The organism is Haloarcula sp. JP-L23 (assembly GCF_011602445.1).
GTDB lineage: Archaea > Halobacteriota > Halobacteria > Halobacteriales > Haloarculaceae > Haloarcula > Haloarcula pellucida.
Genome location: NZ_CP050014.1, coordinates 1,288,803 through 1,344,734, shown reverse-complemented (window position 1 = coordinate 1,344,734; position 55,932 = coordinate 1,288,803). Strand labels below are relative to the sequence as shown.

Below are 55,932 nucleotides of genomic sequence, written 5' to 3'. Positions count from 1 at the left end.
CCAGGAGGGCATCGGCCCGCTGGGTATCCGCGTCTGCGTCTTCGAGGTGAACGGCGACCGCACTGCGTACGCCCTCATCGACGGCAACAACATGGAACCCGGCCTCCGGGACCGCATCGTAGACGCCGTCGACGGGGTCGATACCCTCGAAGTGATGACCAGCGACACGCACATCGTCAACACCGTCGAGGCCGAGAATCAGGTCGGACAGGCCATCCCCGAGAAGGAAGTCGTCGCGCTGGTCGCGGACCTCGTGGGCCGCGCCGTCGCCGACCTCGAACCCGTCGAGGCCGGAATGGCCAGCGACACGGCCGAGGTGACGGTGTTCGGCAACGACCGCACCGAGACGCTGGCGTCGACGGCCAACGCGATGGTGTCGCTCGGCGGGGCGCTGGCGGCGGCGTTCATCATCGTCGTCATGGCTATCAGCGTCCTCATCTTCCTCGTCGCCGGGGTGTGAACGGCGACGGCGGTGTGCCTGCCCACGTACACGATGGGACCGACAGCGGCGTCGCTCGGCGGCACGACGGGCTGGAGAACCCTCGTCCGATGCCGCCGGCTCGCTACGCTCGTCGGATAGTGTCGGTAGGAACGCCGAGGAGGAGATTTGAACTCCTGAGTCCGTGAGGACAGTTGCTCTCGAAGCAACCGCCTTGGCCAGGCTAGGCTACCTCGGCTCACCTCTTTGTACCGCAGTTTGCTCTTTAGGCGTTTCGATTCTGGGGGACTGTGTTCTCGACACACATATACCGGATGCATGACATGCACGCGTATGGACGTCACTGCAGCACGCGACGTGACGAGTCAGGTCCTCGACGAAGTCGGCCGTGCAGTCGTCGCCGAACAGGAGTTCTTCGAGACGGTGTTGCTCGGCGTCGTCGGCAAGGGCCACGTCCTGCTCGAGGACGTACCCGGCACCGGCAAGACGCTCACCGCCCGGAGCGTGGCGACGGCGCTCGGCCTCTCGTTCTCCCGGGTCCAGTTCACACCCGACCTCCTGCCGGCGGACATCACCGGCACGCACGTGTTCAACGAGCAGACCCGCGAGTTCGAGTTCAACCGCGGCCCCATCTTCGCGAACGTGGTGCTGGCCGACGAGATAAACCGCGCGCCGCCGAAGACCCAGTCGGCCCTGCTGGAAGCGATGGAGGAGGGGCAGGTCACCGTCGACGGCGACACGTACGCCCTCCCAGAGCCGTTCTTCGTCATCGCGACGCAGAACCCCGTCGACATGGAGGGGACCTTCGAACTCCCCGAAGCACAGGTCGACCGGTTCCTCGCGAAGAGTTCCATCGGCTATCCCGACGACGAGGGCGAAGTCGAACTCCTTCGCCGGCGGGCCGGCCGGACCGAACAGAGCCCCAGCGTCGAAGCAGTGCTGGACAGCGACCGGGTGGAAGCGCTGCGCACCGTCCCCGAGACGGTCACCGTCGACGACGACCTGCTGGCGTACATGGCCGGCATCGCTCGCTCGACTCGCGAGGACTACCGCGTCGAGGTGGGCGTCTCCCCGCGCGGGACCCAGCGCCTCTTCGAGGCGGCCCGCGCGATGGCGACCATCGAGGGCCGCGAGTTCGTCGCCCCGGACGACGTCAAACGGGTCGCCCAGCCGGTGCTGGCCCACCGGCTCGTCCTCACGCCGGACGCGCGCGTCGAGCAAGTCGAGAAACGCGACGTGCTGGCGGACGTACTGGGCGAGGTCCTCGTCCCGACGGTCTAGGGAGCGGCGCGGCCGGTCACTCCGCACCGGGCGTCTCGTCCGGGTCGCCGTACCCCCCGCCACCGGGCGTCTCCACCCGGACGGTCGTTCCCGCGTCGACGTCGCGCGTCACCTTCGCGGGCACCGTTTCGCCGTCGATTTCGTTGCGTCCGCACGCCCCATCCGCACCGCCGGCCAGCCCCCACGGGGCCGTTCGGCGGCGCTCGGTCAACAGCGAGACGGTTGCGGCCGCCTCGACAGTGAGTTCGCGGACGAGGCCGTCGCCCCCGTGATGTCTGCCCGTGCCGCCGCTGCCCGCACGCAGACTGTACTCCTCGACGCGTAGCGGATAGGCTGCTTCGAGCGCCTCGACCGGCGTGTTCAGCGTGTTCGTCATCCCGACCTGCACGCCAGAGGGGCCGTCGGCGTCGACGCTCGCGCCCATCCCGCCGCCGACCGTCTCGTAGTAACTGAACCCCGGCCCGCCGACGACGACGTTGTTCATCGTCCCCTGTCCCGCCGCGGGCACGCGGTCGGGCACCGCCTCGGCCAGCGCCCGGAACACCACGTCGGTGACGCGCTGACTCGTCTCGACGTTGCCGCCGACCACCGCGGCCGGTGGCTGGGGGTTCAACAGCGACCCCGGCGGGGCGTGGACGCGCACGGGGTCGTAACACCCGCCGTTGGGCGGCACGTCGGGGTCGGTGACCGACCGGACGACGAAGTACACCGCACTCTTTGCGACCGACAGCGGCGCGTTGACGTTGCCCTCGACCTGTGGGTCGGTGCCGGCAAAGTCCACGTCCAGCGTCGCCCCGTCGACGGTCACCGTCACCTCGATATGCACGTCGGCGTCGGTGATGCCGTCGCCTTCCAGTACGTCGCTGGCGGTGTAGGTGCCGTCCGGGAACTCGCGGAGTTCGGCCTCGACGCGCTGTCGGGAGTAGTCCCGAACGGCGTCGAACGCCGACAACAGGCGGTCGCCGTGGTCGGCCAGCAACTCCGTGACGCGCTCGGCCCCGCGTTCGTTCGCGCCGAGTTGCGCCCGGAGGTCGGCCCGTCGTTCGGCCGGGTTGCGGACGTTCGCTTCGAGGAGGGTCCAGACGCCTTCTCGCCGCTCGCCGCCGGCGACGAGTCTGGTCGGCGGGATGCGCAGGCCCTCCTGCTGGATGTCACGCGCGCCCGCGGGCATACTCCCGGGTGCCATCCCGCCCACGTCGGCGTGGTGGGCCCGGGAGACGGCGTAACCGACGACGTCGTCGTCGGGGACGATCGGTGAGACGAGCGTCACGTCCGGGAGGTGCGTTCCGCCGGCAAAGGGGTCGTTCAGGACGAACACGTCGCCGGGTTCCGGGGCCCGGTCGAGGACGGCGTCGACGGCCTCGGGCATCGCGCCGAGGTGGACCGGGATGTGTTCGGCCTGTGCCACGAGTTCGCCGTCGGCGTCGAACAGCGCCGTCGAGCAGTCCCGGCGCTCGGTGATGTTCGGCGAGAACGCGCCCCTGACGAGGACCTGTCCCATCTCCTCGGCGACGCTCTCTAGCTGGTTGCGCAGGATTTCGAGTTCCACCGCGTCGAGGTCGTGGTCCGCTGTCTCGTCGGCAGTCATTCGTCACCCTCCAGTCGAAGCGTCCCGCGGTCGTCGGCACGGAGCGTCCAGTTCGGCGGCACGACGACGGTACTCTCGCCACCCTCGACGATGGCGGGGCCGTCACGCGTCGTTCCGGGACCGAGCGCCCCCCAGTCGAGGACCGGCGTCTCGTGCCACCGCTCACCGAACGATACGTCGCGGGTGCCGGTCCGTGCGGGTCCGTCGCTCGCCGAGTGGGCTATCGGCGGCATCTCGTGGCCGACGGTGGCCGTCGCTCGCAGGGTGACCAGTTCGACGGCAGCGTCGGGCAGACGGTAGCCGTGGGCCCGTTCGTGGGTCGCGTGGAAGCGCTCGCGGAGGGTCGCCCGGTCGAAGTCCTCGATTTCGACGCCGAGTTCGTGGCTCTGGCCGGCGTAGCGACAGTCGGCCTCGACGGTGACCGTCGCTGCCTCGGGGTCGCTCGTCTCGGCCAGCACCTCGGCTTCGAGGTCGTCGAGAACCGACGCGACGGCCGCTGGGTCGACCTCGTCGAGATGCGCCCGATAAGTCCGGACGGCGTCGTGTTGTTCGTCGGCCGCTAGCAGGCCCAGCGCCGAGAGGACGCCGCTGGCTCGGGGGACGACCACCGTGGAGACGCCAAGCCGGTCGGCGAGTGCCGCCGCGTGCATCGGGCCGGCGCCGCCGAACGCCGCCATCGCGAACTCGCGGGGGTCGTGACCGCGTTCGGCCGTGACGCTCCGGATGGTTCGAGTCATCGTCGCGTTGGCGACGCGGTAGACGCCGCGGGCGGCCGCGAGTGGCCCGTCGAGGCCCGCCTCGGTCGCGAGGTCGGCGAGCGCGTCCCGCGCCGCCTCGACGTCGAGTTCGAGCGCCGCTCCGAGCGTCGTGTCGGCACCGAGATACCCCAACAGGAGCGCCGCGTCGGTGACCGTCGGGTCGGTACCGCCCTTCCCGTAGCAGGCCGGGCCGGGGTCGGCACCCGCCGACTGGGGGCCCACGCGGAGCGCGCCGCCAGCGTCGACCCACGCGAGTGATCCGCCGCCGGCACCGACCGTCTCGACGTCCACCATCGGGACCCGAACCGGTCGACCGCCGACGTCGGCCTGCGTGGTCCGCTCCACCTCGCCCTCGCGAACGAGCGAGACGTCGCTGGAGGTCCCGCCCATGTCGAAGGTCACGAGGCCGTCGGCGTCGTCCGGTTCGAAGGCGCTCGCGCCGACGACGCCGGCCGCCGGACCCGAGAGTGCCGTCGTCACCGCATGTCGGCGGACGGTGTCGGCGTCGGCGATGCCGCCGTTCGACTGCATCACCCGCGGTTCGGGGAGGCCTCGGTCGGTCGCGCCGTCGACCAGTCGACCGAGGTAGTCGTCGATGACCGGCGTGACGAACGCGTCGGCCACCGTGGTCGCGGTGCGTTCGTACTCTCGGAACGCGGCCAGTACCTCGTGACTGGCCGACACCGGCACGTCGAGTTCCTCGCGGAGTCCCTCGGCGGCCCGCCGTTCGTTCCCGGGGTGGGCGTAGGCGTGGAGGAACGACACCGCAACCGCGTCGGCGTCGATATCGGCGGCGAGGTCCCGGACCGCACGCTCGTCGACGGCCGTCTCGATACCGTCGGTGGTCGCTCGCTCGGCGAGTTCGTACCGGCGTTCGGCGGGAACTAACGGGTCGGGGCGGGCGACGGACTGGTCGTACAACTCCGGGCGGTCCTGTCGCCCGATAGCCAGTACGTCGCCAAAGCCCTCGGTGGTCACGAGCGCCGTCTCCGCGCCGTCTGCTTCCAGCAGCGCGTTCGTCGCCACGGTCATCGCGTGGCGGAACTGATCGACCCCGTCCGGGTCGACGCCGCTCGCCTCGCAGGCCGCGGTGACACCCGAGAGCACGCCCTCGTGCTGTGGGCTCGTCGTCGGTACTTTCGCCGTCGTCATCCCGTCTTTGGCGACGAGGACGACGTCGGTGAAGGTCCCCCCGACGTCGACGCCCAACCTGACCGAATCGTCCATACGTCGTCTCCGGACGCCGGGTGCAAAAACGTCGCCTAGTTCCAGGTCCAGTTCGAGTCCAGCGCGTAGCGGTAGAGCCCCGTCGCAGCGATGGCGATGGCGTTGGCGACCAGATACTCGATGCCGCCCCACGTCACCAGCGCGTACAGCGCACCCAGTTGGAGCGGGATGGCCGTCCCGCGGACGAGGTTCGTCTTGCCCATCCCCACGAGATACTCCCGCATCGACGTGTGACGCGAGCGATGGAACGTCCACGCGTTGTTGAGGACGTACTGGAACAGGATGGTCACCTCGATGGCCACGAACGCGCTCAACAGGTAGTTGATGCGCCCGACGTCGACGAACATCCAGAGCAAGGCCGTCTGGATAGCCGCCGCTGTCAGGCCGACGAGGAAGAACCGAACGAGTCGCTGTCGTCGCGGCGAGGTGGCGACGGCGAACGACATGGAGCCCTATTTATAACCGAGTGCCTTTAAGCGTGCCGCTATTTCGTCAGACGTCTGTCCGTCATCGCCGCTCTCGTCGGCGTCTGCGGCGGTTTCGAGTCGGTCGACGTGGTCGGCGACGGCCGCCGAAAGTCGGTCGAGGACTGGTGGCGGCGCGGTGTCCTCGGTGGTCTCGGCACACAGGTCCCGCTGTTCGTCCGGGTCCTCACGGCGGTCGTACAGTTCCCGGTGGCCCGACTCGGTGTGTTCGACGTACGTCCAGCGGGCGTCGCGGGCGCTCACGAGCAACTCGCCGTCGTCGAGACGCCGTGGAATCGGTTGGCTCGTCACGCTCTCGCCCCGCACCGCGACCGACACCACCGGGCTCCGGGACTCGATGGTCTCGCCGTCCAGCGCCGGGGCGACCGACTCGCCCTCCCACGCGGGCGCGGGGTCGACGCCGAGCAGGTCACACACCGTCGGCGCGATGGTGTCGAGGCCGACTGGCTGGTGGACCGTATCGCTCCCCCCGTCGGGGTGGGTCACGACGTAGGGTACCTCGACGAGTTCGCCGTACAGTTTCGGGTAGTGCGCGAGGTGGCCGTGGTCTAGGAACTCCTCGCCGTGGTCGCCGGCGACGACGACGGCCGTCTCCTCGGCCAGTCCCTCGGCGTCCAGCGTGTCGAGCAGACGACCGACGCTCGCGTCGACCTGCCTCACCGTCCCGTCGTACAGCGTCCGGAGGGTGCCCAGCGTTCGCTGGTCGACGTCCCACCCGAGGCCGGTCCGCAGGTGGGCGCCGAGCATTCGGAACAGGCCGAAGTGGGTGTCAGATACCTCTCGGAGGTGTCGCGGCGCCGGGACGTAGGGCGTGTGTGTGTCCATGTAGTGTACCCAGAGAAAGAACCCGTCGTCGGCGGCGCCTTCGAGGAAGTCCGTAGCATGCTGTTCTAAGTCGCCCATACGCGAGACGTCTGCGAACGGGCGGGCGTCGGACTCACCGCGGAGGGCGGCGGCGGCCCGCCGGAAGGGAGACGTGCCGAGTTGGACCCACGCCTGCACCGTCGGGTGTGCCGCGAGGTACTTGCTGTACCCGCCGCTTTCGACGAACGGTTCGAACTCGTCGAAGCCGCGGTCGTACCCCCAGTGGTCCGTGAGGAAGCCGTTGGCGGCGTTGAACCCGCCGGTCTCGACGCCGGCCTCGGATAACTGTTCGGCGAGCGTCGGCGTCGATGCCACGCCGATGTCCGCCCCCTCGTCGAAGACCGGGCGAGACCCGTGAACGCTGGGGAACGAGAAGGGCGTCCAGTTGCCGTGTGCCATCGCGTTCTCGAAGACGACGCCGTCGTCGGCGAGTCCGTCCAGTACCGGAGAGACGCTGTCGTCGCCGCCCACTGCGTCGGCCCGAAGCGAGTCGACAGTGACGAGAACGACGTTTTCAACCTCGGCCGGCACCTACACCACTCCCATGGCTGTCCGCGCCGCGTCCGTTGACAAGGCCGGGTCAGGGCCGGTGTCGCGACCGCACCGTCGCGAATCGTGCATACGTTAGCAACTCGGTACGCGATACTGAAGGTTCTGGTTGCTGTGTCGTCACCGACGACGGAAAGACGGTTCTCGCGGTCCCTCACCGGGTTTCGTGGGCCGGCCGCGTCTCATCGCTCCGTGTTTCAATCCGGATTTAACCTTCCAGCGGGGCTTTAGTACGGCCGTACCAACGAATCGAGTGCATGACAGCGAACTGCCCTCCAGACGCCGTCCGACCGCCGGACGGTGTCGGCCCGTCGAAGCGCGATACAACCAGCAGACGGGAGGTGCACCGATGACGACCCGGTCGCTCGCACTCGTCTGCCTCCTGCTTTCGGCTACAGTGGTCGGTGTCGGCCCCGCGCTGGCCGACCAGAGCGCCACCGTCGACGACGATAGCCTCCCGCTAGCCTCGGCCGAGCAACAGGTCGTCACCGGTGAGACGAGTATCGCGCCGGGTACCGAACTGACCGTCCGTCTCCGGTCGAACGACGCCGCGGCACCGTTCCTCCACCAGCAGACCGCCCGCGTCGCCGACGACGGCAGTTTCGCCGCCGTCTTCGACCTGAGCAACGTGGCGCCCAACACGTCCTACGAACTGACTATTCACTACGACGGGCAGACGCTCGCGGAACGCACCGGGACGCTAGTCGCCTGTGACGGCGACTGCGCCGACACGGTGCCCGAGACCCCGACGCCGACGCCGGCCCCGAACGACGGGGTCGTTCAGGTGACCCAAGGTGAGATCGCCGAGATTCCGGTCGCGATAGACGGCACGGAGACGGCGGTGTTCTCGCTCGGTGGCGACGATGTCAACTACCTCGTCAACGCGTCGCTGACCGACGGCGACGGCGACGGTACCGTGACGGTCCGATTCGACACCGCAAACGCCGGGACCGACGGCGAGACGCTGTCGGTGGCCGACGCCGACGACTCGCTGATGGTCACCCGCGAGGAGACGGAACTCCCGTCGACGCTCGACCCCGCACCCTACGAGTACCGCATCTTCTACGGCGACGGCACGGACGGCCGTGCGGACGACGTGGGCACGGTCCTCGTCGAGGCGAACGATACCGCCGAGGAGCAGTTCGCCGTCGACGACGGCCCCGAGTTCGGCTTCGAGCGGAGCGTCTACACGACGCGACAGGGCGAGACGGCCCGGCTGACCGTCGTCCTCGCCGACGCCGAGTCGGGGACGGTGTCCATCGGCGGCCGCGAGAGCGGGTACGAGATAAACGCGACCGTCCGCGACGGCGACGGCGACGGCACCGTGACGCTCCTGTTCGACACGGCGGCCGCCGGTCGGGACGGGACGACGCTTACGGCGGCCGCCGAGACCGACTCGGTGACGGTCGAACCCGGGTCGGAGGTAGCGCTGGACACGCGACTCGACGCGACCGAGTACGACCTCACGTTGTACCGGGGAGACGGCGCCACCGACGACGCGGCGGACATCGGCACCCTCTCGGTGCAGGCGAGCAACGAGACGACGAACGACCGCGGTTCGACGGCCACCGTCGCCGACGGCCCCACGAACGGGGACGGCACGGAGTCCGACTCCGGGATACCGCTCGAACCGGGGAGTCTCGCACTCGGTGCCGGCGGCCTCGTCGCCATCGTCGGCCTCGGCATCATCCTCCGGCCCCTGCTGTAGCCGGGCCGACCCAGCACTGTCGACAGTTTTTGCTCCGTTACCCGCCGAGAACGCACTCCCTCGACTTCGACGGCCAGTGCGGTCAGTACGCGGCCGCGTCCTCCCGACGCAACACGAGCGCGGCGACGGCCAGGACGACGAGACAGCCACAGAAGAAGAGCAATCCCGGTTCGGCAACTTCGAAGACGAACCACGCAAGCGACCCCGCCGGGTCGGTCTGCGGAGCGTTCGGGCTGGCCGGACCGAGGACGCCGCTCCCGCCGGCAGGGTTGGCGAGTCGTTCGGCCCCCCACTGGACGAACAGACTCGCGAGGCCCAGCAAACCGAGGCCGGCGACCACGTCGGTCAGCGACTGCTGGAGGCGGGGCCGCAAGTCGCGGTTCCCCACCAGTACGATGGGGTCGCTGGCGGGGCCGTAGACGGTCATCTCGTTGCCCTTCTCGGAGTAGACGGTGTCGATAGATTCGACGAGCCCTGCCGCTTCGAGATTCGAGAGGTGGTAGTGGACGTTCTGGACGGACGTATCACAACGGCGCGCTATCTCGGAGGCCGTGCCCGGCTGGTCGAACAGGGTCCGAAACAGCGCACGGGCCGTGTCCGAGGAGAGGGCGTCCAACACCTCGTCGGTGTCTGCCTCGTCGACGTCCAACACGCGCGGTCGCTCGTCGGGCGACCCCGTCCGCTCCTGTAGCCGGTCGATGAGTCCCGACATGTCTCTACTACGGTGTGACGGAGCCACCACTATAGCCGTTCGGCTGGCTTAAAATCGCGTTTAACCGCCGGCCGTCTCGTTCTCGGCGGCCCCGACAGCGCCCCGCGGGTCGGCGAGGCCGTGTCCCGAGGCGTAGTCGACCCCCGGCGGGCCGACGTCCCGAGCAGTCAGTTCGAGGAGGAGTTCGACGTGGCGCGGCGACAGCGACCCGTCCGCATCGAGCATGAGCGCCGCCACCCCACCGACGTAGGGGGCCGCCGCGGAGGACCCGACGAACCCGTTTTCGGTCAGGCCGGCAAAGCGACGGTCCGGTGCCACCACGTCGACGCCGGGCCGGCCGTCCAGCGTCGGCCCCCGGGAACTGAACGGTTCGACGCGCTCGACCCGCGTATCGTAGGCGCCGACGGTGACCACGCCACGTGCGGTGCCCGGGGCGACGACGCTCCCGGAGGGCCGCGCCTGCGAGAACTCGTGAGTCGGCGAGACGAGGCGGAGGCGGGCGCCGGTCGGGTCGGCGGGGCCTCGGACGACGAGGAAGTACCGACCCGGCGAGACGTCGGCGACGATGCGTTCGTTGGGAACGTCGTCACCGGGATACGGCTGTGATCGGGCGACCAGTCGAGTCGCCGTCCCGTTCGTCCAGTACAGTTCGGCCGTGTAGTCCTCGTCGGCGTGGGCGCGGTCCCACGAGAGCCAGACGGTCACGTCCGTCCCGCCGCCGATGGCGGTACGTCGAACGGGCGACTCGCTGTCCTCGCCGCCGAACAACACCGTGCCGTTCGCGGTACCCGCGGCGTCGTAGGTACCCCGCCAGTGCGAGGCCGCGAGGTTGCCCGCCGGCGCGACGAACACCGTCCCCGCATCGGTCGCTCGTTGGGCGACGCGCGCGGCCTCGCCCGTGCCGTCGCCGGGGTGGCCGTAGAACGACACCGGCGCGACGACGACGTCGACGCCCGCCCGTCTGAGCCACCGTACGGCCCGCCGATAGCTGTCGATGCCGTCGACGCGGGCGAGATAGAGCGTCGCATCCGGCGCCGTCCGGGCGACCACCGTCGCCGCCGCCGTGCCGTGGCCGGTCTGGCCGCCGTCGACGGACCCGGTCCCGAACGCGCGGGCCGCCCGCACGGAGCGAGTCAGCGGCGGTCGGTCGGTGTCGAACCCGGTGACGTCGACGACGCCGACGGTGACGTTCTCGCCGGTCAGCCCGCGGTCGTGGAGACTTCCGAACCCCCGGCCACCGTCGGGCTGCTCGCCGGCCTCAGTCGACGCAGTCGCGGCGGGCCGCTCGGACGGGGGCGGCGTCGGACTGGCCGGCGTCGTCGTCGCGAGCGCTCCCAGTGCGCCCGTGAGCGCGACCACCGCGAGTACGGCCACGGCGAGTGCGATTCTCCGGTCAGCCATCGGCCACCTCCACGTCGGCCCGTATATCGGGAACCCAACCGGGACGTGACACCCTGACGCCCCCAGTTCGGGCCAGCCGATAACTGTACGAGCGAATCCGAGTCTGGCGACCCCACTTGTTCCGCTCGACGGTGACCAGCGTCGCCGAGAAGGCCGTCACCCGGCCCTCGCCGGTCACGACGGCCTGTGCTTCGTACCGGACCGTATCTGCCTCTCGCGGGTCGCCGCCCGGGGTGGCGTAGGTGGTCGTCGTGAGGACGTACCGCTCGGGCGTGCCGGATTCGATAGCGGCGACGTGGTACCGCCCGGTCGCGAGCCAGCGTTCGAGGCGGGCCGTGCGGTACCGGGCTGTCGGCCCCATCCCGTCGGTGCGGCCGGTCCGGCCGCCGACGACGTGCCGGAACCCGCGTCCCCCGACAATCCATCGCTCGACGCGCCGTTCGTCTCCGTCACCGGCCGTGACGGCGCGCCGCCAGAGCGTGCCGTTCCCGTCGGTCAGCGTCCGCGTTCGGACGGTTCGGTTCGACTCGCCCGCCACGCTACTCCGATGCGTCCACGTCGTCGCGAGGTCGACGCCGACGCCGTCGAGCGACCGTTCGTGGGCACGGACGAGCGCCGTCGCGTTGACGATGCCGCCGTCGACGCCCGGTGGGGCCTGTCCGGCCGTCGCGACGCTCCCCGTGTCAGAGGCACCGACGCCGAAGCCGACACAGCCCGCGGAGACGACGAGCAGACCGACGATCACCACCCGAAGCAACGCCATCGACGGGGGTTCGGCCCCCGGTACCTAATGTCCACGGCAGACTCAAAGCAGATTTGTAGTGTCGTGTCGCGGCCGATAGCTTTAGGCAGCCCCGCTCGAAGTGCCACGACGATGCCCTCCACAACCCGCCGCGCGTTCCTCGGAGCGACAGCCACGGGCCTCACCGGCCTCGCTGGCTGTGACTCGCTCGGGGAGAGCGACCCGACCGTCGAGTTCACGCTCCACGTCGACAGGCTCGACCACCCGCTGGCCGAGACGGTGCTCTGGACCCTGCCCGAAAGCACCGACGAGAGCCCCGTCCAGCAGACCAGACGCCGGGCGGTAGCGGCCGCTGTAGCCGGCGAGCGGTTCAGCACCTACGGCTACAGTGCTGTCCCGGACGGAGAGTACGTCGAGCGCGACGGACGGTACTACCTGTTAGACGACGTCGTCACCGGGAGCGAGCGCATCGAGCGCTCGATTCTGCGGCTGTCGTGGGTCGGCCGCGTCGAGAACGAGGAGACTCCCGAGGCGACGCCGCGGGAAGACCTGCCCGAGTTCGACCAGAACGCGGTGATGGCGGCGTACTTCGCGGCCAGAGCCGAAGAACACGGCGGCGGCGCCCCGTGGGACCTCATCGAGCAGGGTGGGTTCGTCTATCGCCACCTCGACGGGGTCGAGAGCGAACTGGCACCCGACCCCGAACACGAGTACGTCGCCGTCCACGGGACGGTGCTGGAGGTCACGGTGACACAGGAGACACTCGTCGAACCCGAACACACGGGGTTCGCGACGGAGGTGGCCGACAGCGCCGCGGCATTCGACGACGTCGCCGACGCCGCCGCCGTGGAACGCCGTCTCGCGCCCGACGACCTCGGCCCCGACGTGCGGGACCTGTTCGAGCGAGTCCGGGGACTGGAACGGTACAGCGAGACGATGCCCCTCTCGGACGCCTTCGAATCGCTGGTCGAGACACTTCGGATGCGCGACGCACTCGACTGTTCGCCGGAGAACTGCCGTCCGAAGCTGTACGAGACGGAGTATCTCGCCTACGACGGCGAGTACTACGATTGTGCGCTCTACACGAACGTCACCGAGTAGGGCCGTCGTCCGTCTCGCTCGCGAGTTCGCGCAACCGCCGTAGCCGAGCGCCCGTCGGCGGGTGGGTGGCGAAGGCCCGCGACCGGAGGCGGCGGAGCGCCGCGAGGATGCCGTGGTCCGTCGACGGGTCGACGATGGCGAAGGCGGCGACCGCTCAGGTCGGGTCCGGTTCGTAGGACGATCCCACGCGGAGGTCCAGCGTTCGCTCGGCCACCGAGACGTCGAGGGTCTCGTGTTCGGCGAGTTCGCCGTCGCGGCTGAACGTCACTGGGTCGCCGTGGCCGTCGATGGAAACGTCCCGTGCGCGGACGTGCGTGACGCCCTCCGTGTCCCGTGCGAGCAGTCGGTGGCCGATGGCCTCGGCGACGAGGTTGCCGGCCGGCATCCGCTCGACGATGGCGACGTCCAGCAGGCCGTCCTCCATGTCGGCCTGCCCGCCACGTTCCACGAACTTCCGGGCGTTGCCAACGAGGAGACACATCGCCTCGCCGGACCACGTAAAGGGGCCGTCCTCGCCGACGGCCGCCACGGAGAGGTCCAACCCGTCGAACTCAAGGGCCTCCTGCGTGCCGGTGATGAGGAACGCGAGCGTCCCGAAGCGACCCTTCAGGTCGCCGGAGGTGGCGACGCTGGCGTCCGCTGGCAGGCCGGCGATACAGGAGACGAGGAACGGGTGGCCGTCCGCGACCCCGACGTCGACCGAGCGGGTCTCGCCGGTGTCAGCCACCTCGACGCCGTGCTGGAGGTCCGTAACGCCGATATTCCCGGCCAGCAGGTTCGCCGTGCCCGCGGGGACGACACTCAGCGTCACCTCGTCGAGGTGGTCGGCGTCGTGGAGACCCCGAAGCACCTCGTTGACTGTGCCGTCGCCGCCGCAGACGGCCACCTCCGAGACGCCGTCCGCGCCCGCCTGTCGCCCGAACTCGACGGCGTCGCCGGCACCCTGCGTCTCCTCGACGGCGAACCCGCGAGCCCGCATCAACCGTTCGACGTAGTCCGCGTGTTCCCCGTCACCGCTGACGGGGTTGACGACACACCGACGGGACCCGACTTGCATACCCGAACGCAGAGGCCTCCAGCACTTAGTTACCCGGTTGTCGCCACCTGCCCTGCCGGAGTCCCAGCCTACAACCCCGGCCGTGCCGTCGGACCGACAGAGATGAGCGACCTGCGCATCCGCCGGTACGGCCCACGGGACGCAGACGCGGTGTGGGACCTCCACGAGTGGGCCGTGGGTGCGACGGACCGACCCCGCGGACGTGCTCGGCACCGAGGACTTTCGGGACGTCGAGTCGGCATCGCTCGACACTGTCGAGAGACGTCCGACTCCGACCGCTCACCCTGACGTCTCACGAAGGTACGTTGTCGGGGTCGGCGGCCTGCTACCGACCGAGGTGGATCACGCCGACGAGTTCGTCGGCCGGAGTCCGTCGGTCTTGGAACCGCGACCGCTCGACGCGCCGCGGCAGGCGGGCCATTGCACTCAGTAGCACACAGTGTCCCGAAAGCGTTCGGCCGACCGTCAGGACAGGTCGAACTTCTCGGCGGCGGTCTGCATGTCCTTGTCCCCGCGGCCACAGAGGTTGACGAGAATGGTGTCGTGGCGGTCCTCCTCGGCGAGTTTGATGGCGAGCGCGATGGCGTGGCTGGGTTCGAGCGCCGGAATGATGCCCTCGGCCTCGCTCAGCTCACGGAACGCGGCGAGCGCTTCCTCGTCCGTGATACCGTGGTACTCCGCCCGGCCGAGCGACTGGAGGGCGGCGTGTTCCGGGCCGACGGCCGGGTAGTCGAGGCCGGCACTGACGGAGTGGTTCTCGGTGTCCTCGTCGATGACCCGCGTCCTCATCCCCTGAAAAATCCGGGGGTCGTCGTGCTTCGTCGCCGACAGCGGCGCGGAGTGCTGGCCGGAATCGAGTCCCTTGCCCGCCGGTTCCGCGCCGTACAGCGCCACGTCGTCCTGCTTGAACGCGTGGAACAGGCCTATGGCGTTCGACCCGCCGCCGACGCAGGCGACGCAGGCGTCGGGCAGGTCGCCGTGTAGTTCCCGTATCTGCTCGCGGGCCTCGCGACCGATGACCGACTGGAACTCCCGGACCATCCGCGGAAACGGGTCGGGGCCGACGGCGCTCCCGACGAGATAGTGCGTCTCCTCGGTGTGCGCGACTAAGTCCTCCATCGCGGCGTCGACGGCCTCCGCGAGGCCCTCGTTGCCCCGCGTGACTTCCTCGACGTCGGCCCCCATCAGGCGCATGCGGAAGACGTTCATCTCCTGTCGCTGCATGTCGCGCCGGCCCATGTACACAGTCGTATCGAGGTCCAGCAACGCGCCGACCATCGCCGTCGCGGTACCGTGCTGGCCGGCCCCCGTCTCCGCGATGAGGCGCTCCTTCCCGGCCTTTTTCGCCAGCAACGCCTGTCCGAGCGTGTTGTTGAGTTTGTGCGCGCCGCCGTGGAGCAGGTCCTCGTGCTTGAAGTAGATGTTCGCGTCGTAGCGCTCGCTCAACGTCTCGGCGTGGAACACCGGCGTCGGCCGGCCGCCGAAGTGCTCCAACAGAGAGTCCAGTTCCTCGCGGAACGACTCGTCGTCGCGCACCTCCTCGAACGCCGCCGCCAGTTCCGCGAGCGGTTCTTCCAGCGGTTCCGGGACGTGTCGGCCACCGAACTCCTCGAACTCTCCGGGTGTGGACATGTGACGTACTGACGGCGCACCTCGCTAAAAGCTACTGCCGATTCTGGGCCGGCCGTGAGGATTCGAACGGCCGGTGTGCCCGCGGGAGCGAGCGCGAACGATCGCGACCACCTCGCTATCGCTCGTGGCCCGCCCGCGCCAGTCGATGGGCACGCTCGTTCTCCCCGCGCTCGACTGCCCGGTACGTGACGACCGGCACGTCGGCGACACACTCGCGGATGGCGTCCACGCGGCGGCGAACGATGCGGTCACTCGGGGTCACCGCCGCCGTCGGGTCCACCGCCCGGAGCACCGCGTCGGCGTCGCCGTGGACGTGCAGCGACGTGACCGTCGTCGGGTACGCTTCGACGGCCCGCACGGCCTCCAGCAACGCCCGGTACTCGAGATGCGCGCTGGAGACGAACGCGTCGACGGCCAGCGACCGCTCGATGACCGTCGTCGTCCCGTCCTCGACGAGGAACCCGACCGCCGCAGACGTGGGCGTACCGTCGTCAGACCCGTACAGCACGCTCGCGTCGAAGTACAGCAAGAGCGAGGGACTGGTGGGTGACCTGTCGGCCGGTGGCACATCCACGTCTCCGACCGACCGCACAAAAGTCCCGTCGGTCGCCGTAGTCAGCCCTCCGTGACCGTCTGGCGTCGACGACAGGTCGTCGGTGTAGATACTGACGAGGAAGAACAACGAGATGCCGAGGACGGTGCCGGAGTTCGACAAGATAGGGACGACAACGCCGCCACCGAACCCGACGAAGCGGGGACTCACGACGACGGCGAGGACGACGATCCGGGAGCGCCGTCGCATCCAGGACTGTGGTGTTGGATACGCTATACGACCCCCGCAGTGACGAACAGCACTGCTGGATACGGTGCCGCGTCTGCACAGTAATACTACGGATACAGCGGCGTCGGTCCGCAGTCGACGTCGCGTCGGAACTGCTCGGCCGTCGTAGGCATCGGTTGCGAGAAGACGGTCGCGGCCGGTTTGCCCACGAAGAACCACACGAGCCAAGCCGGGACACGACCGGGGGTGCATCGAGGCGGTCCGCGAAGGGCTCGAAGTCGTCGACGCCGGCCACCCGTTCCCCGACGACGTGATAGAGGCGGAGGTGATCAGCTGTGCCCCGAGTACCGCCGCCGAACACCTCTAGAGAGCCGAGTCGAAGCTACTGAGATCGATGCGTGACGGCTGATAGATCGTGTGACGGCCACGGAGCAGCGAGACACCGGTCAGTTCGTCGTGGCACCCCACGCAGAGAGCCACCCATTGAGGTTGCCGCTCACGAACAGCAACACCAGAAACGACGGGATGAGCCCGATGAGACCGGCTGCCGCCAGCAGGTTCGGGTACGCCAGCGCCCAGAACGGGTTGTAGATGTTGTAGATTTCGAGTTGAACGGTCGTCTCGACGGCGCCGTCGCCGACGGTCATGAAAAGCGTAAAGAACTGCTCGGTGTAGGCGGCCACGAAGACGAGGGTGGCGACGCTGACGATGCCGGGCCGTGCCAGTGGGACGACGACCCGCCACAGTGCCTGCACCCGCGTCGCACCGGCTATGCGTGCGGCGTCCTCGAGGTCGTCGGGTATTCCGGCAAAGAACACCGTGAGGAGGCCAAGAGAGAGCGGCATCGCGAACGCGCTGATGGGCAAGACGACGGCCGCCGGCGTCTGGTACACCGTCGGTGCGCTCTTCGAGAGCCCCGGTATCGGGGTTACGAAGAGTTCGTACAGCGGTATCGCTATCGACTGAGGCGGGAACACAGCGAGAAAGAGGACGGCGGCAAACAGCGGCCGACGGCCGGGGAACTCGAGTCGGCCGAACGCGTAGGCGGCGGGCACCGCGACACAGAGCACCAGTCCCGTCGTCAGCAGGGCGATGCCCAGACTGTTCGCGAAGGCCAGTACCCAGTCGACGCGACGGAACGCCATCGCGAACCCCTCGGAGGACACCTCCGGCGGCACGACGCCGACGTGGCCCCAGACGAGGTAATGCGGCGTCAACGCGGTGACGAGCAGCCAGTATATCGGGAACAGCGTCACGAGGAGTGACGCACCGAGCGCGGCGCGGAAGCACAGCCGATAGAAGGGGCCACGGTATCGGCCACCGAGCCTCGCGAGCTGTGCACCGGGGACCAGGTCCGAGTCGTCGGTCTCATCGTCTGCGAGCGACGCTGTGGAGGACGACGGGGGCATATACGCCCACAGCACCCCACGACAGTTGATACCACACCGTCCCGGACGGCCCGAATCGCCAGCGACGCCTAGCGGTCGAGTTGCGGCCCGGGTTTCCAGGTGTTCCCTTCGAGGACGACGAGGTCGTAGCGTTCGAGGACCTGCATGGCGTCGACGACGGCCTCCGCGTCGAAGGCCGCGTTCATGTCGGCGGGCAACTGCTCGGCGATAGCGCTGCGAGTGCCGCCGTCGATTCGAACGACCGTCTCCAGCAGCGTCTCGAAGTCGGCCAACACCGGCGTCAGGGAGACGCCGCCGGACGTATCGGTTTCGAGTTTCGATATGACCTCTTCGTAGCTCCCGGAGATCTCCATCGAGACGGAGACGGTCTCGTCGTCGGTGTCGATTTCGCCGTCGGTGTCGGGTTCGTCTGCCATTACCTGTGTGGTGTGCGGGCTATCAGAAATACGTTGTCGTATCTCACGTATCGGTCGAGGGGCGAGTTCATTTACCGACAGAGCGACCGGATAAGTCGCCGAATCGCTCGAAGCGGTCGTAGAATCGGTGACATCTCCGCCGCTGCCACTGGGCGGCTGTCACCGGGAATCGGGCACCGACACGCCCGGGGGTCGGCGGCCTCGATAGATCGAGCGCACCGTATCGCCCGCCACAGCGGTGCGTACCCGTCTCTTTTTAGTCGGCGGTCGACACCCACCGGTATGGACTTTCCCGATCGCGACGACGTCGACCACCTCATCGACGCCCAGTCACTCCCGCCGTTCGCGCGGGTCCGGTACGAACCGGCGACCGAGACGGTCTCGGACCCCGCCCGAGCGACGCGGGACGAACTCGCTACGCTCGCACTCGACGACCTACGCGACGGCGCCACCGTCGCCGTCGGCGTCGGCAGTCGCGGCATCCACGCCATCGACGACATCACAGAAGCCGTCGTCGCCTCGCTCGCCGAGCGCGGGTTCGACCCCGTCCTCGTGCCTGCGATGGGGAGCCACGGCGGTGCGACGGCCGACGGACAGCGGGAGGTGCTGAAATCACTGGACATCACCGAAGAGCGAATGGGCGCGCCGATAGACGCCCGGATGGACGTCGAACAGGTGGGGACCGTGACCGTCGGCGACACGGAGATGCCGGTCCACGTCTCGGCCGCGGCGCTGGCGGCCGACGCCGTCCTCGTCGTCAACCGCGTCAAAGCCCACACGAACTTCACCGGGCCGATAGAGAGCGGCCTGACGAAGATGACCGTCGTCGGACTGGGCAAGCAACGGGGGGCGAAGGCGTTTCACTCGACGGCCATCGAGGAGGGATACGTCGAGACGCTGGAACCCGCGCTCTCGGTCATCACGGAGGCCGCACCGCTGCTGGGCGGCATCGCCGTCGTCGAGAACTTCGAGGAGGAGATAGCCGCCGTCGAGGCCGTCCCCGCCGAATCGTTCGTCGACCGCGAACCCGAACTGCTGGAACTGGCGAACGAGGAGATGCCGACCCTGCCCGTCGACGAGGTTGATCTGCTGGTCGTGGACGAACTCGGCAAAGAGGTGTCCGGCGCCGGGATGGACACCAACGTCATCGGCCGCTACCGCGTCCTCAACGCCCCGGACCCCGAGGACCCGTCTATCAAACTCATCTACGCCCGCGGCCTCACCGAGGCGACGAAGGGCAACGGCAACGGCATCGGCCTCGCCGACCTGACCCGTGAGGCGGCCGTCGACCAACTCGACCTGCAGAAGACCTACGCGAACGCCTTCACCAGCGGATCGCTCGCGAAGGCGAAACTCCCGGTCGTCACACCGGACGACGAGTTCGCCATCCGGACGGCCCTCTCGGCGCTCGGCGGGTACGACCCCGCTACTGTCCGCATCCTCTGGATACAGAACACCGAAGACCTCTCGGAGTTGTACGTCTCCGAGGCCGTCGTCCCGGACCTGCCCGACGCCGCGACGGTCGTCGACCGGGAATCGCTGACGTTCGAGGACGGGACGGCCGCTTTCAGGGAGTCGTAGGGTCGGCAGTCACCCGCTGGCCCAGCTATTTGTGCCGACGACGCGAGACAGGTGACATGAGCGGGTACGACGACGTCAGCTACGCCGTGGCCGACGGCATCGCGACGATCACCATCGAGCGCCCCGACGTGTACAACGCGTTCACCCGGACCACCGTCCTCGAACTCAACGACGCCGCCCGCACCGCCGAGGCCGACGAGGGCGTCTACGCGGTGGTCCTGACCGGCGCCGGCGACGGCTTCTGCTCGGGCGCGGACACGACGGAGATGCCCGACTGGGACCAGCAGTCACCCGAGGAGTACGGCGCCTACCTCTGGCTCATCCAGCAGTTCGTCTGGCGTCTCCGGACGATGGCGACGCCCACCATCGCGGCCGTGAACGGGCCCGCTATCGGCGCGGGGTGTGACTTCGCGCTGGCCTGTGACCTGCGCGTCGTCGGCGATGAGGGCGTCATGCGCGAGGGATTCGTCAACGTCGGACTGGTGCCCGGCGACGGCGGCGCGTGGCTCCTGCCCCGTCTCGTCGGCGAGTCCAAAGCCCGCGAGTACCTCCTGACGGGCCGTGACATCACACCCGAGGACGCCGTGGACATCGGTCTGGCCGTCGAGCGTGCCGACGACGCGCTGACGGCCGCGGGCGACCTCGCCGCCGAAATCCGGGACAAGCCCGCGACGGCGGTCCAGCACACGAACCGCCTCGTCGACCCCCAGCAGAGCTTCGACGAGTACTGTCGGAAAGCGGCGGAGTACCAGTGGGACTGCGTCGTCGACGACGAACACAGGGAGGCCGTGGCGGCGTTCAACGAGGGCCGGGAACCGCAGTTCGACCGTTCGTACGACGACTGACGCCGGGGTAGTGGTGTCGCGACTACCGCTCCGAGACGGCCGGGAGGCCGTCGTCTTTCAGCGCTCTGGCGACGGTGTTCAACTGCATCTCGTCGGTACCGGCGGCGATGCGCCGCCCGCGAGCGAGGCGGTAGAGGTATTCGAGCGGATGGCCCTGCTGGTAGGCGCGGGCGCCGACTATCTGGACGGCTTCGCTGACGACGGCCTCGACCATCCGCGAGCAGTGGAGCTTCGCCGTCGACGTCTGGAGGCGGGACGGGGGTTGGCCGTGGCCCGCGGCACCCGCGGCGGCCTGATACACCAGCGCGGCGGCCGTCTCGACCTGCCGATACATCTCCGCGAGTTTCCACTCGATGCCCTGAAAGTCGCCGATGGGGTGGCCGAACTGCTCGCGCTCGCTCGCGTACGCTAACGCCAGTTCCAGCGCCGCCTCGGCCCACGCCACCGTCAGAACTGAACTCCCGAGGCGTTCCCAGTTGAGCGCGACCAGTTGCTCCTTGAACGCGTCCTCTCCGCGGGTGAGGACGTGGCTCTCCGGGACGACCACGTCGTCGATGGTGAAGTGCGTCTGGGCGTAGCCGGCCATGTTCGTGTACACTTCCTCGATTTCCACGCCGGGGTCGTCGTACGGGATGACCACCGAGCCCAGCCCTTCCGGAAACCGGACCCACGTCACCGCCGCGTCGCCGAACGGGACGCCACCGACCCACGTCTTCTCGCCGTTGCAGACCAGCTGGCCGCCCTCCTCTGTGACTTCCGTCGTCATCGACGCCACGTCCGAGCCGGCCGCCGGTTCAGAGATGGCGATGGAGACGAAACTCTCGCCCGCAGTCACGTCCGGGAGGTACGCTTCTTTCACCGCCTCGGACCCGAACAGGTCGATGGCTCGCGGGCCGACGACGCTCTGCATGTAGGTGAACCACCCGGTGTCTGGACACTCGCGACCGACCGCTTCCGTCAGGAGCAACGCCGCCACGTCTGACCGGCCCTGTCCGCCGTACGCCTCGTCGATGGACGGGCAGTAGAGCCCTTCCTCGGCCAGTCGCCGGAGGTTCGCCCACGGGGGGTCGCCGTCCCACGTGTAGGCGTCGTCGGCGAACTCGGCAGCGACCGATTCGGCGCGCTCGGCGAACGCGCGCTGGTCCGTGCTAAGCATTCCCATCGTTCCGTCTTCAGGCGGCCACGAGATAAATCTCGTCCCGAAACGGCAGGCGGGCGAGGTTCGTACACCAAGATACATTACATACGAGTGTAACTCTCCGGTATGGGCGACGCGACGACCGGCACCGAGGGCGGTTCGTCGACGGGGCAGTTTACCCTCGACACTGTTCTCGCGGTGTTCGATGCCCGGTCTGACCCGGCGCGGCCGCTGACGGCGAACGACGTGATGGACGAGTTGGACTGCTCGCGGCGGACGGCACACAACAAACTCAACGAACTCGTCGAACAGGGCCGACTCGCGACGCGGAAAGTCGGGGCTCGCGGTCGCGTCTGGTGGGTCCCCATGGAGACGCCACACACCGGGGACCCGACCGCACAGCGCGAACAGGCCCCACCGGTACAGCGCGAAATCGCCAGCGTCGACCTGCCCGGGTCGGGCGACCGACTGGCGGAGCGGCGGGACGCGCTCCGCGCGGCCTACGACTACCTCAACGAGAACCCGGACGCCTCCGAGACGGAGGTCATCACCGAGGTGTTCCCGGACCACCCGGCCGGCTACGACACGGCCGACAAGTGGTGGGACGTCATCAAACCCGCACTCAAGGAACTCCCGAACGTCGACGTCGCCACCGACCCGGACCACGTCTGGCACTACATCGGTGGCTGAGTGAATAGTTCAACCCCCGGCCGTCGGGGCCGGTGCAGACAGCACGACGAGCGAACACTGGAACACGATGCCTACAGAGACCGACGAGACAGACGCTCCCTCTGAGAGCGGCAGCGATGACGACGGTGACTCCGTGGTGTACGCCACCCCCGAGGAACTCGGCTATCCGACATCGACCTACACCCCGGTGGCCTACGACAACCTCGACACCGCACCGGCCGACGACGACCACCCCGACGCGGGCCGCGGCGGGTCGTTCAGACTGCTCGACCTCCCGAAGGTCCCGCGGCTCAAACACGTCGTCGGGCCGAGTGCCATCATGCTCGGTGCGTCGCTGGGAAGCGGCGAGACGCTGTTCTGGCCGCAGCTCGTCGCACAGTACGGCTGGGCGCTGTACTGGATATTCATCGCCGGGGTGTTGCTCCAGTTCGTCGTGAACACGGAGATACAGCGGTGGACGCTCGCGACCGGGGAGAGCGTCTTCCGGGGGATGGAACGGGTCCACCCGCTCGTCCCGTTCGCGTTCATGCTGGGCGGGTTCGTCAGCCTCGGGTGGCCGGGGTGGGCGGCGAGCGCCGCGAAGGTCGGCGCCGCGGGGCTGTCCCTCGGCACCTACCAACTCGCGGGCGTCGAACTCGTCGGCTGGCGACTGCTCGGCATCGGGCTGATGGTGTTCATCTGGCTCACCTATCAGTTGACGCCGCTGATGTACAACGTCGTCGAGCGACTGCAACTGTTCCTCGTGGTGCTGTCGCTGACGTTCGCGCTGGTGCTGTTCGTGCTGGTCGGCGCACCGACGGCACTCCCGGCGCTGCCGAGTGGTCCGGCGCTCGTCGGCGACCAGCCCCCGGCTGTGGTCGTGGCGATACTGCTTGGGGGCATCGCCTACGCCGGCGCGGGCGGCTACCTCAATCTCTCACAGAGTCTCTGGGTCCGTGAGAAGGGGTACGGGATGGGACGCTATCAGGGCCGCATCAAGAACCCCTTCGCCGGCGACGACCCCGAGACGGTCCACGAGGACGGGTTCTCGTTCACGCCGGCGTCGCCGAACACGGAGCGGTGGCGCGGCTGGTGGCGGGTGGCACAGCTCGAACACCTGCTGACCTTCGCCGTCGGCCTCGTCGTCATCACCACCATCCTCGTCGTCATCGCCGGGACGTACGCCCCGGGGACGACGCGGACGGCCGTCGACATGTGGCTGGTCGGTATCGCGCCGTCGGTCAGTCCGCTCGCGGGCGCCACCATCTACGCGACGCTGTTTCTGGCGCTGTTCACCACCGAGTACGCCATCATCGAGTCGTTCGTCCGCAACAGCTCCGACGTCATCTACGAACTGTACGGTCGCGACGCCGGCTGGCGACTCCCCCGGCTGTTCTGGGGGCTGTTGACCGTCTTCTGTGGCTGGGGCATCCTCATCCTGCTCCTCCCGTTCGAGGTGGAGAACCCGTTCAACCTGCTGGTCATCGGCGCGGCGATGTCCGGGCTCATCATGTGGCCCTACATCGTCGTGATTCAGCTCGTCAACGCGGTCAGACTCCCGGAACACACGATGCCCGGGTGGGGTCGGACGGTCGCGATGTGGGTCGCCGCCGCCTTCTTCGGCTACTTCAGCGTCCTGCTCGTCGGGACCGTCCTCAGCACGCAACTGGGCATCGCCGTGTTCTCGGTCCAGATGAGTATTCTCGGAAGCGGTCCCGGCGGGCTGGTCCTCTGGGCGGGCTACGGCGCCGTACAGGCCTACGTCATCTACCGCACTACGCGAGCGAAGTTCGAGCAGGCGGGCACCGTCGACGGGGCCGACGCCGGCCGGGGCCTGTTCTCGTGAGCGACGTCGACCGGGTGCGCGTCCACCTCCACCACACGATGACGGGCCGCTACCCGCTCCGGTTGCTCGACCTGCTGTTCTACCCGGACCGTGTCCTCGCCGTCGAGTACGACTACCTGACGGGGTTCGACATCGCGACCGGCGGTGGCAAACGACGCGCGGAGGCGTTCGCTGCGACGGTCACCGAGAAGGGCGTGGCAGCCGCCCTCGATACCGCCGAACGGTGTCAGGAGCTCCCCTACGAGACGCTGGAGGCCATCAGAATCTACGACGGCGGCAGCCTCGGGCGGGTGAAGGTCGTCCTCGACCGGGCGACCGGCTCGTCGCTGACGGTCAGGGTCCACGGCGAGGTCGACGTCGACTCGTTCGCGGGCGCGGTACGGACCGTGCTCGCGCCCTACGACGCGACGGTCGAACGAGAAGCGGGACTCGGGCTTCGGGACGCGCTCCCGGACCTCAGTCGCCGCTGACCCGCTCGGTGCCGGCGGTCGGCGCGACCAGTTCGATGGGGTGTTTCGACGGGCGCTCCAGCAGGTCGCCGAGTTGGTCGAGACAGGAGGTGCCGCTGGCGACGACGGTCCGGTCCTCGACGCCGTCGGCGGTGAACTGGGCCGCGAGTTCGTCGCCGACGGCCATACTGACGTCGTAGTACTCCTGCTTGTAGCCGAAGCTGCCGGCCATCCCACAGCACTCGACGTCGGATGTGACCACGTCGAAGCCGAGGTCATCCAACACGGCTTCGGTGTAGCGCTCGACGCCGAGGGTCCGTTGCTGGCAGTGGCTGTGGTAGGCGAGACGCCGACCGTCGCCGCTGACGAGTGCGTCGGCGCTCGCGCCGTTTGCGAGCAGGCCGTAGACGTACTCGAACAGTTCGTAGCTACCGTCGGCGAGCGCGCGGTACCGGTCGGCGTCGAGCAACTGCTCGTACTCCCGCTGGAACAGCGCGTGGTCGCTCGGCTCGATGACGACGACGTCCCGACCGGCCTCGACGTGGTCGAGGAGTTCGTCGGCGACCGTCTCGGCGTGGTCGCGTGCGGTCGCTATCATCCCCTGCGAGAGCGGGGCGCGGCCGCTCGCGGGCACGTCCGGGACGTGGACAGCGACGTCCAGCGCTTCCAGCGCCCGGACCGCCGCCTTCCCGCGCTCGACCTGCACGTGGTTCGTGTAGAGGTCGGGGAACAGGACCACCTCGCGCTCCGGGTTCGCCACGGTCGACCGGCCGTCGGCCCACTCGCGGAACGTCTCCGACGCGAACGTGGGCAGGTCGCGGCGCCGGTCGATGCCGACGAACCGCTCCATGAGGCGACGGGAGACGGCAGTGTCGGCCAGCCAGTTCGAGACCGGCGCCGTCGCGCTCCCGAGTCTCGCGAGCGTCGCGAAGTTGCCGAACAGCCGTTTCTGCGGGTCGAGTCCCGACGGTTCCTCGTCGGGCACCAATCCGTCGACCAGCCAGTCGAGTTCCGCGTCCGCACCGCGGTTGATGCGGTCCCGGACGACCGTGTTTATCCACGGGATGTCGATTTCGACCGGGCAGGCGGTCACACAGCGGGAACAGCCCGTACAGAGGTCGTTGAACTCGGCGGCGGTGTCCAGGCCTTCGATACCCGCTTCCCACCCGGTGGCGATGCCGCCCGAGTACGTCTCGCCGCCGAAGACGTGGCCGCCCACCTGCTGGAAGTTCGCACAGGAGTTCGAACAGGCCGAACACCGGATGCAGTACAGCGTCTCCCGCAGGTCGTCGTCCTCGCGCATCGCCAGCCGGCCGTTGTCGATGAGGACGAGGTGGAACGCCCGGTCCGTGGCCGGCCCAGTCTCGTCGCGCTGGAAGTCCAGCGTCGGCGAGTCGACCGGCGGCGTCAACAGCGAGACGTATGAGGTGATGTCCTGTCCCGTCCCGGAGCGGCCGATGAGTTCGATAAAGGGGCGGAGGTCTTCGACGCTCGGAATCACCTTCTCGACGCCGGCGACGGCGACGTGGGTGTCCGTCGCCGCCACCGTCTTCCGGGCGTTGCCCTCGCTCGTCACGAGCGCCATCGTCCCCGAATCGGCGGTGAGGAAGTTCGCGCCCGTGACGCCGACGTCGGCGTCGGCGATCTGCTCGCCCAGTTTCTCGCGGGCGAACATGGTCAGTTCCTCGGCCGTCTCCAGCGGTTCATCGGGGTCGAACCGCTCGGTGAACAGCTCGGCGATGCCCTCACGGGACTTGTGGATGGCCGGCGCGACGATATGGGAGGGTGCCTCGTCGGCCAGTTGCAGGACCCACTCGCCGAGGTCCGTCTCGACCACGTCGCAGTCGTCGGCCAGCGCCTCGTTCAACTCTATCTCCTCGCTGGTCATCGACTTGCTCTTGACGACGCGGTCCCCGTCCGCGTCCTCTACCACGTCGCGGACGTAGCGGTTCGCGTCGGCCGCGTCGTCGGCGAGGTACACCGTCCCGCCGTTGGCTTCGACGGCCTCACGAAGGTCCTCGATGAGGTCGGGCAAGCGCTCGATGGCGTCCTCCTTGATGGCGCGGGCCTCGGACTTGAGGTCCTCGTAGGCTTCGAGGTCGGCCACCGACTCGTACCGGCCCGCGTTGAACCCCTGCGTGTTCGCCGCGACGGCGTCGCCCTCCGTCTCGAGGATGTGCCGGATGTGGTCGGCCTTCGACTGGCGGTCGCTCGCGGTCATGACTGGACCACGACGGCGTGGACGGCTTTCGGGCCGTGTGCGCCCTTCACCAGTGCGCCCATGTCGGCCGTCGCGCTGGGGCCGGTGGCGACGATGGCGTCCCCGCCGTCGGCCCGGAACCGGTCTCCGAGGTGGGCCAGCGCCTCGGTCATGCCGGGGACGACGTCGTCCTCGGCGAGGACGGCGACGTGCCGGTCCGGATAGAGGCTCACGGGTTCGGCTCCGGCGGGGGTCGACGGCAGGAGGAGGCTGCCGTAGTCGGCGATGCCGAGCGTCGCGTGCGTGACGCCCGTCACGGCCGCTCGCAGGTCGCTCGGCGACGGGTCGGTCTGGACCACATCGGGGAGCCGTCCCAGCGAGTCGGGCAGTTCGACGCCGACCGCCGGCGAGTCCGACACCGCCTCGATGGCGTCGGGGACGCCGTCCGGCGTGGTCAGCGTGTGCGATACGTCGAAGTCGTCGAGTCGCTCGGTGAAGCGGTCGAGCGTCGTGTAGTCGGTAGTCACGGGTGAATCACGGTCTGGTGTGGTCGTCCGGCAGTGCTGCGGCGAGCGTCTCGGCCGGGTGCGGCGGTTCTGGGTCCTCGCCCCGGTCGCCCAACTGCGTCCGGCAGGAGGTCCCCGGCGCGACGACCTGTTCGCCGTCGCTGTCGTCGACCTGCTCGAAGAGGATGTCGCCGATAGCCCGGCTCATCGAGTAGTGTTCGGCCTCGTAGCCGAAACTGCCGGCCATCCCGCAACACCCCGAGTCCAGCGGGTCGACAGCGTAGCCCGCCCGGCGCAGGACGCCGACGGCGTGGTGGTCCTTCTGCGTCGCCTTCTGGTGACAGTGGCCGTGGTAGGTCAGCGACTGGTCCACGTCAGCCCAGTCGATTCCCCGGTCGAGGTCGTGGCGGTCCAGATACTCACAGAACCCGTAGGTGTTCGCCGCCACCGTCGCTACCTGCTCGTCGTCGTGACCGAGCAGGTCCGGGTAGTCGTACTGGACCATGACGGCGTCGGACGGTTCGACGAACACCACGTCCCGGCCGGCCCGGACGTGGTCGACGAGGGCCTCGACGTTCGTCTCGGCTGTCGCCCGCGCGTGGTCGAGCATCCCCTTCGAGTACGCGGGGCGGCCGCTGTCGGTGTGATCCGAGAGGACCGCGACGCGGACGTCGGCCGCCTCTAGGACCGCGACGGCGGCCTTCCCGACGTCGGGGTGGGCGTAGTTCGTGTACGCGTCCGGGAACAGGAGGACCGAGCGCTCGGCGTCGGCCGCCGAGACGGTCGGCCCGCGACTCTCGAACCAGTCGACGAACGTCTCCCGGTGGAGCGTCGGCGTGTCCCGTTCGCGGGCGATGCCGAGCGTGGCCTCCAGCAGTCGGTCGGCGCCGGGGAGCGACGAGAGCGCGTTCGCGACGGGTGCGACGCGGCTCCCCAGGTCGAACAACGTGTCGACGTTGGCGAACACCCGGTCGCGGAGACTCACGCCGTGTTCCTGGTGGTAAGCGTGAGTTACCTCGGCCTTTAGTTTCGCCATGTCGACCCCGCTCGGGCAGTCGTGGGCACACCCCTTGCAGCCGATACAGAGGTCCATGACTTCGGAGACGAACGCCTCGTCGGTGGGGTCGTCCGGCAGGTCGCCGCTCATCGCCTGCCGGAGCATGTTCGCCCGGCCGCGGGTTGCCGTTATCTCCTCGTCGGCCGCACGATAGGTCGGGCACATCACGCCGCCGGTGGTCTCCTGCGGGCCGCGACAGCCGCCACAGCCGTGACACAACTCGACCATCCCCTGCATCCCGTTCTCGTCGGTCCAGTCCAGCGTCGGCGTCAGCGACTGGTCGAACTCGTAGTCGGGGTCGAACCGCAGGCGCGTGGCCATGTCGACGGTCGTCGCTCGCGGCGGGGCCTCGCCGGCCTCGACGGCCGCCGCGTCGACGCCGACGACCTGCCCCGGGTTGAGCAGCCAGTCGGGGTCGAACGCCGTCTTCAGGTCGCGGAACACGTCCCAGATGTCGGTGCCGTAGAGCTTCTCGTTCCAGCAAGTGCGGGCACGGCCGTCGCCGTGTTCGCCGGAAACCGACCCGCCGTATTCGACGACGAGGTCGGTAACGGCGTCGGCGATGGACACCATCTGCTCGACGCCGTCGACGGACTTCGTGTTCACGAGTGGGCGGATGTGGAGCACGCCCGGCCCGGCGTGGGCGTAGAACGACGCGAACGTGTCGTGGTCCTCGAGCACCTGCTGGAAGTCCGCGACGTAGTCCGGCAGGTTCTCGGGTGGGACCGCCGTGTCCTCGATGAACGCGACGTGTTTCGCGTCGCTCGTCCGACTGAGCAGGATGGGGAGCCCGGACTTCCGGAGCTTCCAGAACCGCTCGCGCTCGGCTTCGTCGTGGGCTTCGAGCGCGTCGACGGCGGTGACGGGTGCGTCGGTCACCGCTTTGGACCCGTCGAGGCGGTCGGCCAGCAGCCGGTCGACCGCCGCGCGGCCCGCGTCGTCGCCCTCGGCGTAGAACTCGACGACGAGCGTGGCGCGCGTCCCCTCGGGCAACATGGCCGCCACGTCGGCGAACTCCGCGGTGTCGCGCGCGAGGTCCAGCATCGTGTCGTCCAACACCTCGACGGCCGCCGGGTCGTGTTCGAGGATGGGCGCGACGTCGGCCATCGCAGCGACGAGGTCGTCGTAGCACAGCAGCGCCATCGCCTTCGTCTCGGGGACGGGTTCGAGCGCGACGGTCGCCTCGGTGACGATAGCCAGCGTCCCCTCGCTCCCGGCCAGCAGGCTGGCGAGGTTCACGGTCCCTGCCTCACCGTACTCGCCCTCGGCCTCGGCGACGAGGCGGTCGAGGTTGTACCCCGAGACGTTGCGCTTGAGGTCGGGGTAGGCCGCCGCTATCTCGTCGCGGTGGTCGTCGAGGACGTCCGCGACCGCCGCGTAGATACGGCTTTCGAGGCCGTCGGCGTCGGTGGCCCGGTCCCGAAGGTCGTCGACCGGCACCTCGCCGAAGGTCGTCACGGTGCCGTCCGCGAGGACGACCTCACACTCCTCGACGTAGTGGTCTGTCTTGCCGTACTGGAGCGAGTGCGCACCGGTGGTGTTGTTCCCGATAGCCCCGCCGAGCGCGGACTTCTCGCCCCACGCGGGGTCAGGCGCGAACTTCAGGTCGTGGGGCGCGAGTGCGGCGTTCAGGTCACCCAGCGTCGTCCCGACCTGCGCGGTGGCCCGTTTCCCGTCCGGGTCGACGGAGCCGAGCGCGTCCATGTGCCGCGTGAAGTCGAGGACGACGGCCTCGTTGACCGTCTGGCCGGCCAGACTCGTCCCGCCGCCGCGGGGCAGGACCGGCACGTCCTCGTCGGCACAGTACTCGACGACGGCCGCCACGTCGGCCGTCGACGCCGGGAACACGACACCGATGGGCGGCACCTCGTAGATGCTCGCGTCGGTGGCGTACAGTTCCCGCGAGTACTCGTCGAACCGGACGTCGCCGTCGACCCGGTCGGCCAGCGCCGCGGCGAGGTCGGCGTCGGACCCACCGCTTGCGACGTGGTCGTAGTCGGCCCGCGGGTCCGCGGCCGGCGTCGCGTCGGACTGTGCCGGGATGTCCTGTCTCGACATGGCTGATCAGAACGTTCCCGGTGCGACGACGTAGACGAACAGGAGCGAGAGGATGCCCGTCATCACCGCATAGTAGGCCAGCGGGATGAGTTCGAGTCTAATGACGCGCCCCTCCTCGCCGACGAGGCCGACGACCGCCAGCGCGGCCACGACGTTGTGGACCGCGATGAGGTTGCCGATGGCCCCGCCGACCGCCTGCGCGCCGACGAGGACGGTCCGAGAGACCCCGAGGTCGGCGGCGACGTTGTACTGGAAGGTGCCAAACAGGATGTCGCTGACCGTGTTCGATCCGGCCAGGAACGCCCCGAAGGCGCCCACCAGCGCGGCGAAGAACGGGTAGACGACGCCGGCGGTGTTGGCCGTCGCCTCCGAGAGGACGACCAGCATGCTGTCGATGCCGGCCGTCTCGCCGGACTGGATCATTATCTGGACGGTCGCAACGGCGAAGACCAGCGCCAGCACCGCGGGCGTGACCTTCTCGATGGTCTCCAGCCAGGCGGCCTTGACCTCCTCGCCCTCCATCCCGTGGAGCGGGATGGTCAGCAGGTGGACGGCGATAAACACTGCGCCGGGGAGGTACAGCACGGCGAAGCTATTGCCCATCGACGTGCCGAGGATGGACCCCCACTCCAGCACCAGCGTCGACGTGACGAAGTTCGTCACGGGGTCGATGACGCGGGTGACGACCAGCAGGCCGGCCAGCACTGCGTAGGGCGTCCACGCACGGACGAGCGACATCGACTCTCCAGCCGTGGCGACCTGCCCGCCGTCGGCGGCGACGGCGCCGGTCTGTCCGGACGACGACTCACCGGGGGCGATGTCGCCGACCCAGTGTTCTGGCCACTGCTCTTCGGGGGCGAAGTCCCACTCCTCGTCGGGGTGGAAGTAGCCCGCCTTGAGTGCGCCGACGGTGATGAGCATCCCGCCCATCGCGCCGAACAGACCCGGGAAGGTCGGGCCGAGGAAGTACGCGGTCAGCCAGTACGGCACGGAGAAGGAGGCCCACGCGAACAGCGTCAGCGGCAGGACCTCCAGCGCCGGTTTGATGGACCGCTCCTCGCCGAAGAACCGGGTCATCATCGCGACGCCGATGAAGGGCAGCAGCGCGCCGACGATGACGTGGTAGGTGGCCGCCCAGACGGCTATCTGTGCGACCCACTCGGGGATGGTCATCCCCTGTGCCGCGACGGTCGACTGGATAGACTCGGTCGAACTGAAGATGTCCTCCAGGCCGATGATGAGCGGCGTCCCGACGGCACCGAACGTGATGGCCATCAGGTTGCCCGTCAGCGCGACGACGACGGCCGCCAGCGGCGGGAAGCCGAGGCCGACCAGTAGCGGGCCGACGACGGCCGCCGGCGTCCCGAATCCGGCCGCGGCTTCGATGAACGACCCCATCAGGAACACGAGCAAGACGACCTGTACGCGTCGGTCGTCGCTGATTGAGGTGAACCCCTGATTGATGGCGTCGAACGCGCCCGTCTGCTTGAGCGTGTACAACACCAGTATCGCCCCGAAGACGATGTACAGGATGTTCGAGGCCGTTATCGCGCCGTTTATCGACGCGGCGGCGATCCAGCGGGGCGACATCCCCCAGCCGAAGAAGCCGACGGCGAGGGCGACCACCCACGCGACCGGCATCGCCCGCGTCGCAGACCAGTAGCGCCCGATCATCAGGAACGCGATGGTCGCGAGCGGCAGGATTGCCAAGCCGATCTGTGTCGGTGTCGCCATCTTCAGTCGTCACCTCCCTGACGGTGGGATACCGGGCCGTGTCTCCGCCCGTGACGGTACGTCTGTGCGTGTGGGTATGCCGGTGGAACTGGCATAGCCGAGCCATCCCGTTATGCACTATTTATAACCAACTACCGTTCAGCGGGTTCGAGTGTCTATCAAACGGACTCAGTGAGCGCCAAAGGAACCGAAACCGATTCTGATAGAACGTTTCTCGAATATACTATCGTAATATTCGGGCAGGAATCCCCCGTTCGATACAGTTGTGTGTACCGATTGGGCGGTGTGCAGTTGACTGCAAACGCCGCGCTACCGGCGGTTCAGCCGCGTTACACACAACTGTAATCGATAGACTTGACCGGGTCACGACGTCGAAACCGGTCGGCGGCCACGGCAGCCTGTCCCCGACCGTGGTGGAGCGGTCGCTCGCCGGGTCGCGCCCGACGTCGCGCGGTGGTCGCTCACCACACGGACTCCGACCGACGAGCGATTCGTCGTCGACACAGTCGGCGGAGCGTTGGCGGTCGAGGACACGTTCGACGCCGACCGAGGACCGCCCCGGGCAGGAGTTCGGTGAGGGCGCTCTCACGTGGCGTTGCGAGCAGTGTGGTGAGATGGGCGAGGGAGACGACGGACGTCCGGACCGCTGTCTCCCAGAGAGCGCCCCGAACGCGACGTCGCTCAAGACGCGCTTCCGGGTCGCCACGCAGACGACATCGGGAGAACAGGCCGAGGGTTCAGGCGTCGACACGGGCGCGTTCGGACTCGGGCATCCGGTGGCCGAGGTCGGCCCGTAGCGCCTCGATGGCCTCCTCGGGGTCGGTCTCGGAGTCGAAGACGCGGTCAAACCCCATCGCCTCGAACGTCGCTCGCGTCTCATCGAAGTCGTTCTGTCCGACGGCGAGGTTGCCGCCGATGTACGTCGTGACGTCCAGCCCTGCGGCGTCGACCTGCTCGTGGAACCCCTTGCAGTCCTGCTTTGCGTGACCGTACAGCGAGGAGACGAGAATGGCCTCGGCGTCCCGCGCGTCGGCCGCCGCCACGAACTCCGTCTGGGAGGTCTGGACGCCGAGGTTGACGACCTCGAACCCGGCCGCAGCGAAGGCCCGTTCGAGGATGGTGATACCGACGACGTGCGCGTCGGACCCGATGACACCGAGGATGACTGTCGTCATGTACGCTCACCAAAACGCGCCAGCACGATAAAGTTAATGAAAGACCATGATAGTTAGCACGGCGTCAAAAGAGGTGGGCTTAGGTTCGAGGCGTCCCTCAGTTGCGGCCAACAGTGAGCCGAGTACAGCGAGGCGTGGTCGCGATGGCCCCGACAGACCACCGACGACGATGATTCAGATACGACACGCCCTCGACTCCGACGCCGACGGAATCCGCCGTGTCGCCCGTCGTGCGTGGCACGACGCCTACGACAGCCTCGACCCCGACGTCATCGACGAGACTATCGAAGAGTGGTACTCGGGGCCGGTCGGGAGCGCGCTCCACGGCTGGGCCGACGACATTCCCGCCAGCGACCTCGACGTCGAGGCGACGATGCTGGTCGCGCGCGACGACGAACAGGTCGTCGGCTTCGCACAGGGTGTCGTCTACGGGCCGGTCGGGACCATCCTCCGGTTGTACGTCGACCCGACCCGACACCGCAAACGGGTCGGGACGCGGCTCTACGAGCGACTCAGGGAGTTATTCGCCGAGCAGGGCGTCGAGCGCGTCCGCGCGCTGGACCTGGCAGACAACGACGCTAGCCGGGTGTTCTTCGGGAAACTCGGCTTCGAGCAGACGGCGACGAGGACCGTCACTATCGGTGGCGAACGGCGCGACGAGGCCGTCTATACGCGCGAACTAGACGAATCTGAGGGGTGACCGGACGAACCAGTGGCCCGAAAAACCGACGGCCGACTGCGGCTACCCCGGCGTTGGAGCGCCGGGTCCCGTCGGTGACTCGTCCTCGTCCGGGTCGCCGCGATTGAGAATCGCGTCACGGACGCGCTCGAACGCCGACCTGTCTGTCCGGGCGGTGCGAGGAAACATGCTGCACATCATTGTTAGCACGCAACACACTTTGCTCTGGCGGCGGCCTCGACACGACGGGGCGGCATCGAACAAGATGCAACTGGGTCCGTAGTTAATGTTGCTTGGATTATACTTTTGTGCGTCACCGCCGTGGCTTCTGGTGAGGGACTATGCGAACAGTATCCGTCATCAAAGCTGACGTCGGGAGCAACGCCGGCCACTGGCGGCCAACGGCCGAACTGGTCGCAGCGGTCGAAGACGTGCTGGCGGACGAGGGGGCGTTCCTCGACGATTACTTCGTGTTCACCGTCGGCGACGACGTCGACATCATGATGAGCCACACGCGCGGGGAGGACGACGACGACGTCCACCGCCTTGCGTGGGACGCGTTCGAGGCCGGCACCGAGGTAGCCAAGGAACAGGGCCTCTACGGCGCTGGACAGGACCTCCTCGAAGACGCCTTCGCGGGCAACGTCCGCGGCCTCGGGCCCGGCGTGTGTGAGATCACCTTCGAGGAGCGGGAAGCCGAGCCGTTCCTCGTGTTCGGGGCGGACAAGACCGAACCCGGCGCGTTCAACCAGCCGCTGTACACCGCCTTCGCCGACCCGCGGTACACGACCGGTCTACTGCTCAAGGACACGATTCACGAGGGATTCACGTTCCGGGTGATGGACTTAGAACACACCGACGACGGCGCGCGACGCATCGAACTGGACGTCCCCGAAGACGGCTGGGACCTCACGGCGCTCCTGATGGAGCCACACCGCTTTGGCATCGAGAAGATTCTCTCGCGCGCGACGGGGGCAGAGGTGGCCGCCGTGTCGACACAGAAACTCAGGAACGTCGCGGGCGAGTACGTCGGCAAGGACGACCCCGTCGCAGTCGTCCGGACGCAGGCGGACTTCCCGTCACCCGGCGAGATTCTCCAGCCCTACGCCACCCCACCGTTCGTCGCGGGTGCGATGCGGGGGTCCCACCACGGCGTGTTCTATCCGATACAGAGCGACGGCGGCGAGATCCCCTCGTACTTCGACGGCCCGCCGTTGGTCAAGGCCATCGGGATGGTCCTGAACGACGGCCGGTTCTCGGAGCCAGTGTACCCCTTCGACGCCACGTTCTGGGACTCGGTCCGAGACGACGCCGCGACGCGCTTCCGGGAGTTCCGCGAACGACAGGGCGCCTTCGGCCCCGGAACCGTCGAGACGTCCGAACTCGAATACGGCGGCTGGACCGACATCATGGAGTCGCTCGAAGACCGCTGGACCGTCGCGCCCGAACAGTCGCCGTCGGCGACCGACGACTGAGGCGGGGCGGACCGGGGCTTCGAGAACCGCCGCACCCCGTCGCTGGGCCGCCTCACCCGTCCCCGTCCTCGCTGGCCTCGTCGAGTCGGCCGGCCACGAACGTCGTCGCTTCGGGGACGCCGCGTGCGTACATCGCGGTGCGCGTGAACGCCGCGTAGGCGTCGGCACCGTCGTGGTATCCCTCTGCCATCTCTCGAACCGTCCCGCGCTGTCTGTCCAGCGCCGGGTGCAGGAGCGCGACGGTCAGTGGCGACTGTGACTGGTCCAGTACGCCGCGAACCGCCGTCCGTGCGTCTGCCGCGGCCTGCTGAACGAGCGATTCGGTCACCTCGTCGGGGTACTCGCGGTTCCTGACACCCGTGACGATGGCCCGGAGGACTTCGGCCGCTACGAGCGCGCGGCCCGTCTCGACGACGGCCAGCGCGTACTGGTCGTCGTCGTGTAACTCGCGGACCTCCTCCCGGAGATACCGAAACGACCGGGTCGACTCCGTGACCAGTGCTCGGTCGGCGCCGCTCAGTTCGCGGCCGAACGCCTCCTCTCCCTCTTCGACGTACGAGTGGAGTCCGTCGGCCGTCTCCGAGAGCGACCACCGGAGTCGTTGCGTGGCGGTGCCGAGAGCCCCAGCGTGGGGCGACGTATCGCCGTCGACTATCGCATCGCGAATCCGTCGCGCGTCCGCCACGACCGCATCGGCTCGCTCGACGGAGTGGACGACCTCACCGGCTCTGAACGGCGCTGCGACCGGGTCCGACGGGTACGTCTCTCGCGGCTGGACGAATCGACGCGCGGTGTCGACCATATCTTCCAGCGGCGCGTGGACGACGGCAGCCGTGAGCGGGTCCGGGGCGCGGTAGGTCCAGTCCGCCCACAGGTCGCCGATGGCACCGCGAATCTCCCGTCGACGGGTCGCGAGCGCCCCCGCGTCGTCGGTGCCCGTCGCCGCCCGATAGGCGGCCTCGGCCGTCGCCGCGTCCGCTCGATACCGCCGCCAGTCGTCGAGCCAGTCCAGCGCCCACTCGCCGTCCGGCAGGGACTCCGGCGGCCGCTCCTCGGGGTCGGGCCGGACGTGGTCGAGTTCCTGTCGGACCGCCTCGTTCGGTATCGAGGGGTCCGACGGCACCCGGTCGAGCAACGTCTCGGCGCGCTCGCGGTGTCGCGTCACGCAGGTGTCGAGGACGTCGCTGGGGAACGGCGTCGCCGGGAACGCCACCGGGTCGAGGTCCGCGGCCAGCGCCGCCGTGTCCACGTCCGGACCCTCGTCCTCGTTCGTCCACGGCACCGACGAACAACCGGCCAACCCAGTCAGCCCGACGCCACAGGCCGCAAGCAGGTCGCGCCGTCTCACGAGCCATCACTCCCGTTCCGGGGGGTGACCTCGGCCCTGAACGCGACTGGCTCGTCGGGCCGTCGGCAGTGACTGGCCATCCCCGTGCCAAGCCCGGACGACCGCTCGGCGCTGAACGGCAGTCTGACGGCGATAGCCACCGAGTCCGTGTCGTCGGTCGAACAGGTGACGTCGGCGGGCCTGCGTGCCTGACAGAAGTTGCCGTGCGGGTCGCCGTCCGAGTCACGCTCCATCGACGTGATGTGAATCTCGTGGCAGGCGTCGACCGCCGTCGTGAACAGGTAGATGGAATGGGTCTCGAAATCCGTCTCGGCCACGAACGAACGTAACTCGCGGGCCTCGGGGACGGACCCGAAGGTCGCCTCCTCGAACGACGCTCGGGTGACGAGGTGGTCACTCCCGCGGAGCTGGCGTTCCGCGTCTTCGGTATCGGTCGGAATCGTGTCTTGCGTGGTGTACAGGACCGCGCCGTCCGTGTTCCGGACGTGGACCGAGTCGTACTCATCGACGAGTCGGTCGTCGTCTTCGACGGTGGGTGGGGGTGCGGGACTGTCACCGGTCTCGCAGCCTGCGAGGCCGGCAGCGACACCGCTGGAGAGGGCAGTGAGGATGCGTCTACGGGACCAAGGCATGGCAGACAGCACTTAACGGAGCGATAAACGCTTTGTGTCATCGTCTCGTCTCTGGGCGTTCGGTGGCCGGACAGACTGTTAGCTCGTGCCGGCCCCAGTTCATATCTCATATAGAACCCATAATTTAAGTTGTAGAGAGGACCCAGACAGTGGTAATGAGTGGAGCGGGGAGACAGGGTGGAACGGCAGCAGTGCCCGCACCGGTACCGCCGGACGACGCCGACGCGTGGTACGCGCCGGGCGTCCGCGAACAGGACGAGATTTACCCGGGCGTCGTCGTCACCGTCCGTCGAGACGACAGGTTCCAGTACGAAGTCCGCGAACCGGTTCTCGGACCAGACGCGACCGAGATGCTGACGACCGTCGAGTCGTACTTCGACGGCGCGAACATCGAGCGACCGCGCACGCGCGAAGGTGCTATTGAACGGATGGACAGCGGCTTCGACCTGAAACACCGCCGCGTCATCGACCGACTGGTCGATTGCTCGCCGGCGACCCGGCGCCGCATCGCCTATCACGCGCTGTGTTCGCTGGCGTGTCTCGGCGAGTTGACGCCGTACGCACTCGACGACCGCATCGACGTCGCCGACGTCACCGACGACGGCGTCGTGGTCCACACCGAGGACTACGCACCCGTCGAGACCGACCTCGGAGCGGACCCGGACTACATCGACCGCTTCGCCAGCGAACGCGTCGGCCGACACACCGTTCGGTTCCACGAGTTCGAGGTGCCGGTGGTCGTCTACCGCGAACATCTGCTCGGGAGCGACCCGTTCACGACGAAGTACGCCGTCCGGGAACCGGACCTGCTGCCCGGCGACGAGGAACTCATCGAGGCGTGCAAAGAGCGCGTCTGGGAGACGAGCGTCGACGGTCTCGTCGAGGACAGTGTCGCGTTCGTCCGTGACCGCGCCAGTTCGCTGTTGGCCCGCCAGTTGACAGTGCGCAACACGACCGAGTGGCTAGATGCCGCACGCTATCGGGTCCGGGCAGCGCTCTCCGAACTGGACCTCGCGGTGCCGCCCGTCGACCGCCGCTTCGCCGACGACAGACTGGACGACCTGCTTTACTACGTCCTCCGCGATCTCGTCGGTCACGGGAAACTCACCATCCCCATCCGAGACCACACGCTCGAAGATATCGAGGCCAACCGCGTCGGCGAACGGGTGAAGGTCCTCCCGCGAACGGACCTCGGCCACGACGGCCGGGTTCCGACGAACCTCTCGTTCGACTCGGAGAGCGCGTTCGTCAACGTCGTCACGCAACTCGCCGCCGACGACGGTACCGAACTCAACGCTTCGAACCCGAGCGCGAAGGTGAACATCGACCCCGAGGGCGGCGTCCACGACAGCGAGGAGACCATCCGGTGTGCGGTGGCACTTCCCACCATCAGCGAGGACGGGCCACACATCTCGATTCGGAAGCAGTCCGCCGACGCGATGACGCCGGTCGACCTCGTCGAACGAGACTCGCTGCCGACGGAACTGGTCGCACTCCTGTGGCTGCTGTACGAGTCCCACGGCGTCGTCCTCTTCTCGGGGCCAACCGGCGCCGGCAAGACGACGCTCCTGAACGCACACATGCCGTTCATCCCGTATCGGGACCGTCCCATCAGCATCGACGAGGGGTCGCGCGAGGTTCGGATCCCACACGAGACGGGGGTGTCACTGACGACCCGCGACCACGAGCGAGACCACCGCCGCGTGACGATGGCGGACCTCATGACGCAGTGTAACTACCTGAACCCCGACGTGGAGGTCATCGCCGAGATAAACACGCCGGCCTCCTTCGAGACGTTCGCGGAGACGCTCAACACCGGCCACGGCGTCCTCGGGACGACCCACGCCGCGGACATCGAGACACTCGTGAACCGCGTCATCGAGAAGGGCGTCCCGACGTATCTGCTGGAGGAGATAGACCTCGTCGTCTTCCCGCGCCACGTCGGCGGGGACCGCTACGTCGGCGAGGTGGTCGAGTTCGTCGACGATCCAGTCCACGACCGCTGTGAGACCATCGAGAAAGACGGCGAGACGATTCACTACAACACGCTCTGCCGTCGTGGCCGCGACGGCACGTTCGAACTGGCCTACGACCACCCACAGTTGGGCGACGACCATCGACGGGTCGGGACCGACATCTTCGACCGCCTCGCTACGCTTCGCGACGAACCGGTCGAAGCCGTCGAAGAGACGTTCCACCGCCGCCACCGCTACGTCCAGTATCTCGTCCGAGAGGGTGTCACGGACTTCACCGAGTTGTTCGGCGTCCTCGCGGACTTAGAGACGAACGAGGCCGCGACGGTCGAACGCCTCCGCCGAACGGAAGGGACGGCGGACCCGTTGCACATAGAGGTCGGTGAAGATGGCGACTGACGGCCCGACGCTCGGACTGCTCGACAGAGGGCTGTACGCACTCTTTGCTCATCACGCCAACGACGAGGGACACGCGACCACCAGAGAGCGCTATCGGGCAGCCAATCCCGACACCGGGTACGACCTCTACGTCGCCCGCGTGTACGGACTCGCGTGGTTCGCGCTCGTCACCGGGACGTTCGTGACCGGGGCGCTGGCGCTGGCACTGCCGGCCGGGACCTTCGACCGAGCGGTGGCACTGCTCGCTCGAAGCCTCCCAGTCCTCGACAGACTCACGCTCCCGACGGCCCCCCGGGTCGCCGTGGCGCTGTCGGTGGCTCTCCTCGCCGGCGTCGGCCTCCGGTCGCTCGTATTCGTGGCCGGGAACCGCTATCTCACGTGGGTCGCGGCGGCGCGCCGGGCCGACATCGCGGCGACGCTGCCCGGTGCAGTGCGGTACCTCCGCGTACTCGCGTCGGGAACCCACGACCGACGGGCGATGCTGCGGGCCGTCGCTCAGCAGAACGCGTACGGCGAGACGGCCGTCGCCTTCCGCCGGGCGCTCAACCACGGTACGCTGACCGGGAGCTTGGACGCCGGCCTCGAACGAGTGGCGAGTGAGACGCCCTCCCGCGACCTGCTCGCGCCGTTTCTCCTGAAGTTCCGCGAACACGCGAACCAGAGCGCCGACGCGCTGGAGGGGTATCTGGAGATGGAGGGCCGACTGCTCTCGCACGAGCAGAGCCGTCGGCACGAGCGAGCGACCGGCTACCTCGAACTGCTCGCGGAACTGTTCGTCGTCCTGTTGGTCGTCCCGGCGCTCGTCGTCCTCATCGTGACGGTGATGGGCGTGCTCGCACCGGGCCTGTCCCGACCGGTCCCGACGCCCGTCGGTGCGGTGTCGGTCCGCAGCGGCATCGTCTACGGGAGCGCGGCGTTCGTCCTCGCGACGGGGCTGCTCGCGGCGTTCGTCGTCACGACCCTCCGGCCACGGAACACTGCCGCACCGAGTTACGAGCGACCGAGCGGAGTACTCGCGACGCTTCGAACGATACCGTCGAACCCCGCCAGTACCCTCACAGTCTGCCTGCCTGCGGGCGGCGTCCTCGCCGTCGGATGCTGGCTGCTCGGCTACCGACCCGTCAACGTCCTGCTTCTCTCGTACGTCGGCGTCGGCCTCCCGGTCGGCGCCGTCGCCGTCCGCCGGGCGCGACGGGACGACGCGAAGGACCGCGAGATACAGGACTTCGTCCACGCCGTCGCCGGTCACGTCGCGCTCGGTCGGCCGTTCCCCGAGTCCGTCCGTCGCGTCGCCGACGACGTGCAACTCGGCGCGCTCACCGAAGACGTGGAGTCGCTGGCGTTTACGCTCTCGCTGGGCGACAGTCCGACGGAGGCGGCCGACGACCGGCGAGCGGCGGCCCTAGACCAGTTCGTCGACCGGGTTGGCACGCCGATGGCCGAGCAGACGATCGGGCTGGTCGTCGGCGCCCTCGACGCGGGGAGTGACGCCGAGGACGTCTTCGAGACGCTCCAGACCGAAATCGGCAAACTGTACCACCAGCGCAAGTCGCTCCGGGCCGCACTCATGGTGTACGTCGCCGTCGGCTGGACGACGGCGCTGCTCGTCGTCGGTATCACCGTCGCCGTCAACGTCTACGTCCTCTCGGAGTTCGCGCAGCTATCGTCGGTCGCCAGCGGACAGACGGTCGCCTTCGACCCGTCGGTCATCGACCCCGAGCGAGAGCGCTACCGCTTTTACGTCGTCACGCAGGCGACGATGCTCGCCTGTGGCTGGTTCGCCGGTACCGCCAGCCGCGGGTTCTACGAGGCGCTGTTGCACTCAAGCGCACTGGTACTCGCCGCCTACGTCGTGTTCGCGGGGGTGGGACTCCTGTGAGTCGAGACGGCCGCGAGCAGGGAACGACCGCCCGCGCGCAGTCACACGTCGTCGGCGTCGTCCTCTTGCTCGGGATCACTGCCGTCGCACTCGGCAGCCTTACTGCCGTCGTCGGTAGTGTCGTCGACGGCCAGACGGCGACGGCCGACGAGGCCCGCGTCGCGAGCGCGCTGGCGGAGGGACTGCGACCGGTCGAAGGAACGGGTCCGAACCGAGTCCGCGTCCGGTTCAGTGACGGACGGTTGACGACCGTCTCCCGTGACCTCCGGATACTAACGCCCAGCGGCGTTCAGCGGCGCATCGACGTCGGTGGAGTGGTGTACACCTCTGGCCCGAGCCGGGTTGCCTTCGTAGGCGGCAGCGTCGTTCGGGGGAACCCGGACAACGCGTGGCAGGTACGGGAGCCATCACTAACGGTCACGCGGGACAACAGCACGCTCGTCCTCGGCGTCCCGACGCTGAACGAGAGCGGGGCGACGGTGAGCGGAACCGGCGGTGTGACCGCACTCCTCCGGACGAACGTGACCCACGACCACGAACGACTCGCTAGCGCCGACTACGGCATCGCAGTCGAGACGGCGACTCCCGGCCCGCTGGCGCGGTACTTCCGACGCGTCGGCGCGCGAACCAGCGTCAGTGACATCGACGGCGACGGCGTCCCGAGCGTCGTCGCGAACGTCGACGGCCAGCAGACGCTCCATCTGGTCGTCCACGAGATGCACACGGAGGTAGCCAGTGGATAACCGCGGCCTGAGCACCGTCGTCGAGAAGGTGCTCTCGATCGGCATCGTCCTGCTGTACGTCGCGCTTCTGACCACGACGCTGTACGGCGGGGCCGTACCGGCCTATCGGAGCGCGGTCGGTGCGGAACTCGGCGAGCGAACCCTCGCGGAGGCAACCGCACGTATCGAACAGGCCGTCCCGCCATCGGGTCGGTCGGTGAACGCGACGTATCGCGTCGACCTGCCGGCGACTATCGAAGGGGTGGCCTACGAGATACGGACCGACGGCGGCGCGTTAGTCCTCGTTCACCCGGAGGAGGGCGTCGGTGGCCGGACTCGACCGGTCCTATCCGACCGCGTGACCGCACTCTCCGGGACGTGGCACAGTGGCGAGGAGACGGTGGTGACCGTCGGTGGCGGGAACGGGACCGTCACGGTCCGGTTGGAGGAAGCATGAGTCAGTCGCCGACGAGGGTCGCGGCGACGGCCCCGAGGACACCCAGCGCGAGGAACGCGGCGCCAAACAGCACGAACGCCCCCCGGAGGGCAGATACGAACTCCGGTAGTGCCGCCGGTGCGGCGACGGTGACGAGACCGGCGATACCCAGACAGAGCACCGCCACGAACCCGCCGACGAACAGGAGGTCCATGGGATCGAGGGTCTGCACGGCCGCGAAAGGACTCGCCAGCGTCAAAACGGCATCGGGACGCGAATCGAAGCCGTCGCCGCGACGTGCACAGACGACCCTCCCAGCGGTCGGCATCGCCCTCGTTCTCCTGACCGTCGTCACCGCGCTGGGACTCGCGATGGCCGATTCGGCCATCACCGGCGCGGACCGGACACCGGACGAGCGCCGGGTCGCGGCGGCGACGGCCGACCTGTTGGTCGACGCCGACGGACCCCTGACCGATCGCGCGAACGTCTTGAATCAGTCCCGGGTCGCGTCGTTCGACGCGGCGGCGCTGCGCCGAACAGCACCGCCGGCCCGTGAGTACGCCGTCGCCGTCGAACTCGACGGTACCCGACTGGCGGCCACCGGTGACACGGTAGATGGGACCACCATCCGCCGACTCGCCCTCGTCGAGCGACGGACGCGAGCGACGGTCGAACCGAACGGGACGAGCGTCACGCTCCCACGCCGGGCCGAGAACGCGACGGTAACCATCACCCCACCGCCCGGAACGAGCGTCTGGACCGTCAGGGCGAACGACAGAGTCCTGCTGCACAACGGGAGTGGGCTTCGAGGGACCTTCGCCGTCGACCTGCCGACCTACGAGACGACGCAACTGCAGTTCCAGGCGGCGGGGCAGTTACCGGACGGGAGCGTCCGGATCGCCTACGACGCCCCGCGGACGACCAAGGCCACGCTGGCGGTGACCGTCGATGCGTAGGGCGCAACTGCCGCTGTCGCTCGTCGAGGTAGCGCTCGGTGCCGTCCTGATTCTGGGCGTCGCGCTCGGGTTCGCGCTCGGGACGCCCGCGCCGGACACGCGGGTCCCGCAACTGGAGGCCTACGCCGAGGACACCGCGACGATACTGGCGAACGAACCGCCGCGCCACGACAGAACGACTCGGCTACAGGAGGTCGTCGTCAGCGAACGCGCCTTCGAGCGTGAGCGGCACGCACTCGACCGACGCGTCGCGCGCATCCTCCCCGAGAACGTCCTGTTCCACGTCGAGACGCCACACGGGTCGGTCGGAACGCCGGTTCCCGGACAGATGACGACGGGGACGGCGACAGTCTCGACCGGGTCCGGGACCGTCCGAATCGAGGTGTGGTACGCGTGAGACGGCGCGGCCAACTGGTGCTCGTCGCCGCGGCGCTGGTCGCCGTGGCTCTCGCGCCCGTCGTCCTCGCGTACCTGCAACTGGGGTATCACGACGACGTGCGCGCGACGGCCGAGTACGGCGACCCGACGGCGGGGACGCTCCGAGTGCTCGACCGGGCCGTCGCGACGACAAGCAGTGACGTTCCCGGCGACTACTCGTGGGCCCGTCGCACCGTCGCAGTCACGTCCGTCCGCGACGAGTTGCGACCGACGCTGGCGCGTCTCCGAACCGTCCGCATCGAACGCGGGACCGTCACTGCGATAGCGTACAACGCGAGCGTCGCGACCGCGTGGGCCGACGCCAGTTGTCCGAGCGGACCGGACCGTCAGTTCGGGGACTGCGTCGCCGACCGCGGCGTCGTCGTCCAGAACCGGACCGACCGCACGCACGTCCTCGGCGTCGCCGTCGACGTGACCACGACCACGGAGCGAGGAGAAACGACTATCACCGTGGTGGTCGATTCGATGGGGCACTGACCAGTGAGCCGACCGATTCACTAACAATGCAGGCCAACAATGAACGAACAACGGGTATGCAACCAGGTACTAAAGATTTCGAGGACGTCCAGTTCCTCACCGGCTCGCCACAACGCTACGGCGTGCTGTCCTCGCTGTGTGAATCGTCCGCACGCCCCTGTGAACTCTGTGACGAGGTCGACGCCACGCGGACGACGATTCAGCGCATCCTGGCGGGGTTCCGAGAGCGGCAGTGGGTGGTGAAACGCGACGGCGAGTATCGGCCGACGGTGACTGGCCGGCGCGTCTGCGAGCAGTACCAGTCGCTCCTCTCCGAGATTGAGCGGGCACGTGATTTCGGGCCGCTGGCGACACACCTCGACACCATCGACGACGACCTACCGACCGAGGCCCTAGAGAACGGGCGACTGACCGTCGGGTTGGACGGGAACCCGCTGGCCGCGGTCAATCGGTTCACCGAGTGGTTCCGGGCGGTCGACAGCGACGTCCGCGCGGTCTCGCCGATCGTCGCACAGCCGTTCAACGAAGTCGGTGCGGAGTTGCTGGCCTCGGGTACGTCCATCGAGTTCGTCATCGACCAGACGGTCCTCGAACGGTCCGAACAGGAGTACGGAGAGGCGCTCGAACGCGGACTGGAACACGACCGGATTTCGATATACATCCACGAGGACCCGCTCATGTTCGGCCTCGTCGTCGACGGGGCGAGCCGCTGTTGTCTGGCGGCCTACGACGAACACAACAACATCAGGGCGTTGCTGGAGACGGGCGGTCCGGAAGTCGTCGACTGGGCAACTGGGGTGTTCGAACGACATCGAGACCGAGCAGAACCGCTCTCGGCGATTTACTCCTGAAAAGACGCCAGTTGATGGAGTGCAACCCTAACTGACGTCAGCGGGGGGAAGGCCGAAGCGGAATCGCAAACGTGAGCGCACCACGGACACCAGCGTGGGCGCCCACATGAGGTGGAGGGGGTCTCCCCATCGAGTAGTCCGGGGGGATACGTTCTATACTTACCCGCTGATATATGTTACAGCCCCTGTAACACCACGCAGAAATCACCGGGTTTGCATGCGTCGTCCGCACGTTCTTGACCGACGCGTCCCTAAAGCGTGTGTGAGTCCCTCACACAGCATTGGCTTCGAGACACAGCGCGAGGAAGTCCTCGGCGAGCGTCTCCCCGTGGAAGGCGACCTGCCGGCGTGGCTCACCGGCCGGTACGTCCAGAACGGCCCGGGACAGTTCGAAGTCGGTGAGACGGCGCTTCGACACTGGTTCGACCCGCTGGCGATGCTTCGCGGGTTCCGCATCGACGACGGGGTCGTCTACACCAACCGCTTCGTCCGGAGCCGGGACTTCGAGTTCGCGCGGGACCGCGGCCGGGTCAGAACGCCGTTTCCCGGCACGCCGCCAGACCGCCCCGTCTGGACCCGCGTTTGGCAGGCCCTCTCCAGTGAGTTTCCGGACAACCCGGTCATCGGCGTCGCCAGATTCGGCGACGAACTGGCGGCGGTCACCGAGTCGGCCGTTGCGCTGACCGTCGACCCCGAGACGCTCGCGACGACGGGTCGAATCGACCTGACCGACGGTGTCGACGCCGACCTGACGCTGGGCCACCCACACTACGACCCGGCACGCGAGACGCTGGTGAACCTCGGCGTCAGTTACGGACTCGAGACGACCTACACGCTGTTCCGACGGGACGACACCACCGTCGAGACGACGGCGAGCCTCACGTTCGACGACGCCCCTTACGTCCACTCTTTCGCCCTGACCGAGCGGTTCGCCGTGATTCCGTCGATGCCGTTCGGACTGGACCGCACCGCGTTGCTCGTCGGGACCGCGACGCGACAGACGCTTCTCGACGCGTTCGAGCGGTTCGACCGGGTCGGCGAGTTCGTCGTCGTGGACCGCGAGACCGGGGCAGTGGTCGCGCGGGTCGAGACGGACCCGATGTTCGTCTACCACCACGCCAACGCGTTCCCCGACGGCGACGACTTGGTCGTGGACCTCGTCGCTTATCCCGACGAGCGAGCGGTGACCGACCTCGTACTGGCGAACCTCCGGAGCGAGTCACCCTCGGTACCACAGGGGGACCTCCGGCGCTACCGACTCCCACTGAACGGTGGCCGGGCCACGTTCGAGACCGTTCGCGAGGGCCAACTGGAGTTCCCCGTCGTCGACTACCCTCGCCGTCTCGGTCGGCCCTACGACTACGTCTACGTCGCCGAGACGAGTTCGAAGAGCGGGGCCAGCCTCCCCACTCGGGTGGCGAAGGTGTCGGTTCCCGACGGCAAAGCGGTCACGTGGTCCGAACCGGAGACGTACCCGGGCGAACCGATGTTCGTCCGGCGGCCCGACGCCCGGAGTGAGGACGGCGGCGTCGTGCTGAGTCTGGTGTTAGACGGCAGGCGTGACCGGTCGTTCCTCCTCGTACTGGACGCGGCGACCATGTCAGAACTGGCCCGTGCGCCGCTCCCTCATCGCGTGCCCTACGGGTTCCACGGCCAGTTCTACGCCGACGACGCCCCCACGCGGAGTATGGCGTGACTGTCCCGGGCGACAATTAAGTACCCGGCAGCCGTTCTCTCGTCTATGTCACCGCCCGGACGTGAGGTCCAGTACACTGAATCGGACGTCATCGAAGTGTTCAAAGACCGGGACGACTACGCCGAACCCCTGACTGCGTCGGAAGTCGCCGACCGACTCGGCTGTTCCCGCCGCACCGCGTTGAACAAACTCCACAGTCTCGAATCGGACACGGACATCACGAGCAAAAAGGTCGGCGGCCGCTCGCGCGTCTGGTGGATTCCGGTCCGGACTGACTGACGCCGCAGGTCAGAAGTCCCACTCGTCCGCTCGGGCGCGCGCCTCCTCGCGGGCCTGTTCTCGAATCGCCGCTATCTTCTCCTCGTCCTCCAGGAACGCCTCGACAGCACTGTGGTCGTCTGCCGTCTGGGCCGTCGTCGGTGTCCGGTCGTCCGGGGCCGCACGCCGCGTACTGTCTGCCAGTGCCGGGTCGCCTGCGAGTCGTTCGGCGGGCATCCCCGGGGGGACCCGAAGTTCCGCCGCCTCGTGGGCGGTGGCGAGGTCCGCCGTATCGAGTTCGAACACGGAGACGTGGTACGGGCCGGGGACGGCGAGGTCGGCCAACGCCCTCGGCCCGCCGCGGTCGGTGCCAGTGTGGTAGGCCAGCACCGGGACACCGTCCTCGAAGGTGACGACGCCGCGCCCGTCGGCATCGAGCAAGAGCGTCTCCTGTGACTCGAAGACGGCGTAGCCGGTCACCGTCCGGTCGAGGACGTCCGCGAGCGTCTCGCGTGGATCGCTCACCACGCGGGACTTCCGGAGCGTTCCGCGGGGTAGCTTCATGGCGTCTCCGGGATGACCGCGCTGCGGAACCGGTCGGCGACGTCGCCGGACTCTCCGTGATCGACCGAGAGCGCGTCGGCCGCGCGGTGGTACGCTGCCGCGGCCGCACAGTCGGGTGCGTGAGCGAGGAGCGGTCTGCCGGCCCGGCGGGCCTCGCGGGCCCGTTCAGTCTCCGGGACGGCGGCGAGCGTCGGGCCGTCGAAGTAGCGTTCGGTCTTCGCTGTGACGTCGTCGATGCGTTCGTCCTCCCGGACCTTGTTGAACAGGAGGCCAGCGATGCCAGTGCCGTAGGACGTGGCGTACTCCTGTACTTTCAGGCCGTCCGAGATGGCGGGAATCGTCGGCTGGAGGACCACCACGATGCGGTCGGCCATCACCACCGGCAGGACGGCCGCCCGGCTATCGAGCGCCGGTGGGGAGTCCAGCAGGATGACGTCCGTATCGGCCGCGAGCGTCGCGACCACGTCCCGCAGGCGCGTCGGGTCGGCGTCCCGGAACCCGTCGAGACTCGTCCCGCAGGGGATGACGGTCATCCCGAAGCGCTCGTAGGCCGCGTCGGCGACGGCGGCGTCATCGGCCAGTACGTCGTGGAGTGTCGTCTCCGCCTCAGAGAGGCCGGCGTGAAAGAGCAGGTTCGCCATCCCGGTGTCGGCGTCGACGACGGTCACGTCGTAGCGCTCGGCGAGCGCCATCCCCAGCGCGACCGTACTCGTGGTCTTGCCAGTCCCCCCCTTGCCACTGGCGACCGCGAACACTTCGACCATGCTCCCTACTGCCCGCTCGCTCGCATATAAAGTTCGTGGAAGAGCGTGGTGAAAAAACTACCACTCGACCGGCAGCGGCCCGTGGTCGACGTGGGACGCGACGAGCGTCGCCGCTCGGTCGTACGGGTCGGGCCGGGCTACCTCGGAGCCGTCTGGAGAGTCGTTTCCGACCGTTTCGAACGTGTTTCTCACGAAGGCATCGCGTGCGCAGTCGTTCACGAAGAGGTCGTGGAGGTACGTCCCGACGGCGGTGGTCGTGGCCGCGCCGCCCCCGCCGAACGGACGGGCCACGTCGGCCGTCGGTTCGGAGTCCCCCATGTGGATCTCGTAGCCCTCGACGGTCCCCGCTGCGCCGTCCAGCGGGCCAGCGCCGTCCAGTTCCCGCGTAACGTGTTCGACCGTCTTCTCCGCCGAGAAGGTGGTCCGGACCGGGAGGACGCCGAACCCGTCGACGCGCTCCTGTCCCCCGGTGCCTTCGATAGCCGCGTTCAGAATCACCTCGCCGAGCATCTGGTACCCACCACAGAGGCCCACGACCGGTCCGTCGAAGGCCGCGAGCGCGTCGCCGAAGCCGGCCGCTCGAAGCGCCAGCAGGTCGTCGACGGTGTTCTTGCTCCCCGGCAGGACCACCGCGTCGGCGTCGGCAAGCGAATCAGAAAGCGGGACGTAGGCGACCCGGACGCCGGGTTCAGCGGCGAGGGGCTGGAGGTCCGTGAAGTTCGAGATGTGCGGGAGTCGCGGCACCGCGACGGTGACGCTCTGGTCGTCGGGGACGCCGTCGTCGGCACCCCGGACCGACCGCTGGCCGACGGGTGGCAGGGCGACGCTGTCCTCCTCGGGCAGGCCCGGGTCGTCGTAGGGGAGGACACCGAGGACCGGGACGCCGGTGCGGTCCTCGAACGCGTCGAGTCCGGGGTCGAGCAGCGAGCGGTCGCCCCGGAACTTCGTAACGACGGCGCCGACGACTCGCTCGCGTACGTCCTCGGGGACGAGTTCGAGCGTCCCGACGAGCGAGGCGAACACGCCGCCGCGTTCGATGTCGGCCACCAGCAGAATGTCCGCGTCGGCGAAGCGGGCCGTCTCCACGTTCGCGAGGTCGCGGTCGTGGAGGTTGATTTCGGCGATAGAGCCGGCCCCCTCGGCGACGACGACGTCGTGGTCGGCGGCGAGTCGCGCGTGGGCCTCGCGGGCGGCGTCGAGGGCCATCTCCCAGTGACTCTCGTAGTACTCGCCGGCCGCGACGTTCGCGACTGCCTCGCCGTCGACGACGAGTTGGGACTCGCCGTCGCCGCGGGGTTTGAGTAGGACGGGGTTGTGGTCCGTCGTCGCCGGGACGCGGGCGGCGCGGGCCTGCACGTACTGCGAGACGCCGACTTCCCCGCCGGGCGTCGCTCGCGCGTTCGTGCTCATGTTCTGGGCCTTGAACGGCGCGACGGAGACGCCGCGGTCGGCCAGCAGACGACAGAGGCCGGCCGCAACCGTACTCTTTCCTACGTGTGAAGCGGTTCCGGCGACGAGGACGGTATCGGCCATCGACCGGTTCTCGGGCCCCCACGACAATGAGTGGTTCGTCGGCGGGCTTTTCCGGTCGCCGGTCGAAGCCGACGGCGTGACCGACGACCGAGTGAGTGCCGTCTACGACCACCTCGCCGCGACCGGCGAGCGCCCCGTCGAGCGGACCGCAAGTCGGTGGCTCGGCGAGGCGGAGGCCGTCGCGCGCGACGTGGCGGAGGGGGACCTCGACCCGGCGGTCCGGCGGCGACGACTAGAGACGATTGCCGAGTTGCTGGACAACGTCGCCGGGACCGGCGACGAGATAGCCGACGACCACATCGCGGCGGCACGGGTCCACCTCGAGGAGTTGCGCTCGGAGTCGTAGCCGGCCGACCGTCAGTACTCGGTGCCTTTCCGCGCCGAGTGGCCGGCCTCAAGCGGGTGTTTCACTTTCCCGACTTCGGTGACGAGGTCGGCGTGTTCGAAGACGTACTCGGGGCGCTCGTGGCCCCCGGTGAGGACGAGTTCCACGTCGTCTGGTTTGGCCTCGACGAGCGAGACGACGTCCGCCGGGTCGACGAGGCCGCGATTGGCGGCGTACAGAATCTCGTCTACGACGAGCATATTGACGCCGTCTTTGGGCGGTCCCTCAGGGTCGAGCGGTTCGGAGAGGTCGGCCTCGCCGCTGGCGTCGAGAATCTCCCGGGCACGAGCGAGTGCGCCCTGTGCGCGAGCCTCGTGTTCGTCGTCGTCGCTGCCGTCCATGAAGCCGTGCCAACCGTAGTGGCCGGCGTTCTCGTAGGAGAACCCCGGCAGGGCCGCGACGGCGTTGTACTCGCCGCGAACGTCCTCGACGGTTCCGGTGCCGCCCTTCATGAACTGGAGGAGGTGGACGCGGTAGCCGTGGCCGACGGCGCGGGTCGCCATCCCCAGCGCCGCCGTGGTCTTGCCCTTGCCGTCGCCCCACCACACTTGCACGAGGCCGAACTCCTCGGGTGCGCTCGGCGTGATGGACTCGGCGGTCGGACCGGCAGTGTTGTCGCTCATACCCGAAGTTCAGGGGGCGCGAACATCGGTCTGACGGTCAGTGAGCACGCCGTACTCGGCCTCGTCGACGCCGGGCGGGCCCTCGTCGTAGCGGGCATCGAGGCTCGCTATCACGGCGTCTCTCACGCAGGCCCGGGCCGCGGCCCCAACCTCCGTGGCGCTCCCGGTGAACGCGACCCGGTCGGCGTCGGGCACCGACCCGACGAGGACGGCGTCCGACGTGGTCCCCGGGACGCCGGCCACGTCCAGCAACGTCGCCGCCTTCGCCTCGACGGCCGTCGCGAGGAGGGTGGCGAGCGCACCCTCGGAAAGCGCCCGGTCGGCGCCGACGACGAGGTTGACGGTTCCGGGTCGCCAGTCGGCGGCGTCGCCGCTCTCGGTGCCGGCTTCCGTCTCGTCGGCCATCGGCAACGCCGCTGGATTGGAGAGACCCGCTGTCGCCAGCACTGTCACCGGCCCGCTGTCTGCACGGCGGGCATGGTCCATGTGGACACCGGTGAGCAGCGTCGGCCCGACCGAGAACCCGGCGTCTGCCAGTCGCTCCTCGCGGTAAGCGTCGAGGTCGGTGCGTTCGAACCCGGTCGGCACCGTGACGTTGTAGACGGCGTCGGCGTCGCGGTAGCCCCCGTCCCACGCCGTCGAGAGCCAGCGCGCTCCCTCTCGTCGGGCCTGCACGATGCCGTCCCGGCGGGTCGTCTCAAACACCCAGCGCCTCCAGCAGTCGGTCGTTCTGTTCGGGGGTGCGAACCGCGACCCTGACGTGGCTGTCGAGTCCCCGGAAGGTGCGGGCGTCCCGGAGCGCGATACCCCGTTCCCGGGCGGTCAGCAACAGGTCGTCTACGGTCGTGTCCGTCACCTCGAACAGGAGGAAGGGCGCGTCGGACGGATACACGCCAAAGCGCGAGGACAGGCGCTCGTACATCCGTTCGCGCTCGTCGCCGACCCGCTCTCGGGTCCGTTCGACGAAGGCCTCGTCCCGGTAGCAGTGCTCGCCCACCGCCGCCGCTGGTTCGCTCATCGACCACGCGCGCCGGGCGGTCGCCAGTCGGTCCCGGGCCGCCTCACTGGCGACGGCGTAGCCCATCCGGACGCCCGGCAGGCCGAACAGTTTCGTCAGCGAGCGAGCGACGACGACGCCCGCCCGGCCGGCCAGCGAGGGGTCGTCAGTGAACCCGAGGAACGCTTCGTCGACGAGCAGCGTGGTGTCTGCCGCCCGACAGCGGTCGGCGAACGCTCGCAGGGCCTCGGCGTCGTAGCAGTCGCCGGTTGGGTTGTTCGGGTTGCAGACGATTGCCATCGCGTGTGGCGCGGGGTCGCTGTCGAGCATCTCGTCGTGACCGACGGGCGCGGGTTCACCGCCTTGCAACCGCACCTCGCGGACGTACTCGCCGAAACTGGGCGTCGGAACGAGGACGCTCTCGCCGCGCCGAACCGTCGTCTGTATCGCGAGCCGAATCGCTTCGAGGCCGCCCGCGGTCGGGATGACTTGCGACGGGTCACAGCCGACGAACTCGGCGGCGGCCGTCCGAAACCTCAGGTAGTCGTCGGCCGGGTACGAGCGTGACGCCGCGAAGGCCGCGCTGAACACCCGGGCGGCACCCGACGGTACCTCGGGGTTCGTGTTCGCGCTGAAGTCGAGCAGGTTCGGGTCGTCGCTGCTGCCGTGCGGGACACGCCCATCGGCGTCGATGTGTGGGTCCGACTCGCCAGCGGCGCGCAACTGCTCGACTGTGTCCGGGTCCATGCCGTCCCCAAAGGGGAGGACCGAGGAGAAAGTTTCGCGCGCTACAGAAACTGCTCGGCGACGTGGGCGTCCGCGAGGGTGTTGACGTTGACCGCCACCCGAACGTCGTCGGTGAGCCACGCGTCCTCGCCCGTCTCGTCGACGACGTTGACCCCCGTGGGCGCCACTTCACGGCCGTCACGCTCGAAGGTCGTGTCGTCGCTCACGCCGAGGTCGCGCTTGCGGGCGGCAGGCGTCAGCACGGACATCGACCCGCCCTCGTGAACAGCGAGCACCCGGTCGAGTATCTCGCCGTCGAGCAGGGGGAGGTCCGCGGCGACGGTCAGCGCCGGCGTCGAGAGGCGGTCGTCCGAAAGCGCCGCGTCGAGGTCCGCGACGTAGCCGTCGCCGGGCGTCTCGATAGCCGGGACGTCGAGGTGGGCACTGGTCGCCGGTGCGTTCGGTGACGTGGCTGCGTACACCTCTTCGACGCCGCTCTCGGCGAGTGCATCGACCACCCGGTCGACCATCGGGACGCCGCCGACCCGAAACAGGGGCTTCTCCACCGCTGTGTCGAGTCGGGTGCCCCGCCCGCCACACAGCACTAGGGCGTCCACGCGAGCACCCCCCAGTCGGTCAGCGCCCACGTCGCGACAGCGGCGTGGAGTGCAACGACGCGAGCGAGTTCGTTGGCCGCGCCGAACACGTCGCCGCCGACGCCGCCGAGTCGTCGGTCTGCCCACCGGTTCAGCGAAACGGCCACAGCGACGCTCGCGACGCTCGCGACGGCCGTCGCGGGGAACGCGAGGAGGGCCGACGGACCCGCCGCGAGAAGCGGAACGACGAGGTCCGTCGCCTCGTTGCCATCGAGCATCGTCGACCCGAAACCCTCGTGACTCGGTGTCCCCAGACAGGCCAGCGTCGCCATCGCGAGTTTCGCGCCCACCTCGGCGGCGAGGACGACGGCGACGGCGGTCAGCAGCGGGAGTCGCGCCACCGCCAGCGCACCCAGCCCCAGTCCGAGCAGGGCCGTCCCGAGTGTGAGTACCGCGCCGACGCCGACGGTGGTATCACGCATCACCTCGCGGCGTTCGGCGGTGTCGCCGTGGACGACTGCGGCGTCCCCGAGGTCGGCGAGGCCGTCGGCGTGGTTGACGCCGGTGACGACGACGACAGCCGCGAGGTACGCCCCCGCGACGACGGGCGCCGGCAGCACTCCGGCGGCGAGGAACGGAATCGCGACCAGTGCGCCGACGACGTACCCTGCAAGCGGGAAGGCGGCAGGCGTCGCGGTGAAGGCGTCCCACGCCGTCTCGCTGTGGCCGACGGGGAGTCGCGAGAGGAACCCCAGCGCGCCGCGGAGCGCGCTCAGAGCCACGTCACCACCCCCGCCAGCGCGTAGGAGAGGAGGCCGGCGAGGCCGACCCGTCGAACGCCGCGTCGAGCGCTCGCGACGGTCGGGAGCGGCATGTCGGCGTTCAGGACGTAGACGCCGGGCTTCTCCAGTCGACTGTCGAGTGCGGCCGCCGTGACGCCCATCGGCCACCCGGAGTTCGGCGAGGGGACGCGGTCCAGCCACGAGCGAGCGTCCAGCAGCGAGCGCAGGTCCCCGAACGCGACGGCGAGCAAGAGCGCACTCACACGGGCCGGGAGCCACATCACGGCGTCGTCGAGTCGTGCGGCCGGGGTCCCGACGCGTTTCGAGCGGTAGCCCAGCATCGAGTCCATCGTGTTGACCGCCTTGACCCACGCGGCCGCCGCGGCGGCCAGTGCGAGCGCCGAGAGCCCGACGAGCGGCGCGAGAACGGCCGCGAGGACGAACGCTCCGAGCGAGGCGACCAGTCCGTCGGCGAGGTTCTCGGCGGCGCTCTCGACGGCCGCACTCCGCAGGAGGGCGGGCGAGAGGTCGCCGGCGTCCCGGCCGGCCAGCGCGAGCAGTCCCTCGCGGGCGGCCGCGAGGTCCGTCTCGGTGTCGTCGACGACCGACCGAGCGGCGTCCAGCAGGCGTCGGAGGCTGGTCGTCAGGAAGAGGACGACGCCGGCGAGGAGAACGCCAAGGGTCGGATGGACCGTACTGCCCGTCGCAACCGTCGCGACGGCAACGAGCGCCGCGAACAGGGGGAGCGCCAGCGCCGCGAGCGAACCCACTGCGAGCGGGCGCGACCACTCGCGGTCCAGCGGCGCGACCAGCGACCCGAACCACGCGACGGGGTGGAGCCGCGTCGGTGGCTCGCCGATAGTCGCTTCCAGCACCGCCGCGACGACGACGGCGGCGGCCACGGTCAGCACAGCGACCCCTCCCGGAGTCGGTCGGCGACTGTCGCCAGCGACGCGTCGTCGAGGAGGACCGACGTCGCCCCGACCCGGTCGGCCCCGCCGTCCGTGCGGGCGTCGTCGCCGACGTGGACGAGCCCCGAGAGCGGGATGTCGAGTGCGTCGGCCGTCGCCTGAAAGATTCGCTCGTGGGGCTTGCGCCAGCCACAGTCGACGCTCGTGACGACGCTATCCGGCCCGAGGTCCGTCTCGTGGCCGAGGTCGGCCCGAGCGAGCGTTCGCTCGACCAGTCCGGGGACGCTGCAGTTCGAGCAGACGGCGACTCCACCGCGGTCGTGGGCGGCCCTGAGAACGTCGCGAGCGCCGTCCCTGACGGTGACCGGCGCGTCGAACGCCGCCAGCACGGCCTCGCGTGCGGTGTCGGACGAGACGTCGACGC

Annotated in this window: 55 protein-coding genes and 1 tRNA gene (2 of these 56 running past the window's edge); 23 read left to right on the top strand and 33 right to left on the bottom strand. The window is 68.8% G+C overall.

Going from position 1 to position 55,932, the window contains the following annotated elements:
- On the top strand, positions 1 to 460 hold the final stretch of the coding sequence (locus G9465_RS06845; RefSeq protein WP_166968450.1) for a DUF2070 family protein. The gene continues 1,403 nt to the left of window position 1, outside the view; 460 of the gene's 1,863 nt are visible here — the last part of the coding sequence; its start codon lies beyond the left edge, outside the window; its stop codon occupies positions 458 to 460.
- A gap of 132 nt (positions 461 to 592) precedes the next feature.
- On the opposite strand, the gene G9465_RS06840 is transcribed toward G9465_RS06845, so the two are convergent.
- Positions 593 to 677: transfer RNA gene (locus G9465_RS06840), tRNA-Ser, on the bottom strand.
- Positions 678 to 772: 95 nt separating this feature from the next.
- Here G9465_RS06840 and G9465_RS06835 point away from each other — a divergent pair.
- Entirely contained in the window at positions 773 to 1,720 is a 948-nt protein-coding gene (locus G9465_RS06835) for a MoxR family ATPase (protein WP_166968449.1), read from the top strand.
- 16 nt (positions 1,721 to 1,736) lie between these two features.
- On the opposite strand, the gene G9465_RS06830 is transcribed toward G9465_RS06835, so the two are convergent.
- The 4 genes from G9465_RS06830 to G9465_RS06815 are packed head-to-tail and all read right to left on the bottom strand — an operon-like array spanning position 1,737 to position 7,173.
- Positions 1,737 to 3,308: a hydantoinase B/oxoprolinase family protein gene (locus G9465_RS06830; RefSeq protein WP_166968448.1), complete on the bottom strand. Its 1,572-nt coding sequence runs from the start codon at positions 3,306 to 3,308 to the stop codon at positions 1,737 to 1,739.
- On the bottom strand, positions 3,305 to 5,293 hold the full coding sequence (locus G9465_RS06825; RefSeq protein ID WP_166968447.1) for a hydantoinase/oxoprolinase family protein: 1,989 nt from the start codon (positions 5,291 to 5,293) through the stop codon (positions 3,305 to 3,307). Before G9465_RS06825 ends, G9465_RS06830 begins: the two co-directional genes overlap by 4 nt.
- A 35-nt stretch (positions 5,294 to 5,328) precedes the next feature.
- Complete coding sequence (locus G9465_RS06820; protein WP_166968446.1) at positions 5,329 to 5,739, bottom strand: GtrA family protein; 411 nt, start codon at positions 5,737 to 5,739, stop codon at positions 5,329 to 5,331.
- Positions 5,740 to 5,745: 6 nt separating this feature from the next.
- Entirely contained in the window at positions 5,746 to 7,173 is a 1,428-nt protein-coding gene (locus tag G9465_RS06815) for a sulfatase (protein WP_166968445.1), read from the bottom strand.
- Between the two features lie 367 nt (positions 7,174 to 7,540).
- Here G9465_RS06815 and G9465_RS06810 point away from each other — a divergent pair, with 367 nt between their 5' ends.
- Entirely contained in the window at positions 7,541 to 8,899 is a 1,359-nt protein-coding gene (locus tag G9465_RS06810; protein WP_166968444.1) for a BGTF surface domain-containing protein, read from the top strand.
- Positions 8,900 to 8,981: 82 nt separating this feature from the next.
- Here G9465_RS06810 and G9465_RS06805 read toward each other — a convergent pair whose 3' ends face one another.
- From G9465_RS06805 to G9465_RS06795, 3 genes are read right to left on the bottom strand one after another with little or no spacing between them, the layout of a single operon-like run.
- A complete protein-coding gene (locus G9465_RS06805; protein ID WP_166968443.1) occupies positions 8,982 to 9,611 on the bottom strand; it encodes a helix-turn-helix domain-containing protein in 630 nt (209 codons plus the stop codon).
- Between the two features lie 60 nt (positions 9,612 to 9,671).
- Complete coding sequence (locus G9465_RS06800; protein WP_166968442.1) at positions 9,672 to 11,012, bottom strand: S8 family serine peptidase; 1,341 nt, start codon at positions 11,010 to 11,012, stop codon at positions 9,672 to 9,674.
- On the bottom strand, positions 11,005 to 11,775 hold the full coding sequence (locus tag G9465_RS06795) for a hypothetical protein (protein WP_166968441.1): 771 nt from the start codon (positions 11,773 to 11,775) through the stop codon (positions 11,005 to 11,007). Before G9465_RS06795 ends, G9465_RS06800 begins: the two co-directional genes overlap by 8 nt.
- A 111-nt stretch (positions 11,776 to 11,886) precedes the next feature.
- On the opposite strand from G9465_RS06795, the gene G9465_RS06790 reads away from it, so the two are divergent.
- On the top strand, positions 11,887 to 12,855 hold the full coding sequence (locus tag G9465_RS06790) for a hypothetical protein (RefSeq protein ID WP_166968440.1): 969 nt from the start codon (positions 11,887 to 11,889) through the stop codon (positions 12,853 to 12,855).
- Between the two features lie 154 nt (positions 12,856 to 13,009).
- Here G9465_RS06790 and G9465_RS06785 read toward each other — a convergent pair whose 3' ends face one another.
- From G9465_RS06785 to G9465_RS06765, 5 genes are all read right to left on the bottom strand, one after another.
- Positions 13,010 to 13,912, bottom strand: coding sequence for a diacylglycerol kinase family protein (locus G9465_RS06785; protein WP_166968439.1), 903 nt, complete (start codon positions 13,910 to 13,912; stop codon positions 13,010 to 13,012).
- 465 nt (positions 13,913 to 14,377) lie between these two features.
- Positions 14,378 to 15,544: a tryptophan synthase subunit beta gene (gene trpB / locus G9465_RS06780; RefSeq protein ID WP_166968438.1), complete on the bottom strand. Its 1,167-nt coding sequence runs from the start codon at positions 15,542 to 15,544 to the stop codon at positions 14,378 to 14,380.
- Positions 15,545 to 15,659: 115 nt separating this feature from the next.
- Positions 15,660 to 16,346 carry a hypothetical protein gene (locus G9465_RS26390; RefSeq protein ID WP_227015743.1) on the bottom strand — a complete coding sequence of 229 codons (687 nt, stop codon included), beginning with the start codon at positions 16,344 to 16,346 and terminating at the stop codon, positions 15,660 to 15,662.
- Between the two features lie 425 nt (positions 16,347 to 16,771).
- Entirely contained in the window at positions 16,772 to 17,734 is a 963-nt protein-coding gene (locus G9465_RS06770; RefSeq protein WP_166968437.1) for a carbohydrate ABC transporter permease, read from the bottom strand.
- 68 nt (positions 17,735 to 17,802) lie between these two features.
- Positions 17,803 to 18,150 carry a hypothetical protein gene (locus G9465_RS06765; protein WP_166968436.1) on the bottom strand — a complete coding sequence of 116 codons (348 nt, stop codon included), beginning with the start codon at positions 18,148 to 18,150 and terminating at the stop codon, positions 17,803 to 17,805.
- Between the two features lie 282 nt (positions 18,151 to 18,432).
- Here G9465_RS06765 and G9465_RS06760 point away from each other — a divergent pair, with 282 nt between their 5' ends.
- Entirely contained in the window at positions 18,433 to 19,731 is a 1,299-nt protein-coding gene (locus tag G9465_RS06760; protein ID WP_166968435.1) for a DUF362 domain-containing protein, read from the top strand.
- Between the two features lie 56 nt (positions 19,732 to 19,787).
- Positions 19,788 to 20,576: an enoyl-CoA hydratase/isomerase family protein gene (locus tag G9465_RS06755; RefSeq protein ID WP_166968434.1), complete on the top strand. Its 789-nt coding sequence runs from the start codon at positions 19,788 to 19,790 to the stop codon at positions 20,574 to 20,576.
- Positions 20,577 to 20,598: 22 nt separating this feature from the next.
- Here the strand turns inward: G9465_RS06755 and G9465_RS06750 are convergent, their stop codons facing one another.
- A complete protein-coding gene (locus G9465_RS06750; RefSeq protein WP_166968433.1) occupies positions 20,599 to 21,738 on the bottom strand; it encodes an acyl-CoA dehydrogenase family protein in 1,140 nt (379 codons plus the stop codon).
- A gap of 102 nt (positions 21,739 to 21,840) precedes the next feature.
- Here G9465_RS06750 and G9465_RS06745 point away from each other — a divergent pair, with 102 nt between their 5' ends.
- The 3 genes from G9465_RS06745 to G9465_RS06735 all read left to right on the top strand — a co-directional run bounded on the left by G9465_RS06745 (position 21,841) and on the right by G9465_RS06735 (position 24,699).
- On the top strand, positions 21,841 to 22,404 hold the full coding sequence (locus tag G9465_RS06745) for a helix-turn-helix domain-containing protein (RefSeq protein ID WP_166968432.1): 564 nt from the start codon (positions 21,841 to 21,843) through the stop codon (positions 22,402 to 22,404).
- Between the two features lie 67 nt (positions 22,405 to 22,471).
- Entirely contained in the window at positions 22,472 to 24,229 is a 1,758-nt protein-coding gene (locus G9465_RS06740; RefSeq protein WP_166968431.1) for an Nramp family divalent metal transporter, read from the top strand.
- Positions 24,226 to 24,699, top strand: a complete 474-nt coding sequence (locus tag G9465_RS06735) for a hypothetical protein (RefSeq protein ID WP_166968430.1) — start codon at positions 24,226 to 24,228, stop codon at positions 24,697 to 24,699. Before G9465_RS06740 ends, G9465_RS06735 begins: the two co-directional genes overlap by 4 nt.
- Here G9465_RS06735 and G9465_RS06730 read toward each other — a convergent pair.
- From G9465_RS06730 to G9465_RS06715, 4 genes are read right to left on the bottom strand one after another with little or no spacing between them, the layout of a single operon-like run.
- Complete coding sequence (locus tag G9465_RS06730) at positions 24,686 to 26,899, bottom strand: LUD domain-containing protein (RefSeq protein ID WP_166968429.1); 2,214 nt, start codon at positions 26,897 to 26,899, stop codon at positions 24,686 to 24,688. The two genes, G9465_RS06735 and G9465_RS06730, sit on opposite strands and share 14 nt — an antisense overlap.
- Complete coding sequence (locus G9465_RS06725) at positions 26,896 to 27,405, bottom strand: LUD domain-containing protein (protein ID WP_166968428.1); 510 nt, start codon at positions 27,403 to 27,405, stop codon at positions 26,896 to 26,898. Before G9465_RS06725 ends, G9465_RS06730 begins: the two co-directional genes overlap by 4 nt.
- Before the next feature lie 7 nt (positions 27,406 to 27,412).
- Positions 27,413 to 30,499 (bottom strand): FAD-binding and (Fe-S)-binding domain-containing protein, encoded by a 3,087-nt coding sequence (locus G9465_RS06720; protein WP_166968427.1) that lies wholly within the window; start codon positions 30,497 to 30,499, stop codon positions 27,413 to 27,415.
- Positions 30,500 to 30,505: 6 nt separating this feature from the next.
- Complete coding sequence (locus G9465_RS06715) at positions 30,506 to 32,233, bottom strand: L-lactate permease (RefSeq protein WP_166968426.1); 1,728 nt, start codon at positions 32,231 to 32,233, stop codon at positions 30,506 to 30,508.
- 413 nt (positions 32,234 to 32,646) lie between these two features.
- Here G9465_RS06715 and G9465_RS06710 point away from each other — a divergent pair, with 413 nt between their 5' ends.
- Complete coding sequence (locus G9465_RS06710) at positions 32,647 to 33,030, top strand: hypothetical protein (protein ID WP_166966288.1); 384 nt, start codon at positions 32,647 to 32,649, stop codon at positions 33,028 to 33,030.
- Here the strand turns inward: G9465_RS06710 and glmS are convergent.
- Positions 32,971 to 33,408: a methylaspartate mutase subunit S gene (gene glmS, locus G9465_RS06705; protein ID WP_166968425.1), complete on the bottom strand. Its 438-nt coding sequence runs from the start codon at positions 33,406 to 33,408 to the stop codon at positions 32,971 to 32,973. The genes G9465_RS06710 and glmS overlap by 60 nt on opposite strands.
- A 169-nt stretch (positions 33,409 to 33,577) precedes the next feature.
- On the opposite strand from glmS, the gene G9465_RS06700 reads away from it, so the two are divergent.
- Positions 33,578 to 34,108: a GNAT family N-acetyltransferase gene (locus G9465_RS06700; RefSeq protein ID WP_166968424.1), complete on the top strand. Its 531-nt coding sequence runs from the start codon at positions 33,578 to 33,580 to the stop codon at positions 34,106 to 34,108.
- Positions 34,109 to 34,150: 42 nt separating this feature from the next.
- Here G9465_RS06700 and G9465_RS26030 read toward each other — a convergent pair whose 3' ends face one another.
- Positions 34,151 to 34,276 (bottom strand): hypothetical protein, encoded by a 126-nt coding sequence (locus tag G9465_RS26030; RefSeq protein WP_255491970.1) that lies wholly within the window; start codon positions 34,274 to 34,276, stop codon positions 34,151 to 34,153.
- 152 nt (positions 34,277 to 34,428) lie between these two features.
- Between G9465_RS26030 and G9465_RS06695 the strand changes: the two genes are divergently transcribed.
- Positions 34,429 to 35,562 (top strand): fructose 1,6-bisphosphatase, encoded by a 1,134-nt coding sequence (locus G9465_RS06695; RefSeq protein ID WP_166968423.1) that lies wholly within the window; start codon positions 34,429 to 34,431, stop codon positions 35,560 to 35,562.
- 52 nt (positions 35,563 to 35,614) lie between these two features.
- Here the strand turns inward: G9465_RS06695 and G9465_RS06690 are convergent, their stop codons facing one another.
- Positions 35,615 to 36,910, bottom strand: coding sequence for a hypothetical protein (locus G9465_RS06690; protein ID WP_166968422.1), 1,296 nt, complete (start codon positions 36,908 to 36,910; stop codon positions 35,615 to 35,617).
- Complete coding sequence (locus G9465_RS06685) at positions 36,907 to 37,542, bottom strand: hypothetical protein (RefSeq protein WP_166968421.1); 636 nt, start codon at positions 37,540 to 37,542, stop codon at positions 36,907 to 36,909. The genes G9465_RS06690 and G9465_RS06685 overlap by 4 nt, the downstream gene beginning before the upstream one ends.
- Positions 37,543 to 37,697: 155 nt before the next feature.
- Between G9465_RS06685 and G9465_RS06680 the strand changes: the two genes are divergently transcribed.
- From G9465_RS06680 to G9465_RS06665, 4 genes are read left to right on the top strand one after another with little or no spacing between them, the layout of a single operon-like run.
- Entirely contained in the window at positions 37,698 to 39,914 is a 2,217-nt protein-coding gene (locus tag G9465_RS06680; protein WP_166968420.1) for a type II/IV secretion system ATPase subunit, read from the top strand.
- The gene (locus G9465_RS06675) at positions 39,904 to 41,793 is read left to right on the top strand and encodes a type II secretion system F family protein (protein ID WP_166968419.1); all 1,890 of its coding nucleotides are present in this window, start codon (positions 39,904 to 39,906) and stop codon (positions 41,791 to 41,793) included. The genes G9465_RS06680 and G9465_RS06675 overlap by 11 nt, the downstream gene beginning before the upstream one ends.
- The gene (locus G9465_RS06670) at positions 41,790 to 42,536 is read left to right on the top strand and encodes a type IV pilin (RefSeq protein WP_166968418.1); all 747 of its coding nucleotides are present in this window, start codon (positions 41,790 to 41,792) and stop codon (positions 42,534 to 42,536) included. Before G9465_RS06675 ends, G9465_RS06670 begins: the two co-directional genes overlap by 4 nt.
- The gene (locus G9465_RS06665) at positions 42,529 to 42,972 is read left to right on the top strand and encodes a hypothetical protein (RefSeq protein WP_166968417.1); all 444 of its coding nucleotides are present in this window, start codon (positions 42,529 to 42,531) and stop codon (positions 42,970 to 42,972) included. The genes G9465_RS06670 and G9465_RS06665 overlap by 8 nt, the downstream gene beginning before the upstream one ends.
- A 1-nt stretch (position 42,973) precedes the next feature.
- Here the strand turns inward: G9465_RS06665 and G9465_RS06660 are convergent, their stop codons facing one another.
- Positions 42,974 to 43,165, bottom strand: a complete 192-nt coding sequence (locus G9465_RS06660) for a hypothetical protein (protein ID WP_166968416.1) — start codon at positions 43,163 to 43,165, stop codon at positions 42,974 to 42,976.
- Between G9465_RS06660 and G9465_RS06655 the strand changes: the two genes are divergently transcribed.
- The 6 genes from G9465_RS06655 (at position 43,164) to G9465_RS06630 (ending at position 47,648) form a co-directional block, all read left to right on the top strand.
- Positions 43,164 to 43,907, top strand: a complete 744-nt coding sequence (locus G9465_RS06655) for a hypothetical protein (RefSeq protein ID WP_166968415.1) — start codon at positions 43,164 to 43,166, stop codon at positions 43,905 to 43,907. The two genes, G9465_RS06660 and G9465_RS06655, sit on opposite strands and share 2 nt — an antisense overlap.
- Positions 43,900 to 44,304, top strand: a complete 405-nt coding sequence (locus G9465_RS06650) for a hypothetical protein (protein ID WP_166968414.1) — start codon at positions 43,900 to 43,902, stop codon at positions 44,302 to 44,304. The genes G9465_RS06655 and G9465_RS06650 overlap by 8 nt, the downstream gene beginning before the upstream one ends.
- Positions 44,301 to 44,822 (top strand): hypothetical protein, encoded by a 522-nt coding sequence (locus tag G9465_RS06645; RefSeq protein WP_166968413.1) that lies wholly within the window; start codon positions 44,301 to 44,303, stop codon positions 44,820 to 44,822. Before G9465_RS06650 ends, G9465_RS06645 begins: the two co-directional genes overlap by 4 nt.
- A gap of 56 nt (positions 44,823 to 44,878) precedes the next feature.
- Positions 44,879 to 45,673 (top strand): winged helix-turn-helix domain-containing protein, encoded by a 795-nt coding sequence (locus G9465_RS06640; RefSeq protein ID WP_166968412.1) that lies wholly within the window; start codon positions 44,879 to 44,881, stop codon positions 45,671 to 45,673.
- 262 nt (positions 45,674 to 45,935) lie between these two features.
- On the top strand, positions 45,936 to 47,369 hold the full coding sequence (locus G9465_RS06635; RefSeq protein ID WP_227015742.1) for a carotenoid oxygenase family protein: 1,434 nt from the start codon (positions 45,936 to 45,938) through the stop codon (positions 47,367 to 47,369).
- 45 nt (positions 47,370 to 47,414) lie between these two features.
- Positions 47,415 to 47,648, top strand: a complete 234-nt coding sequence (locus G9465_RS06630) for an HTH domain-containing protein (RefSeq protein ID WP_166968410.1) — start codon at positions 47,415 to 47,417, stop codon at positions 47,646 to 47,648.
- 9 nt (positions 47,649 to 47,657) lie between these two features.
- On the opposite strand, the gene G9465_RS06625 is transcribed toward G9465_RS06630, so the two are convergent.
- Genes G9465_RS06625 through G9465_RS06615 form a run of 3 tightly spaced genes read right to left on the bottom strand, consistent with a single transcriptional unit; the run spans position 47,658 to position 50,488 of the window.
- The gene (locus G9465_RS06625) at positions 47,658 to 48,191 is read right to left on the bottom strand and encodes a hypothetical protein (RefSeq protein ID WP_166968409.1); all 534 of its coding nucleotides are present in this window, start codon (positions 48,189 to 48,191) and stop codon (positions 47,658 to 47,660) included.
- Complete coding sequence (locus tag G9465_RS06620; RefSeq protein WP_166968408.1) at positions 48,188 to 48,955, bottom strand: AAA family ATPase; 768 nt, start codon at positions 48,953 to 48,955, stop codon at positions 48,188 to 48,190. The genes G9465_RS06625 and G9465_RS06620 overlap by 4 nt, the downstream gene beginning before the upstream one ends.
- 57 nt (positions 48,956 to 49,012) lie before the next feature.
- Positions 49,013 to 50,488 carry a cobyric acid synthase gene (locus G9465_RS06615; RefSeq protein ID WP_166968407.1) on the bottom strand — a complete coding sequence of 492 codons (1,476 nt, stop codon included), beginning with the start codon at positions 50,486 to 50,488 and terminating at the stop codon, positions 49,013 to 49,015.
- A 76-nt stretch (positions 50,489 to 50,564) separates the two neighbouring features.
- Between G9465_RS06615 and G9465_RS06610 the strand changes: the two genes are divergently transcribed.
- Positions 50,565 to 50,834: a hypothetical protein gene (locus G9465_RS06610; protein ID WP_166968406.1), complete on the top strand. Its 270-nt coding sequence runs from the start codon at positions 50,565 to 50,567 to the stop codon at positions 50,832 to 50,834.
- 11 nt (positions 50,835 to 50,845) lie between these two features.
- Here the strand turns inward: G9465_RS06610 and G9465_RS06605 are convergent, their stop codons facing one another.
- The 7 genes in view from G9465_RS06605 to G9465_RS06575 are tightly spaced (at most 41 nt apart) and all read right to left on the bottom strand, a layout consistent with a single transcriptional unit that may run on beyond the window.
- On the bottom strand, positions 50,846 to 51,496 hold the full coding sequence (locus G9465_RS06605) for a cob(I)yrinic acid a,c-diamide adenosyltransferase (RefSeq protein ID WP_166968405.1): 651 nt from the start codon (positions 51,494 to 51,496) through the stop codon (positions 50,846 to 50,848).
- Positions 51,497 to 51,505: 9 nt separating this feature from the next.
- Positions 51,506 to 52,201: an adenosylcobinamide amidohydrolase gene (locus G9465_RS06600; RefSeq protein ID WP_166968404.1), complete on the bottom strand. Its 696-nt coding sequence runs from the start codon at positions 52,199 to 52,201 to the stop codon at positions 51,506 to 51,508.
- Complete coding sequence (gene cobD / locus G9465_RS06595) at positions 52,194 to 53,240, bottom strand: threonine-phosphate decarboxylase CobD (protein WP_166968403.1); 1,047 nt, start codon at positions 53,238 to 53,240, stop codon at positions 52,194 to 52,196. The genes G9465_RS06600 and cobD overlap by 8 nt, the downstream gene beginning before the upstream one ends.
- Before the next feature lie 41 nt (positions 53,241 to 53,281).
- Positions 53,282 to 53,821, bottom strand: coding sequence for an NTP transferase domain-containing protein (locus G9465_RS06590; protein WP_193571746.1), 540 nt, complete (start codon positions 53,819 to 53,821; stop codon positions 53,282 to 53,284).
- A gap of 2 nt (positions 53,822 to 53,823) precedes the next feature.
- Positions 53,824 to 54,597, bottom strand: coding sequence for an adenosylcobinamide-GDP ribazoletransferase (gene cobS / locus G9465_RS06585; RefSeq protein WP_166968401.1), 774 nt, complete (start codon positions 54,595 to 54,597; stop codon positions 53,824 to 53,826).
- The gene (gene cbiB, locus G9465_RS06580) at positions 54,588 to 55,505 is read right to left on the bottom strand and encodes an adenosylcobinamide-phosphate synthase CbiB (protein WP_166972934.1); all 918 of its coding nucleotides are present in this window, start codon (positions 55,503 to 55,505) and stop codon (positions 54,588 to 54,590) included. The genes cobS and cbiB overlap by 10 nt, the downstream gene beginning before the upstream one ends.
- A protein-coding gene (locus tag G9465_RS06575) for an HAD family hydrolase (protein WP_166968400.1) crosses the window boundary here: on the bottom strand, positions 55,502 to 55,932 show its 3' portion. The gene runs 208 nt beyond the window's last position; 431 of the gene's 639 nt are visible here — the last part of the coding sequence; its start codon lies off the right edge, out of view — the gene reads right to left on this strand; it ends in the stop codon at positions 55,502 to 55,504. The genes cbiB and G9465_RS06575 overlap by 4 nt, the downstream gene beginning before the upstream one ends.

What these genes read in the sequence shown, in the direction of transcription:
- G9465_RS06730 (WP_166968429.1), bottom strand. Translation starts at nt 26,899, where the DNA reads ATGACCGCGAGCGACCGCCAGTCGAAGGCCGACCACATCCGGCACATC.
- G9465_RS06695 (WP_166968423.1), top strand. Translation starts at nt 34,429, where the DNA reads ATGCGAACAGTATCCGTCATCAAAGCTGACGTCGGGAGCAACGCCGGC.
- glmS (WP_166968425.1), bottom strand. Translation starts at nt 33,408, where the DNA reads ATGACGACAGTCATCCTCGGTGTCATCGGGTCCGACGCGCACGTCGTC.
- G9465_RS06700 (WP_166968424.1), top strand. Translation starts at nt 33,578, where the DNA reads ATGATTCAGATACGACACGCCCTCGACTCCGACGCCGACGGAATCCGC.
- G9465_RS06655 (WP_166968415.1), top strand. Translation starts at nt 43,164, where the DNA reads ATGGGATCGAGGGTCTGCACGGCCGCGAAAGGACTCGCCAGCGTCAAA.
- cobD (WP_166968403.1), bottom strand. Translation starts at nt 53,240, where the DNA reads ATGGACCCGGACACAGTCGAGCAGTTGCGCGCCGCTGGCGAGTCGGAC.
- G9465_RS06660 (WP_166968416.1), bottom strand. Translation starts at nt 43,165, where the DNA reads ATGGACCTCCTGTTCGTCGGCGGGTTCGTGGCGGTGCTCTGTCTGGGT.
- G9465_RS06680 (WP_166968420.1), top strand. Translation starts at nt 37,698, where the DNA reads ATGAGTGGAGCGGGGAGACAGGGTGGAACGGCAGCAGTGCCCGCACCG.
- G9465_RS06720 (WP_166968427.1), bottom strand. Translation starts at nt 30,499, where the DNA reads ATGTCGAGACAGGACATCCCGGCACAGTCCGACGCGACGCCGGCCGCG.
- G9465_RS06620 (WP_166968408.1), bottom strand. Translation starts at nt 48,955, where the DNA reads ATGGTCGAAGTGTTCGCGGTCGCCAGTGGCAAGGGGGGGACTGGCAAG.
- G9465_RS06625 (WP_166968409.1), bottom strand. Translation starts at nt 48,191, where the DNA reads ATGAAGCTACCCCGCGGAACGCTCCGGAAGTCCCGCGTGGTGAGCGAT.
- G9465_RS06630 (WP_166968410.1), top strand. Translation starts at nt 47,415, where the DNA reads ATGTCACCGCCCGGACGTGAGGTCCAGTACACTGAATCGGACGTCATC.
- G9465_RS06820 (WP_166968446.1), bottom strand. Translation starts at nt 5,739, where the DNA reads ATGTCGTTCGCCGTCGCCACCTCGCCGCGACGACAGCGACTCGTTCGG.
- G9465_RS06605 (WP_166968405.1), bottom strand. Translation starts at nt 51,496, where the DNA reads ATGAGCGACAACACTGCCGGTCCGACCGCCGAGTCCATCACGCCGAGC.
- G9465_RS06640 (WP_166968412.1), top strand. Translation starts at nt 44,879, where the DNA reads ATGCAACCAGGTACTAAAGATTTCGAGGACGTCCAGTTCCTCACCGGC.
- G9465_RS06805 (WP_166968443.1), bottom strand. Translation starts at nt 9,611, where the DNA reads ATGTCGGGACTCATCGACCGGCTACAGGAGCGGACGGGGTCGCCCGAC.
- G9465_RS06795 (WP_166968441.1), bottom strand. Translation starts at nt 11,775, where the DNA reads ATGGCGTTGCTTCGGGTGGTGATCGTCGGTCTGCTCGTCGTCTCCGCG.
- G9465_RS06685 (WP_166968421.1), bottom strand. Translation starts at nt 37,542, where the DNA reads ATGCCTTGGTCCCGTAGACGCATCCTCACTGCCCTCTCCAGCGGTGTC.
- G9465_RS26390 (WP_227015743.1), bottom strand. Translation starts at nt 16,346, where the DNA reads ATGCGACGGCGCTCCCGGATCGTCGTCCTCGCCGTCGTCGTGAGTCCC.
- G9465_RS06800 (WP_166968442.1), bottom strand. Translation starts at nt 11,012, where the DNA reads ATGGCTGACCGGAGAATCGCACTCGCCGTGGCCGTACTCGCGGTGGTC.
- G9465_RS06810 (WP_166968444.1), top strand. Translation starts at nt 7,541, where the DNA reads ATGACGACCCGGTCGCTCGCACTCGTCTGCCTCCTGCTTTCGGCTACA.
- G9465_RS06615 (WP_166968407.1), bottom strand. Translation starts at nt 50,488, where the DNA reads ATGGCCGATACCGTCCTCGTCGCCGGAACCGCTTCACACGTAGGAAAG.
- G9465_RS26030 (WP_255491970.1), bottom strand. Translation starts at nt 34,276, where the DNA reads ATGTTTCCTCGCACCGCCCGGACAGACAGGTCGGCGTTCGAGCGCGTC.
- G9465_RS06740 (WP_166968431.1), top strand. Translation starts at nt 22,472, where the DNA reads ATGCCTACAGAGACCGACGAGACAGACGCTCCCTCTGAGAGCGGCAGC.
- G9465_RS06785 (WP_166968439.1), bottom strand. Translation starts at nt 13,912, where the DNA reads ATGCAAGTCGGGTCCCGTCGGTGTGTCGTCAACCCCGTCAGCGGTGAC.
- trpB (WP_166968438.1), bottom strand. Translation starts at nt 15,544, where the DNA reads ATGTCCACACCCGGAGAGTTCGAGGAGTTCGGTGGCCGACACGTCCCG.
- G9465_RS06830 (WP_166968448.1), bottom strand. Translation starts at nt 3,308, where the DNA reads ATGACTGCCGACGAGACAGCGGACCACGACCTCGACGCGGTGGAACTC.
- G9465_RS06835 (WP_166968449.1), top strand. Translation starts at nt 773, where the DNA reads ATGGACGTCACTGCAGCACGCGACGTGACGAGTCAGGTCCTCGACGAA.
- G9465_RS06745 (WP_166968432.1), top strand. Translation starts at nt 21,841, where the DNA reads ATGGGCGACGCGACGACCGGCACCGAGGGCGGTTCGTCGACGGGGCAG.
- G9465_RS06650 (WP_166968414.1), top strand. Translation starts at nt 43,900, where the DNA reads ATGCGTAGGGCGCAACTGCCGCTGTCGCTCGTCGAGGTAGCGCTCGGT.
- G9465_RS06790 (WP_166968440.1), top strand. Translation starts at nt 11,887, where the DNA reads ATGCCCTCCACAACCCGCCGCGCGTTCCTCGGAGCGACAGCCACGGGC.
- G9465_RS06675 (WP_166968419.1), top strand. Translation starts at nt 39,904, where the DNA reads ATGGCGACTGACGGCCCGACGCTCGGACTGCTCGACAGAGGGCTGTAC.
- G9465_RS06770 (WP_166968437.1), bottom strand. Translation starts at nt 17,734, where the DNA reads ATGCCCCCGTCGTCCTCCACAGCGTCGCTCGCAGACGATGAGACCGAC.
- G9465_RS06825 (WP_166968447.1), bottom strand. Translation starts at nt 5,293, where the DNA reads ATGGACGATTCGGTCAGGTTGGGCGTCGACGTCGGGGGGACCTTCACC.
- G9465_RS06765 (WP_166968436.1), bottom strand. Translation starts at nt 18,150, where the DNA reads ATGGCAGACGAACCCGACACCGACGGCGAAATCGACACCGACGACGAG.
- G9465_RS06755 (WP_166968434.1), top strand. Translation starts at nt 19,788, where the DNA reads ATGAGCGGGTACGACGACGTCAGCTACGCCGTGGCCGACGGCATCGCG.
- G9465_RS06750 (WP_166968433.1), bottom strand. Translation starts at nt 21,738, where the DNA reads ATGGGAATGCTTAGCACGGACCAGCGCGCGTTCGCCGAGCGCGCCGAA.
- G9465_RS06715 (WP_166968426.1), bottom strand. Translation starts at nt 32,233, where the DNA reads ATGGCGACACCGACACAGATCGGCTTGGCAATCCTGCCGCTCGCGACC.
- G9465_RS06760 (WP_166968435.1), top strand. Translation starts at nt 18,433, where the DNA reads ATGGACTTTCCCGATCGCGACGACGTCGACCACCTCATCGACGCCCAG.